Origin of the sequence: Paenibacillus sp. MABNR03, assembly GCF_050455445.1 — a bacterium.
GTDB lineage: Bacteria > Bacillota > Bacilli > Paenibacillales > Paenibacillaceae > Paenibacillus > Paenibacillus xylanilyticus.
In genome coordinates, this window is record NZ_JBCIYR010000003.1 from 431,307 (window position 1) to 488,977 (window position 57,671).

49 protein-coding genes and 1 other RNA gene are annotated in these 57,671 nt (G+C 48.6%); 46 read left to right on the top strand and 4 right to left on the bottom strand.

Features of this window, described 5'->3' with window-relative positions; all coding sequences use genetic code 11:
- Window positions 1-397: 397 nt before the first annotated feature.
- The 31 genes from AAIH57_RS17120 to rnpB all read left to right on the top strand — a co-directional run bounded on the left by AAIH57_RS17120 (window position 398) and on the right by rnpB (window position 38,118).
- Window positions 398-1,777, top strand: coding sequence for a class I SAM-dependent rRNA methyltransferase (locus AAIH57_RS17120; protein WP_413035707.1), 1,380 nt, complete (start codon window positions 398-400; stop codon window positions 1,775-1,777).
- Window positions 1,778-1,958: 181 nt separating this feature from the next.
- Complete coding sequence (gene addB, locus AAIH57_RS17125) at window positions 1,959-5,462, top strand: helicase-exonuclease AddAB subunit AddB (RefSeq protein ID WP_430022490.1); 3,504 nt, start codon at window positions 1,959-1,961, stop codon at window positions 5,460-5,462.
- Window positions 5,463-5,467: 5 nt separating this feature from the next.
- Window positions 5,468-9,724 carry a helicase-exonuclease AddAB subunit AddA gene (gene addA, locus AAIH57_RS17130; protein ID WP_430022712.1) on the top strand — a complete coding sequence of 1,419 codons (4,257 nt, stop codon included), beginning with the start codon at window positions 5,468-5,470 and terminating at the stop codon, window positions 9,722-9,724.
- 194 nt (window positions 9,725-9,918) lie between these two features.
- Window positions 9,919-11,103 (top strand): exonuclease SbcCD subunit D, encoded by a 1,185-nt coding sequence (locus AAIH57_RS17135; RefSeq protein WP_430022492.1) that lies wholly within the window; start codon window positions 9,919-9,921, stop codon window positions 11,101-11,103.
- On the top strand, window positions 11,100-14,519 hold the full coding sequence (locus tag AAIH57_RS17140; RefSeq protein WP_430022494.1) for an AAA family ATPase: 3,420 nt from the start codon (window positions 11,100-11,102) through the stop codon (window positions 14,517-14,519). The genes AAIH57_RS17135 and AAIH57_RS17140 overlap by 4 nt, the downstream gene beginning before the upstream one ends.
- A 375-nt stretch (window positions 14,520-14,894) precedes the next feature.
- Window positions 14,895-15,245 (top strand): hypothetical protein, encoded by a 351-nt coding sequence (locus AAIH57_RS17145; protein ID WP_175397484.1) that lies wholly within the window; start codon window positions 14,895-14,897, stop codon window positions 15,243-15,245.
- Between the two features lie 283 nt (window positions 15,246-15,528).
- Window positions 15,529-15,891: a histidine triad nucleotide-binding protein gene (locus AAIH57_RS17150; protein WP_175397485.1), complete on the top strand. Its 363-nt coding sequence runs from the start codon at window positions 15,529-15,531 to the stop codon at window positions 15,889-15,891.
- Window positions 15,892-16,066: 175 nt separating this feature from the next.
- A complete protein-coding gene (rpsU, locus tag AAIH57_RS17155) occupies window positions 16,067-16,240 on the top strand; it encodes a 30S ribosomal protein S21 (protein WP_005547957.1) in 174 nt (57 codons plus the stop codon).
- A 15-nt stretch (window positions 16,241-16,255) separates the two neighbouring features.
- On the top strand, window positions 16,256-16,699 hold the full coding sequence (locus tag AAIH57_RS17160) for a GatB/YqeY domain-containing protein (protein WP_095289878.1): 444 nt from the start codon (window positions 16,256-16,258) through the stop codon (window positions 16,697-16,699).
- Between the two features lie 337 nt (window positions 16,700-17,036).
- Window positions 17,037-18,377, top strand: a complete 1,341-nt coding sequence (locus AAIH57_RS17165) for an NfeD family protein (protein WP_430022713.1) — start codon at window positions 17,037-17,039, stop codon at window positions 18,375-18,377.
- A gap of 162 nt (window positions 18,378-18,539) precedes the next feature.
- Window positions 18,540-19,547: a flotillin-like protein FloA gene (gene floA, locus AAIH57_RS17170; protein WP_175397486.1), complete on the top strand. Its 1,008-nt coding sequence runs from the start codon at window positions 18,540-18,542 to the stop codon at window positions 19,545-19,547.
- A 13-nt stretch (window positions 19,548-19,560) separates the two neighbouring features.
- Window positions 19,561-20,160 (top strand): hypothetical protein, encoded by a 600-nt coding sequence (locus AAIH57_RS17175; protein WP_175397487.1) that lies wholly within the window; start codon window positions 19,561-19,563, stop codon window positions 20,158-20,160.
- 178 nt (window positions 20,161-20,338) lie between these two features.
- Entirely contained in the window at window positions 20,339-20,632 is a 294-nt protein-coding gene (gene yqfC, locus AAIH57_RS17180; RefSeq protein WP_175397488.1) for a sporulation protein YqfC, read from the top strand.
- On the top strand, window positions 20,629-21,822 hold the full coding sequence (yqfD, locus tag AAIH57_RS17185; protein WP_430022497.1) for a sporulation protein YqfD: 1,194 nt from the start codon (window positions 20,629-20,631) through the stop codon (window positions 21,820-21,822). The genes yqfC and yqfD overlap by 4 nt, the downstream gene beginning before the upstream one ends.
- Before the next feature lie 6 nt (window positions 21,823-21,828).
- Entirely contained in the window at window positions 21,829-22,800 is a 972-nt protein-coding gene (locus AAIH57_RS17190; RefSeq protein ID WP_175397490.1) for a PhoH family protein, read from the top strand.
- Between the two features lie 15 nt (window positions 22,801-22,815).
- Window positions 22,816-25,065: an HD family phosphohydrolase gene (locus AAIH57_RS17195; protein ID WP_430022498.1), complete on the top strand. Its 2,250-nt coding sequence runs from the start codon at window positions 22,816-22,818 to the stop codon at window positions 25,063-25,065.
- Between the two features lie 34 nt (window positions 25,066-25,099).
- Entirely contained in the window at window positions 25,100-25,597 is a 498-nt protein-coding gene (ybeY, locus tag AAIH57_RS17200; RefSeq protein WP_430022499.1) for an rRNA maturation RNase YbeY, read from the top strand.
- Window positions 25,597-25,968 (top strand): diacylglycerol kinase family protein, encoded by a 372-nt coding sequence (locus tag AAIH57_RS17205; protein ID WP_175397493.1) that lies wholly within the window; start codon window positions 25,597-25,599, stop codon window positions 25,966-25,968. Before ybeY ends, AAIH57_RS17205 begins: the two co-directional genes overlap by 1 nt.
- A gap of 44 nt (window positions 25,969-26,012) precedes the next feature.
- Window positions 26,013-26,426, top strand: coding sequence for a cytidine deaminase (gene cdd / locus AAIH57_RS17210; protein WP_430022500.1), 414 nt, complete (start codon window positions 26,013-26,015; stop codon window positions 26,424-26,426).
- A 34-nt stretch (window positions 26,427-26,460) separates the two neighbouring features.
- Window positions 26,461-27,360: a GTPase Era gene (gene era, locus AAIH57_RS17215; RefSeq protein WP_175397495.1), complete on the top strand. Its 900-nt coding sequence runs from the start codon at window positions 26,461-26,463 to the stop codon at window positions 27,358-27,360.
- Between the two features lie 100 nt (window positions 27,361-27,460).
- Entirely contained in the window at window positions 27,461-27,601 is a 141-nt protein-coding gene (locus tag AAIH57_RS17220; protein WP_175397496.1) for a YqzL family protein, read from the top strand.
- A 33-nt stretch (window positions 27,602-27,634) separates the two neighbouring features.
- The gene (recO, locus tag AAIH57_RS17225; protein WP_175397497.1) at window positions 27,635-28,387 is read left to right on the top strand and encodes a DNA repair protein RecO; all 753 of its coding nucleotides are present in this window, start codon (window positions 27,635-27,637) and stop codon (window positions 28,385-28,387) included.
- Between the two features lie 161 nt (window positions 28,388-28,548).
- Window positions 28,549-28,677, top strand: a complete 129-nt coding sequence (locus AAIH57_RS17230; protein WP_281366149.1) for a hypothetical protein — start codon at window positions 28,549-28,551, stop codon at window positions 28,675-28,677.
- A 220-nt stretch (window positions 28,678-28,897) separates the two neighbouring features.
- The gene (gene glyQ / locus AAIH57_RS17235; RefSeq protein ID WP_347384018.1) at window positions 28,898-29,785 is read left to right on the top strand and encodes a glycine--tRNA ligase subunit alpha; all 888 of its coding nucleotides are present in this window, start codon (window positions 28,898-28,900) and stop codon (window positions 29,783-29,785) included.
- Window positions 29,778-31,856, top strand: coding sequence for a glycine--tRNA ligase subunit beta (glyS, locus tag AAIH57_RS17240; protein ID WP_175397499.1), 2,079 nt, complete (start codon window positions 29,778-29,780; stop codon window positions 31,854-31,856). Before glyQ ends, glyS begins: the two co-directional genes overlap by 8 nt.
- Window positions 31,857-32,074: 218 nt before the next feature.
- Entirely contained in the window at window positions 32,075-32,542 is a 468-nt protein-coding gene (locus AAIH57_RS17245) for a YaiI/YqxD family protein (RefSeq protein ID WP_376768972.1), read from the top strand.
- Window positions 32,543-32,590: 48 nt separating this feature from the next.
- Window positions 32,591-34,411 (top strand): DNA primase, encoded by a 1,821-nt coding sequence (gene dnaG / locus AAIH57_RS17250; RefSeq protein ID WP_175397501.1) that lies wholly within the window; start codon window positions 32,591-32,593, stop codon window positions 34,409-34,411.
- 43 nt (window positions 34,412-34,454) lie between these two features.
- Complete coding sequence (gene rpoD / locus AAIH57_RS17255) at window positions 34,455-35,594, top strand: RNA polymerase sigma factor RpoD (RefSeq protein WP_095289908.1); 1,140 nt, start codon at window positions 34,455-34,457, stop codon at window positions 35,592-35,594.
- Window positions 35,595-35,777: 183 nt separating this feature from the next.
- Window positions 35,778-36,536: a tRNA (adenine(22)-N(1))-methyltransferase gene (locus AAIH57_RS17260; protein WP_430022501.1), complete on the top strand. Its 759-nt coding sequence runs from the start codon at window positions 35,778-35,780 to the stop codon at window positions 36,534-36,536.
- A complete protein-coding gene (locus AAIH57_RS17265; RefSeq protein WP_430022502.1) occupies window positions 36,512-37,627 on the top strand; it encodes a Nif3-like dinuclear metal center hexameric protein in 1,116 nt (371 codons plus the stop codon). Before AAIH57_RS17260 ends, AAIH57_RS17265 begins: the two co-directional genes overlap by 25 nt.
- A gap of 82 nt (window positions 37,628-37,709) precedes the next feature.
- An RNA gene (rnpB, locus tag AAIH57_RS17270) (RNase P RNA component class A) lies at window positions 37,710-38,118 on the top strand.
- Between the two features lie 177 nt (window positions 38,119-38,295).
- Here the strand turns inward: rnpB and AAIH57_RS17275 are convergent.
- Window positions 38,296-39,525, bottom strand: coding sequence for a PLP-dependent aminotransferase family protein (locus AAIH57_RS17275; protein WP_430022503.1), 1,230 nt, complete (start codon window positions 39,523-39,525; stop codon window positions 38,296-38,298).
- Window positions 39,526-39,633: 108 nt separating this feature from the next.
- Here AAIH57_RS17275 and AAIH57_RS17280 point away from each other — a divergent pair, with 108 nt between their 5' ends.
- Together AAIH57_RS17280 and AAIH57_RS17285 are read left to right on the top strand one after the other, a co-directional pair.
- Window positions 39,634-41,154 carry a PLP-dependent aminotransferase family protein gene (locus tag AAIH57_RS17280; RefSeq protein WP_430022504.1) on the top strand — a complete coding sequence of 507 codons (1,521 nt, stop codon included), beginning with the start codon at window positions 39,634-39,636 and terminating at the stop codon, window positions 41,152-41,154.
- Window positions 41,155-41,240: 86 nt separating this feature from the next.
- Window positions 41,241-41,498 (top strand): hypothetical protein, encoded by a 258-nt coding sequence (locus tag AAIH57_RS17285; RefSeq protein WP_175397506.1) that lies wholly within the window; start codon window positions 41,241-41,243, stop codon window positions 41,496-41,498.
- Window positions 41,499-41,612: 114 nt separating this feature from the next.
- Here AAIH57_RS17285 and AAIH57_RS17290 read toward each other — a convergent pair whose 3' ends face one another.
- Window positions 41,613-43,487, bottom strand: a complete 1,875-nt coding sequence (locus AAIH57_RS17290) for a S8 family peptidase (RefSeq protein ID WP_430022505.1) — start codon at window positions 43,485-43,487, stop codon at window positions 41,613-41,615.
- Between the two features lie 285 nt (window positions 43,488-43,772).
- Between AAIH57_RS17290 and AAIH57_RS17295 the strand changes: the two genes are divergently transcribed.
- The 6 genes from AAIH57_RS17295 to thiI all read left to right on the top strand — a co-directional run bounded on the left by AAIH57_RS17295 (window position 43,773) and on the right by thiI (window position 48,642).
- Complete coding sequence (locus tag AAIH57_RS17295) at window positions 43,773-44,279, top strand: YpuI family protein (RefSeq protein ID WP_175397508.1); 507 nt, start codon at window positions 43,773-43,775, stop codon at window positions 44,277-44,279.
- 168 nt (window positions 44,280-44,447) lie between these two features.
- On the top strand, window positions 44,448-44,666 hold the full coding sequence (locus AAIH57_RS17300) for a DUF1540 domain-containing protein (RefSeq protein WP_095289916.1): 219 nt from the start codon (window positions 44,448-44,450) through the stop codon (window positions 44,664-44,666).
- A 98-nt stretch (window positions 44,667-44,764) separates the two neighbouring features.
- Window positions 44,765-45,118 carry a hypothetical protein gene (locus tag AAIH57_RS17305; RefSeq protein WP_430022714.1) on the top strand — a complete coding sequence of 118 codons (354 nt, stop codon included), beginning with the start codon at window positions 44,765-44,767 and terminating at the stop codon, window positions 45,116-45,118.
- A gap of 224 nt (window positions 45,119-45,342) precedes the next feature.
- The gene (locus AAIH57_RS17310; protein WP_430022506.1) at window positions 45,343-46,086 is read left to right on the top strand and encodes a lytic transglycosylase domain-containing protein; all 744 of its coding nucleotides are present in this window, start codon (window positions 45,343-45,345) and stop codon (window positions 46,084-46,086) included.
- Between the two features lie 159 nt (window positions 46,087-46,245).
- Window positions 46,246-47,394, top strand: a complete 1,149-nt coding sequence (locus AAIH57_RS17315) for a cysteine desulfurase family protein (protein WP_430022507.1) — start codon at window positions 46,246-46,248, stop codon at window positions 47,392-47,394.
- Between the two features lie 6 nt (window positions 47,395-47,400).
- Window positions 47,401-48,642: a tRNA uracil 4-sulfurtransferase ThiI gene (gene thiI / locus AAIH57_RS17320; RefSeq protein WP_430022508.1), complete on the top strand. Its 1,242-nt coding sequence runs from the start codon at window positions 47,401-47,403 to the stop codon at window positions 48,640-48,642.
- 98 nt (window positions 48,643-48,740) lie between these two features.
- Here thiI and AAIH57_RS17325 read toward each other — a convergent pair whose 3' ends face one another.
- Complete coding sequence (locus AAIH57_RS17325; RefSeq protein ID WP_175397512.1) at window positions 48,741-49,442, bottom strand: TerC family protein; 702 nt, start codon at window positions 49,440-49,442, stop codon at window positions 48,741-48,743.
- A 105-nt stretch (window positions 49,443-49,547) separates the two neighbouring features.
- Here AAIH57_RS17325 and AAIH57_RS17330 point away from each other — a divergent pair, with 105 nt between their 5' ends.
- The 6 genes from AAIH57_RS17330 (at window position 49,548) to AAIH57_RS17355 (ending at window position 55,320) form a co-directional block, all read left to right on the top strand.
- The gene (locus AAIH57_RS17330) at window positions 49,548-50,207 is read left to right on the top strand and encodes a TerC family protein (protein ID WP_175397513.1); all 660 of its coding nucleotides are present in this window, start codon (window positions 49,548-49,550) and stop codon (window positions 50,205-50,207) included.
- Between the two features lie 298 nt (window positions 50,208-50,505).
- Window positions 50,506-51,000, top strand: coding sequence for a hypothetical protein (locus tag AAIH57_RS17335; RefSeq protein WP_430022509.1), 495 nt, complete (start codon window positions 50,506-50,508; stop codon window positions 50,998-51,000).
- Window positions 51,001-51,178: 178 nt separating this feature from the next.
- Window positions 51,179-53,020, top strand: coding sequence for a translational GTPase TypA (typA, locus tag AAIH57_RS17340; protein WP_175397515.1), 1,842 nt, complete (start codon window positions 51,179-51,181; stop codon window positions 53,018-53,020).
- 305 nt (window positions 53,021-53,325) lie between these two features.
- Window positions 53,326-53,622, top strand: coding sequence for a YlaH-like family protein (locus AAIH57_RS17345; protein WP_175397516.1), 297 nt, complete (start codon window positions 53,326-53,328; stop codon window positions 53,620-53,622).
- 91 nt (window positions 53,623-53,713) lie between these two features.
- On the top strand, window positions 53,714-54,775 hold the full coding sequence (locus AAIH57_RS17350) for an LCP family protein (RefSeq protein WP_175397517.1): 1,062 nt from the start codon (window positions 53,714-53,716) through the stop codon (window positions 54,773-54,775).
- A gap of 92 nt (window positions 54,776-54,867) precedes the next feature.
- Window positions 54,868-55,320, top strand: coding sequence for a pyridoxamine 5'-phosphate oxidase family protein (locus AAIH57_RS17355; protein ID WP_413035674.1), 453 nt, complete (start codon window positions 54,868-54,870; stop codon window positions 55,318-55,320).
- A 7-nt stretch (window positions 55,321-55,327) separates the two neighbouring features.
- Here the strand turns inward: AAIH57_RS17355 and AAIH57_RS17360 are convergent, their stop codons facing one another.
- Window positions 55,328-56,023 (bottom strand): YhcN/YlaJ family sporulation lipoprotein, encoded by a 696-nt coding sequence (locus AAIH57_RS17360; RefSeq protein WP_175397519.1) that lies wholly within the window; start codon window positions 56,021-56,023, stop codon window positions 55,328-55,330.
- 241 nt (window positions 56,024-56,264) lie between these two features.
- On the opposite strand from AAIH57_RS17360, the gene AAIH57_RS17365 reads away from it, so the two are divergent.
- On the top strand, window positions 56,265-57,599 hold the full coding sequence (locus tag AAIH57_RS17365) for a PhoH family protein (RefSeq protein ID WP_175397520.1): 1,335 nt from the start codon (window positions 56,265-56,267) through the stop codon (window positions 57,597-57,599).
- Window positions 57,600-57,671 lie beyond the last annotated feature (72 nt).

Sequence of the window (57,671 nt, forward strand, 5' to 3'; positions counted from 1 at the left end):
CAAACGGAGCGGAGGGGACGGAATTGGATCTGAAGAAGCGAAGCGTTCGCGTTTATCCCCGGATTTTCCCTTTGTGAAAAGGAATCAAAAAATCTGGGGATAACAGCGATCGGAGGACCAATCCGTCCCCGTAATGGTAGCATGACTTTGCATTTGGGTCATACCTACCTCACAAATTCAAAAGAAACGGTGATTCGTGCAAACGGAGCTGAGGGGACGGAATTGGATCTGAAGAAGCGAAGCGTTCGCGTTTATCCCCGGATTTTCCCTTAGTGAAAAGGGAATCAGAAAAATCTGGGGATAACAGCGATCGGAAGACCAATCCGTCCCCGTAGCGTCTCCCTTTGCACTAAACCTATCTTTTTAACTAACTAACAACAAAGGAAGTGGATTTACCTTGCCATCGGTTACACTGGAACGCAGTCGCAAAAAGCGGCTTGAACATGCACATCCATGGATATATAACAACGAGATTGCCTCGGTTGACGGGAACCCGGAACCGGGAGATCTGGTCAATGTACTGAATCATCAGGGCCGCTATCTGGCAACAGGGTACTACAACCCGGCATCACAAATTACAGTGAGAGTCGTCTCCTATCAACCGTTGGAGTTTGAACAAATGGACACGGCTTTTTTCGCTGCCCGTTTCAGTGACTGCTTGCGTCACCGGGAACGCTTTATCCGGGATGGCGAGGCCTATCGTCTGGTTTATGGCGAAGCTGATTTTCTGCCGGGTCTGATCGTTGATCGTTTTGGCAGTATCCTCGTTGTGCAGCTGCTTACGCTAGGAATGGACCGCTGCCGTGAAGCCATCGTACAGGCTCTGATCGAAGTGATGCAGCCGGAGGGGATCTATGAGCGCAGCGACGTGCCTATTCGTGAGTTGGAAGGTTTGGAGCAGACGAAAGGACCGCTGTATGGGGACTGTCCACGTCATGTGACGGTAACCGAAAATGGATTGCTCATTAAAGTCGATATCGTAGAAGGTCAGAAAACGGGTTATTTCTTCGACCAGCGTGAGAATCGGGCAGCGATTGAACCTCTCATGAAGGGCTGGGGTTACAAAAGCGGAATCACCATGCAGCACGTGGAACAAGATGGAAGTGAGCAGCTGTTACCCGTGAATAAAAGTGGTAAAGTGGTGACCTTCCCGTATTGGGACGGCGCAACAGTACTGGAATGTTTTTCACACACAGGCAGCTTCACATTGAACGCTTGTAAATATGGGGCCAAAAAAGTGACATGCCTTGATATTTCAGAGCATGCTATTGAAAGTGCCCGCACCAATGTAGAATTAAACGGCTTCACAGATCGGGTAGAGTTTGTGGTCGCTGATGCATTCCAATACTTACGTGAACAGGTCAAAGGTATAGACGATCGCTCCGTACGCGCACGGGCAGCTGAACAGAAAGTGGATACCTCCAAAGCGCTTGCAGCCGGCGGCGGTAAAACGTTCGATGTGGTCATCCTTGACCCACCTGCCTTTGCCAAAACGAAATCCGCAGTTAAAGGAGCATGCCGTGGTTATAAGGATATTAACCTGCATGGCATGAAGCTTGTTAATGAGGGTGGATATTTGGTAACGGCAAGCTGTTCGTACCATATGCGCCCTGATCTCTTCCTGGAAACAATTGCGGATGCAGCCGAAGATGCAGGCAAAGTGCTGCGTTTGATCGAATGGAAAGCTGCAGGTAAGGATCACCCGCAAATTTTGGGTGTTGATGAGGGCCATTACTTGAAATTTGCCATTTTTGAAGTGCGCAGCAAAACAAACTGATCCCTCTTGGTTTATTAGATTCCATCACGAAACAAGTCCACGGTTATAAGCTGTGGGCTTTTTCCTGTTACAGGAGATCATCTTGGCTTTACCGGATTGTGGCAAACGTATGTTCCGAACCAGGTCAGATATGTTATACTGAGAATTAAAATCTTGTTCGTGACGGTTTGGAGGATTAAACATGTCCGTACGCTTTATTATTGGCCGGGCAGGCAGCGGGAAGACGACGCTGATTACCCGGGAAATTACGTCTCAGCTTCAACAGGAACCCCAAGGTAAACCTCTCATTTGGCTGGTTCCGGAGCAGAGTTCGTTTCGTTCTGAGCAGGCCCTGGTTTCTTCGGGTGCGATCAAAGGCACCATGCGTGCCGAAGTGCTGGGTTTTCGCCGATTGGCCTATCGTGTTATGCAGGAAGCGGGTGGTTCTGCTCGTATTCCAATCGGAGCCGAGGGGAAAAAGATGCTGCTCTATAAAGTGCTTCAGCGGCGCAAGGAAGAGTTGAAGCTTTTTGGTGCCTCTGGCAACCAGTTGGGATTTATCGGGCATTTGAATGATTTATATAGCGAATTCAAGCGATATGAACTTGATCCCGGTTCATTGGAAGAAGGGCTTTCTACATGGAGTTCATCTTCTTCGGCACCAATTTTGGGGGATAAGTTACATGATCTGCTTCTTATATATCGTGACTATGAACAGGAACTATCGGAACTCTACATCGATGATGAAGACACGCTGACAGAATTGAATGATCGTTTGTCAGAAAGTGCGCTTCTTCAGGATGCTCAGATATGGATCGATGGTTTTCAGGGATTTACCCCGCAGGAAATGAGTGTGATTGGACGGTTGATGCTTCAGGCTTCTTCCGTAACCATTACACTGACCCTGGATCGACCGTATGATCATGGGGCACTGCCCAGTGAACTGGATCTCTTCCATCCAACCGCGAGTGCTTACGCACGGCTCAAAGGTATGGCGGATGATCTGGGCGTTGGGAGCGAGACGTCAGTGCTTGATCCAGATGTTTTACCAAGATATGAGGAAAGTCCGGGTCTTGCCCATCTGGAATCTGGATTCGACCGCCGAATTCGTTGGAGAAGCGATGGCCGTGATGCTGGCATCAAAATGTATGCAGCTGAAAATCGCAGGGCAGAGATGGAAGGAGCACTGCGGGAAATGCGCAGATTAGCTCAGGATGAAGGTGTGCGTTACCGTGACATGGCGGTGCTCGTTCGTCAGCTGGATGCCTATGCCGATATCGCTGAACCATTGTTCAGAGACTATGACGTGCCAGTTTTCCTGGATCGCAGAAGAAGTGAGCTTCATCATCCGCTCGCCGAATTCATTCGTTCCGCAATTGATATTGTTCGTCGTCGCTGGCGTTATGAAGATGTATTTCGCTGTGTTAAAACAGATTTGCTGCTTCCTCGTGATGGCTCCATTACCCGTGAAGATATGGACCAGCTCGAAAACTATATTCTTGCCTGTGGGATCCACGGATACCGCTGGACGGATGGAAAACCATGGAAATATGTTCCGAGCCTGTCCCTGGAAGACAATGGCCAGGAAGGTCGAAGCCGAGGTCGTGAACAAATGCTGTCGTTGATGGAAAAATGCCGAACGGTCATTACGGATCCGATGGGTGTTTTTGAAAAACGGATGAACAAGGCCAAGACTGCCAGAGAACAGTGTGCTGCCTTGTATGGATTGCTGGAAGATGCAGAGATTCCATGGAAGCTGGAAGTGATGTCTGCTGAAGCGACAGCGCAGGGGGATCCAGAACGTTCGCGGGAACATCGTCAGATGTGGGGAGCAGTCCTGGATCTGCTGGACCAGATGGTGGACATGATGGGAGCCGAACGACTGGATATCGATTTGTTCGCTGGTCTGATGGAGACGGGTTTAACCGAACTGAAGCTCGGACTCGTTCCGCCGGCGCTGGATCAGGTGCTGGTCGGTTCCATGGATCGGACGCGGCTGCAGGATATCAAATATGTATTTATTCTGGGTGCCGTGGATGGTGAACTGCCGGCTGTACCGCAGGAGGATGGGGTATTAACCGAGCAGGAACGGGAGCTGCTGACCGAACGGGGCTTGGGTCTTGGACCGGGAACAACAAGACGAATGCTGGACGAGCGTTTTCTGATATATACCGCCCTGACTGCGGCCAGCAGGCAATTGTGGCTAAGTTATCCTGTGGCTGACGATGAGGGGAAAACACTGCTGCCATCGGAGATTGTAAGGCATGTACGCAAAATGTTTGGTTTGAATGAATCACCATTGCTTGCCCAGCCACCGGTAACGGATTCAGAAGAGACTCACTGGCCTTATGTCATTCATCCGGAGCAGAGTCTGTCTGTTCTGATTGGACAATTGCGTAGATGGCGCCGTGGTGAGGAGATTCCTGAACTCTGGTGGTCTGTCTACAACTGGCATCTGTCCGATGAGGCCCGAAGACCCCAGTTGGAACGATTGTTGGGATCGATTTTTTATCGTAATCGGGCACTGCCGTTGCGTACTTCGACGAGTCGCCGATTATATGGTACAGAGGTGCGGACGAGTGTTTCGCGGATGGAACGATTTGTGGCGTGTCCATTCTCCCATTTTGCCTCCCATGGATTGCGATTAAAAGAACGGCAATTATATCGACTTCAGGCACCGGATATTGGGCAGTTGTTCCATGCTGCACTAAGTCAATTGGCTATACGGCTGCGCGAAGAGAACCGAAGCTGGGGCAGCCTCTCTCCGGAACAATGCCGAAAGGAAGCAGAGCAGACCGTGGAGCAGATTGCGCCACAGCTGCAGGGAGAGATTTTGCTCAGCACGAAGCGATACGGTTATATTTTCCGCAAACTGAAGGATATTGTTAGCCGGGCTTCGATCATTCTGGGTGAGCAGTCCAGGCGGGGAAGTTATGAACCCATTGGGCTTGAATTGGATTTTGGGCCAGGGAAACCTCTGCCGCCGCTGCGCTTCGAACTTGAGAATGGATGTGTGATGGAGATTGTGGGCCGGATTGACCGGGTTGATGTGGCTGAAGGGGAGAATGGTCTGCTGCTGCGGGTCATTGACTACAAATCGAGCCAGACCGATCTCAAATTGCACGAAGTGTACTATGGACTGTCCCTGCAGATGCTTACGTATCTGGAAGTGCTGCTTAGTGCGGCCGAAGAGTGGCTGGGAGAATCGGCGATGCCTGGAGGAACGCTGTATTTTCACGTGCATAATCCGCTGCTGCAATCAGCGAACGGCATGACGTCAGAACAGGCGGGACAGGAATTGCTGAAACGATTCAAAATGAAGGGCCTCCTTCTGGCAGACCGCGATGCCATTGCACAAATGGACAACACCCTGGATAAAGGGTACTCGGCAATTATCCCTGTCGCACTCAAGGCTGATGGCAGCTTCTATAGCAGTGCTGCTGTAGCTACGCCAGACCAGTGGGATACACTGCTTGCATCGGTTCGCAGTAATATCCAGGAGATCGGGACCCGGATTACGGATGGGGATGTGGCTATTGAACCTTATCGCATTCAGCAGGAGGTTGCGTGTACGTTCTGTCCGTATAAACCGGTGTGTCAATTTGATGAAAATATTGAAGGCAATGAATATAATCTGTTGTCCAAGCCGGGCAAACAGCAAATCTGGGACATGCTGTCACACAACAAGGGAGGGGATACAACGTGACGAATATGCCAAAACCGGAAGGCAGCTTCTGGAGTGATGACCAGTGGAGTGCGATCTCCCAGAGTGGGGAAGACATTCTGGTTGCCGCAGCAGCAGGTTCAGGGAAAACAGCTGTGTTGGTTGAACGGATTATTCGCAAAATAGCAGATCCTTCCCGTGGTTTCAGCGTGGATCGATTGCTGGTGGCTACCTTTACGAAGGCAGCGGCTGCTGAGATGAAACAGCGTATCCGGGAGGCGCTTGAACAGGCGCTTGAGGAGCAGCCTGAGGAAGAGCATCTGCGCAAGCAGTTGTCGCTGCTCGGGCGAGCTTCGATTACAACTCTCCATTCATTTTGTATGGAAGTCATCCGTCGTTACTATCAGCAAATTCCGCTTAACCCGGCCTTCCGGATATTGAACGAGAATGAAGCCGAAATGCTGCGTCAGGAACTTCTGGAGGAGCTTTTTGAAGATAAATACGGAGAAGAAGGCGAAGGCAGTACTTTCCGTGAGCTGGTGGATTGGTTCAGTGGGGAAAGAAACGATGATGCCATGCACCGGCTTGTGCAGCGGTTGTATGACTTCTCGCGGAGTCACTCCTGGCCGGATCACTGGCTCTCGGTAATGGCGTCTGCTTTTCAAGTTGAAAGTGTGGAGGCGCTGGGTCATTCTGCATGGGTACAGAGCATTTTACGCGATGCTGCACTGACCCTGAGCGGAGCGGTCGGACTACTGCGCCAAGGTATTGGCATTGCCCTGCAGCCGGAAGGACCAAAACCGTATGCAGATACGCTGAAGGAAGATCTTGCAATGGTCGAGGATCTTCTGTCAGCAGTGGAGGTTATGCCTTGGGAGAGACTGCCTGAAGTATTTCAGCCAGCCGCTTTTGGCAAGCTGAAACCCTGCAAAAAGGACCAAACGGATGCGGCGCTTCAGGAGCAAGTGAAGGAGCTTCGGGAAGCAGCGAAAAAAGCAGTCACCGATCTGAAAGGGTCACTTTTTGGCCGGAGTGCATTTTCGTTCTGGCAGGAGCTGGAGCAGGCTGCTCCGCTCATGCAGGAATTGTCCAAACTTGTAAGTGAGTTCGGTGAACGCTACAAGCTGGCCAAACAGGAACGTGGTCAGGTTGATTTCAGCGACCTGGAACACTACTGCCTTCACATTTTGCGTCATGAGGATTCCACGCCAGAGCTGTCAATGCCGTCAGATGCTGCGATGGAATACAGAGCACGTTTTGATGAAGTGCTGCTGGATGAATATCAGGATACCAATACCGTTCAGGAAGACATTGTCAGGTTGATCTCGAGGGAAAATCCGGGCAATCGCTTTATGGTAGGAGATGTCAAACAGAGTATTTACCGTTTTCGCTTGGCTGAACCAGGGCTGTTTCTGAACAAGTACCGACAATATGAGTCCGGCATCCAAGCGGATGGAGGAGAAGAAAATACAGCGCGTACGGGTAGACGTATTGATCTGGCACGGAACTTCCGCAGTCGTGCAGAGGTGGTACATTCGGTGAATATGCTGTTTCGCCAGCTCATGAATGAAGGTGTAGCCGAAATCGCCTATGACGAACGGGCCCAGCTCGCCTACGGAGCTTCGTTTCCACCGGAAACAGAGGGTGACGAGGCATATACGCCGGAATTGATGCTGATCGATCGACAAGGCGGAGGCCCTGATCTGAGCGAAAGTGTGGATGAAAATGGAGAACACCTGGCATCAGCTGAACTGGAAAGTGTCGAACTTGAAACGGCTCAATTAGAGGCCCGGGCCATGGCTCGCCGTATCCGGGAGATTGTAGGCGATACGGATCAGCCTGCGCTGAATGTGTACGATAAAGCATTAAAAACAATGCGTCCAGCGCGTTACGGTGACATTGTCATCTTGCTGCGTTCTGCCCTGATGTGGGCCCCCCTGATGATTGAGGAATTCAGACAACAGGGGATTCCAGCCGGAGGAGAGCAGAGCAAGGGTTACTTTCAGGCAACGGAAGTGGAGATCATGTTGTCCCTGCTTCAGATCGTGGATAATCCTAGACAGGACATTCCGCTTGCTTCAGTGCTTCGTTCACCAATAGTTGGTCTGGATGAAGAGGATCTGGCACAAATCCGTCTGGGAGATAAAAGGCAGTCTTTCTATGACGCTGTTGTATCTGCTATTGAGACCGAACAAGTGCGCGATCATGACTCATCAGCAATCCAGATGCAATGGCCGGAAGCGTGGTCAGAGATTCAGCAGGCGGAGCGAGAGGCAGCTGTTTCGGCAGAGGCAGAGGTGATGGAACCGAAACCTGGCGACAGAGAAACAAAGAACGACAGATATAAAGTGGATGAAGAGCTTCCAGAAGATGCGGGCTCGGAATTACAACAAAAATTAATTCGTTTTATGCGCCAGCTGGAGCAATGGAGGCTCGAAGCACGCCAAGGCAGTCTGAGTGAACTCATCTGGCGTATATACAGGGAAACGGGCTATTTGGACTGGGTTGGCGGTCTTCCGGGAGGAATGCAGCGTCAAAGCAATCTGAAAGCTCTGTATGACCGTGCACGTCAATATGAAGAAGCGACGGCGAACCGGGGTTTATTCCGCTTTTTGACCTATGTCTCCAGATTGCGCGAGAATGGCGGAGATTTGGGAACGGTGGCCGGATCAGGTGAACAGGATAATGCGGTACGAATTATGACGATTCACCGGAGTAAGGGGTTGGAATTTCCGGTTGTATTTGTGGCAGGCATCTCCAAGATGTTCAACCAACAGGACCTGAATGCACCGTTTCTGATGCATAAGGAGCTCGGATTCGGTCCAAGGTTTGTGGATCGGGAGAACCGGGTGGCTTACCCCACATTGGCCAATCTGGCCATTCGCCGCCGCGCCCAGTTTGAATTGCTGGCGGAAGAGATGCGGGTACTCTATGTGGCCCTCACTCGGCCAAAGGAGAAAATGGTTCTGGTTGGGACGGTAAAAGATGCTGCCAAAAAAGCAGCGGCCTGGTCACAGATAAAAGACAGTTCCGAATTGATTCTTCCTGATTACCTCCTAGCGGCAGGAAGGAGTTATCTCGACTGGATCGGACCTGCTTTGATTCGCCATCCAGCAGCTTCTTCATTGCGTGAACTGGCTGGTGTGCATGATTCATATGCTGCTTGCCTGATAGAGGACGAATCACGCTGGAGCATATCCGTCATTTCTGCCGATTGGGTATCCAAGGAGATCTTTGTGGATTCGAAACATGGTGACGAAAACGAGATGACGGAGATTCGTCAAGAGCGCATGAGTGCGCTGCAAGCAGCGAAGCCTGTAAACCTACTTCCTTCTACAATTAACCTTAACGAGATGGTTGTGAGTACTCCAGATGGAACGTCACAAGAAGGCATGGATATCGATCAAGTCTCACTGGAAAAGCAATGCGTCCAAAACGTTGATCAGCGACTGTCATGGACATACCCATATGAAGCGGCTACTCGGATTGCTGCAAGCACGTCTGTTTCGGAATTGAAGGCAGTGCTTGCCATACAGGACCATCAGCCTCTTCAGGTGATGGAAGAGCTTGAAAGACAAATGGATCATGCTGTCGTTCTTGAAGGTCCGCAGCCAGAAGATAAAGTTAGTGAAGTCTTTAATGATTCAATGGATAAAGCTAGCGAAACGTCCTTTAAGTTGCATTTGCGTCGTCCGAAGTTTATGGAAGAGAAACAATTGACGGGGGCTGAGCGAGGTACAGTGTACCACACGCTGATGCAGCATTTACCCTTGGACGGAACGAATGTGGATGCCGCGGTGGTTGAACAGACACTGGCAAGACTGGCCACACTTCAGATTTTGCTGCCTCATCAGGCAGAAGTGATTGAACCTGCGCATGTCGCACAATTTTTCCAGGCAGCACCAGGAACTGACCTGTTGCGTGCAGACTGGGTGAAACGGGAGATTCCGTTCATCTATGGACTGCCAGCAGATCATTCTCCAGCCGAGTGGCTCCGTAATCTGTCATCAAATTCAGGGATGCAAATGCTGGATGAAGGCAGTGGACTCCGGGCATCTTTGGATAACGAAACGGTCCTTGTACAGGGGATCATTGATTGCCTGTATGAGGTGGAAGGCGAGCTCACGCTGCTGGATTACAAAACCGACCGGGTGCTTGAACATCGCGGAGGTCTAAAAGAATTGACGAGTAACTATCGTTTTCAGCTGGAACTGTATGGCCGTGCGATTGAAGATATTTTGGGACGTAAGGTAGATCGGAAGTGGCTGTACTTCTTTGATGGCGGACATGCTGTAGAGCTTTAAGAACAGGTTAGGGTTTATATAAAGTGTTTGATTTAGAACGGATGACATGAAGGGGACGGAATCGATTCTGAAGAAGCGATGGTGTCCCCTTTTGTCCAGGATGTTTAGCCTTTAGAGAGAAATGATTCACGAAAGTTTGGAGACAGCAGAGATCTGATACAGAGATCTTGCAGGGGAGAGGGGATGAACGGAACATGCGTATTTTGCACACAGGGGACTGGCATTTGGGGAAAACGCTGGAAGGACGAAGCAGGCTGCGTGAACAGGAGGATTTCATCGATGAACTCGTCAAACTGGCGGATGATCAGCAAGCGGACGCAGTGTTAATGGCTGGCGACGTATATGACTCTGTTAATCCGCCTGCATCGGCAGAGCAGCTGTTTTATGAAGCGGCTGCCCGGCTCACGGAGCGCGGAAGACCGCTGGTAGTCATTGCAGGCAATCATGATCAGCCGGAACGGGTGGCTTCTGTAACGCCACTTGTGAACAGACAGGGCATTACTCTGGTAGGCATGCCAACGGCAGAAGCAGTGACCATTCATGCGCAGCGAACGGGCGAGACTGCCCGGATTGCAGCTTTGCCCTATCCTTCGGAGGCACGGCTGAATGAACTGCTCACTACCGATGGGGATGAAAACGTGCTTCGTCAGGCCTACAGCCGCCGGGTAGGAATGTTGATGCAGCGGCTGGCGAGTTCATTTCGTCCGGATACGGTCAATTTGGGGATGAGTCACATCTATGTACTGGGCGGGGTGGAAAGTGATTCGGAGCGCCCGATTCAGGTGGGTGGTGCCTATACGGTGGATCCATCCTCGTTGTCGATCGGTGCGCAATATACAGCGCTTGGACATCTTCATCGGGCCCAGGCTGTAAAGGGAGACGGTGTGATCCGGTACAGTGGATCGCCACTGGCTTACAGCTTCTCGGAAGCGGGACAGAGCAAATCGGTTACGATGGTGGATCTGGCGCCAGGCGGAACTGCAAATGTGGAAGAAGTGCTGTTAACCTGTGGACGTCCACTTGTGCGTTGGAAGGCACGCGGTGGACTGGCCGAGGTATATCGCTGGCTGGAAGAGGGGCGAGATGCCCAATCTTTTATCGATATGGAAGTGTGGTTGGACGATGCTATGTCACTGAAAGAGATCCAGCAGCTGCGCAAGTCGCATGACGGCATCATTCATATCCGACCGGTTTATCCGGAGATGGCTGCAGCAGGATTGCTGGAGCAGCGTTCCGAGCTGCCCGTGCACGAATTGTTTCGCAAGTTCTACCAGCGTCAGACAGGCGGGGCACAGCCTGAAGACAGTCTGGTGAAGCTGTTCCTGGAACTTGTAGATGAGGACGAGCCAGGCGTGCGTGAGGAGGTTGAAGGAAGATGAAGCCGATTTTATTAAAAGTGGCCGGTCTGCAGAGCTACCGTGAAGCACAGGAAGTTGATTTTACGGTACTGACGGAAACCGGATTGTTCGGCATCTTCGGTCCAACGGGGAGCGGGAAATCTTCCTTGCTGGACGCCATTACCCTTGCAATGTACGGCAAGGTGGAACGGGCGGTTAACGGGACGCAGGGCATCATGAATCATGCTGAGGATGCGCTATCGGTGGCTTTTACCTTCGAACTGTCATCGGCTGAAGGGACACGGAGATTTCGGGTGGAACGGCGTTTTAAACGTAACAATGAAATATCTGTAAGCAATACGATCAGCAAATTCATTGAGACTGTAAACGGAGAGGAACAGGTGCTTGCTGATAAACTGGCCGATGTTAACCGCTGCGTTGAAGAAGTGATTGGCCTTAAAATGGATGACTTTACGCGAGCCGTTGTGCTGCCGCAGGGTAAATTTGCTGAGTTTCTATCCCTGAAAGGCAGTGAACGACGACAGATGCTGCAGCGTCTGTTCCATTTGGAGAAATATGGAGATCAGCTTGCCATTAAGCTGAGCCGGCGAGTGAAAGATAACGATATGGTTCATCAAGCTCTCCTGGCAGAGCAGCAGGGTCTTGGCAATGCGAGCAAGGAAACGTTGGAAGAAACCGGACGACTTCTCCAAGAGGCTGTAAAGAATGCAGAACTCTCCCGGAAAATTCTGGATGAAGCAACGAAGGAAGCTGAGCAGCTGGGGAAAATACGTGAATGGAGTCAAGAGCGCCAGAGGCGTCTGGAAGAACAGCAAAAGCTCAAAATCCTTGAACCGGAGATCGAAACAGGTGAACAACGGTTGAAACAGGCTGGTGCAGCCGAGGCCATATTACCTGCACTTCAGACGATGCGGGATGCTGTAACAGAGCAGAAGCTGCGACAAACTGCAGCTGCAACAGCCCATGAACAAGCTGTGGAACACGAACGGTTATCTGTTCTTGAAGCAGAGAAGGCTGATACGGCGCGTATGCAGTTGGCTGAGGGTGAACCGAAACTGTTGCTCCGGCTGGAACAATTGGAACAGGCCAAAGAGCTGCAGCGGGAACGGGACGGTCTGCAAGAGGACGGTGCCCGTCTGAAGCAGCTCCTGGAGCAGGGGCAGGCTGAGCAGGCTGTCCTTGGCCAGCAGCTGGAAAAGGAAAAAGAACTGCAGCAGCGTGGACGCAAACGCAGAGAAGAGTTGCAGGAAAGTCTAAAGCCGAATGAAGTCAAGGCTGAGGAGCGAAGACAGCTGCAAGCTGCACTTGAGCTCCGGCATCGACTGGATATGGCCGCAGAACAGCTACGACAGAACCAGGCTGAAATGGAAACCTACAAGCAGTCTGCGAATTTGGCAGCCGAGAAGCTGCAGACGGCGGGCGGCGAAGAGAGCCGCCTGAATGAATGGCGTCAGCTTCTGGTCGAACAGGCGTCAGCGGGTCTTGAGGCCCTGCTGGCCTGTGAGCAGGACGTCGGCCGCGAACAGAGCCTGCTGGCCTGGGCGGAGGAGCAGCTGCGCGGCTCGATGCGCGAGCAGGAGCTGCACCGGCTATCCTCCGCCTTGCGCGCCGAGCTGCGTGACGGCGAGCCTTGCCCGGTGTGCGGCTCCGCACACCACCCGCTCCCGGCTGCACCGCCGGGAGAAGGTCCGCACGCAGGCGATGCGGACCTCGAACTGCTGCGCAGTCTGCAGGCGGAGCTGCAGGAGCTGCGTTTCGGGCTGCGCCAGCAGCTGCACGAACGTCGCAGCCTGCTGACGCAGCTTGGCGCTGCGGCCGGCGAAGCTCCGGCCGCAGCCGAGGCCGCGCCTGCGGCAGCGGAGCCTGAGCCCGCCGGTTCGCCCGCACACGGGCGCTCCCCGGCGGACTGGGCAGCGCGTGCCGCCGCACTGCGCGAAGCCGCGCGAGCGCTGGCTGACGCTGCAGCGCAAGTGCAAGCGGAAGCCGCCGCGTTACAGCAGGCGGCTGTGGGTGCGCAGCAGCGCCGCATGGAAGCGGCTGCCGCGCAGGAGGCCGGCCGTGCCGGGCTCGTCCAGGCGGAACGCAAGCTGGCCGAGAGTGAGGCAGCTGCAGCTGCACTGCAAGGCCGCTGGGCCGCCGAACTGCCGGGCATCGCCCAGGAGGAGGCTGTCGCCCTTCATCAGGCGATGCAGGAACGCGATGCACGTGCTGAAGACATTAAGGAACGGCTGAACAAAAGTGTCACCTTCCTGGAAGAGAAGGAGCAATTGGTACAGTCCCTTCACCAGAAACTTGTTGAACTGGACAAACAGCTGATCCAGTGGCAGACCGAGTGGCAGGGGAATAACAAACAGCTGTCTGAAAAGGAAGAACGACTGCGCCAATGGGTGGGCGAGCAACGAGTGGAGGAATTGATCGCCGCTGCCGAGTCCCATCTGGATGGACTACGAAAAGCAGCTGCCGACTCGGCCCAGCGCTTCAAAGAAGCGGACGCCCTGAAACAGGAGTCTGCCAAAAAAGACGTTATGGCTGGGCAGGCCTTGGCCTCAGCGGCGGAACATCTGGATCAGGCAGTTGCACGCTGGCAGCAATTGCTGGTTCAATCTCCATTCGACTCTGAACAAGCTGTTCTGGAAGCGGCCATTTCTTCGGAAGAGGCTGAGCGTTTGGCAGCAAACATTCAGCATCATCGTGAACGCGAACGTGAACTGGCTTTACAGCTGCGTGAACTTGAGCAGAAGCTCGGTGGAGCAGAAGTGTCCGAAGAGCAGTGGGTATCCTGTACGGAACGTCTGAAGTCGAGACGCGCCGAGGATGAAGCTGCACTAAGTGCCAAGGCACGTGCAGAACGGGATCTGGAGGATGTTCAGCAGCGTCATGTTCGCTGGACCGAACTGGAGAACAAACGGGTAGAAGTAAGTCATCAAGGGGAGCTGCTCAGCAAACTTCAGGCTGCCTTCAGGGGAAATGCTTTTGTAGAGTATATTGCTGAAGAACAACTCATGCAGGTGAGCCAAGCTGCCTCACAGCGCCTACGATTTTTGACCAAACAGCGGTATTCGCTCGAGGTGGACTCGGGCGGCGGATTTGTTATCTGTGATGATGCAAACGGAGGGGTTAAACGTCCAGTATCAACCTTGTCAGGCGGCGAAACATTTTTGACCTCCTTGTCCCTGGCATTGGCCTTATCTGCCCAGATTCAGCTGCGTGGTCAGTATCCACTGCAATTTTTCTTCCTGGATGAAGGGTTTGGTACGCTGGACCCTGAACTGCTGGATACCGTAATTACATCGCTGGAGAAACTGCATGATGACCGTCTAGCTGTCGGAGTCATAAGCCACGTGCCGGAGCTGCGGGCTCGTCTGCCACGCAAGCTTGTTATTATTCCTGCAAACGAGGCTGGGGGCGGCTCTCGGGTGGTATTGGAAAGCCTTTAAAAACGTGATCTGTTTTTCTTCGCCAAGTCTTAAATTATGTAATGACTGCCATTATCCTTTAGTAGATCCTTCAGTCGACTGAATTCCGGAGTGGAGAATGGGTATCATATTTCTTTTACTCCCCTGAATTGAGTGAGATACCTCACAGATACAGGTTCAACCTGCTGTTATACTACAGTCAAGCCGACATACCTTATGTTAAGTACCCCGGCGGACGTTTGATCAGGAAGTTTCCTGGTTAGACGTCCGTGGCAGCAGATTTCATTCGAAATCCGCTCACGGGGTACTTTTTTTTGCGTGAACCTTGAGTGTCAATTCGCCCAGATCTGAATACCATGGAAGGGTGATGAAGCACGATAAGGGAGGCGTACTGAAGTGGAAAAGGTGGAAGCGAAGAAATTATGCAAGGAACACATGCATCGTTATGTTTGTGTACAGATGAAGGACGGAAGCCATTTTGATGGAATCATGGAAAATGTGGATGACGACATGATTTATTTGGCTGTCCCTGTCGGTCCTGAAGCTCTAGCAAATCATGCAAACTGGGGAGCAAACGCAATGCCAGGAGCAGGGTATCCTGCCCCTCATACTCGCGGATTTTATCCGGGATACGGATACCCGTACCCATATCCCTATCCATACTATGGTTACGGTCGCAGACGTTTTAACAGACTGGTTCTACCTTTGTTCGGGCTGGCCGCATTAACTTTACTGCCGTACTATTGATATGAGGCTCGAAACCCAGATTTGGAATTAAAATAAATCCTGCAACCTTTCTCATCCTTAAGGGCATATTACGGTCCACCGGGGTGCAGAAAGGTTTTTTATAATGTTCAGCATATGATCGGACCATGAGGATTATATTGACCATCCGTTGGCATGATAGATATGGTTATGGGGGGTGGTTGATTTTAAAAAGCATTTTCGTGTGAGATTGGACGACACTTTTCACTTCCGGTATGATAGAGGAGTATACATAAATCTTTAAAATCAAAGGAGGGTATGAACAATGGATTGCTTGTTTTGCAAAATTGTAGAGGGCAGCATTCCCTCCAACAAAGTTCTGGAGAATGACCATGTGGTTGTCTTTCATGACATCCAGCCCGCTGCGCCGACACATGTTCTCGTTATTCCGAAGAAACATATTGCTTCCATGAATGATGTGACAGCAGCGGATACACCGCTGATTGGTGAAATTCATCTGGCAGCACAGGAAGCAGCGAAACGTCTTGGGGTTGACGAGTCCGGTTATCGTTTGATTAATAACTGCGGCAAGGATGGAGAACAAACGGTCCATCACCTGCACTATCATCTGCTTGGAGGCACCAGACTTGGTGCATTAACAAGCCTGTCGGATTCGCACAAACAATAATGGGTCGATTGCTATTCTTTTCCTTGCTCAAATGAGATTGAGATAGCACTGTGATTCGTTTAAATAAAGTGATCATTACGTTAAGGTTGACACGTTTATTATCTTTCGCCTATAATGAAAGGTGATGAACCGTGTTATTGCTCTTGGACGGTCTGGTCGGAGGGAGGGAAAACTGGTGTCTGAAACTAAAGTTCGCAAAAACGAGACTATTGATGCTGCACTTCGTCGCTTTAAACGTTCCATCGCTAAAGATGGCGTCTTGGCTGAGGTGAAGAAACGTAAGCATTATGAGAAGCCAAGCGTAAAGCGCAAGAAAAAGTCCGAGGCTGCTCGTAAGAGAAAGTTTTAGGAGGATTTGAACAACATGAATCTTAGCGAACGATTGAACGAAGATATGAAGCAAGCGATGAAGAGCAAGGACAAGTTCAAGCTCTCCACCATTCGGTTGATTCGTTCGACGATCAAGAATCTTGAAATAGATTTGAAAAGAACTTTGGATGACAACGAAGTGCTTGATATCCTGAGTCGTGAAATCAAACAGCGCAAAGATGCCCTCCAAGAATTTGACAAAGCGGGCCGTGAAGAACTCGCGGCAAATGCAAAAGCGGAAATTGATATAATTGGTCAGTACCTTCCCGCACAGCTTACCGAAGAAGAAATTAAAGTTATTGTACAGCAGACCATCCAGGAAACCGGTGCTTCTTCGAAAGCCGAGATGGGGAAAGTCATGGCGGCCCTTATGCCGAAAGTAAAAGGCAAAGCGGACGGCAAACTGGTTAATCAAGCAGTTCAACAATTTCTGCAATAAAGCAAATCAATAAACACCTCCTGACTTGTCAGGGGGTGTTTTTTCCTGATTACCGTTTTGATAAATAAATTGGCAGTTCATGGATCATTATTAAAACGAAAGAGTTAACGTAATAGTCTGTGATACACAGCGCATGTTTGAAAAGAGTTCCTTCATTTGCTTTAAAATGGTTATAATACATAATTTTTGATTTAATTTCTTGCAATTCCTCCAGCTTTCAAATATAATTTTAAGATTTTGAAACGAAATGTTGCATTGTACGTAATAAATACCATAAGCTGGACAGTATAACAATAATGGAAAAGGGGGGATTATTGTGAAGGGAAAGCGCCGGAAGATGCTTGCGGGGCCATTGTTGCTCATGATGCTGCTGACGCTGCTGCTTCCTGTCTTGATTGGATCGCCGTCTGCACATGCAGCTGAAAAGAGCGGCGCCGTATATATTATTCCGGTTGATAAACCAATCGAGCAGGGTTTAGGCAAGTTCATGGAGCGTGGCTTCAAGGAAGCGGAAGCGATGAACGCTGGCCTGATTGTTCTCGATATCAATACGCCGGGAGGACGTGTCGACACGGCAGAAGAACTGGGTAACCTGATTAAGGAAAGCCCTGTTCAGACCGTTGCTTTTGTCCGTGGAGACGCTGCTTCGGCTGGGAGTTTTCTGGCCTTAAATGCAGATAAGATCGTAATGTCGCCAGGCAGCATGATTGGTGCGGCAGCGATGGTAGACAGCACAGGCAAACATGTCGATGATCCGAAGCTGGTTGCATTCTGGAAGAGCAAAATGCAGGGAGCGGCGGAACAAGGCGGTCGTGACGGCAATATTGCAGCGGGAATGACTGATGTCAACATGGTAGTGGAGATGCCGGAGATCAATAAAACGAAGCAGAAGGGTGAAATTATTGCTTTGTCTGCCGAGGAAGCGCTGAAAGTGGGATATGCGGACCATATCAGCAAAACTCCGGAAGAAGCGGCAGCCTGGCTGGGTTACAATCAGGATGATGTATTCACTGTAGAGCGCACTGCAGCAGAGAATATATCTTCTTTTCTGACCAACCCGGTTGTCATGACTGTACTTCTGTTTCTGGGGATTGCGGGTGTGGTCATTGAATTGATCGTACCTGGATTTGGAGTGCCTGGTATTGTGGGTATCGTCTGCTTTATTCTCTACTTCTCCGGGAACTACATTGCCGGTTTTGCTGGAGCAGAGACCTGGGTGCTCTTTACTGTTGGGCTCATCATGATGATCTTGGAGATGTTTATTCCAAGCATGGGAATTTTGGGGATTCTGGGATCCATCGCGCTTGTGGCGGGTGTCGTGCGTGCCGCATATGACACAAGTGATGCATTTGTATCACTGGGCATTGCTTTCGGAGCAGCGCTAGTGGTTATAGCCATCGTGGTGATTCTGTTTAAGGACAGAGGCATATGGAATCGATTTATACTGAGTGACAAATTGTCTGCTGATCGAGGTTATTCATCTGCGACAGAACGTAAAGAACTGATTGGTCTTCAAGGGATCAGCCTGACTCCGCTTCGTCCATCTGGAACAGCAATGTTTAATGGGGAACGGATTGATGTGGTTTCGGACGGAGACTTTATTCCAGTTGATACACCGATTATTGTGGTTAAAGCCGAAGGCACCCGGATTGTGGTCCAGCAAGCTTTGCCGGTGTAAACCGCTTGCTTTGCCGGAGTTCTGAGTGGGCTTCGGCAGTGTACATAACCATATGGCAGTGCTGCTTGCCGAATGGTGTTTTTCTAATATTAGCAGCGTAATATTTGATATCTGTTATGATGAATTTTCACAAAATTAAAGTGCAATGGAGGAGTTTTGTCTATGGAACCAACCTTGATTACGGTTTTGCTCGTTGCGGTAGTTGCCATTATCGTATTGAGCGTATTCTTCAGCTTTTTCCCAGTAATGCTATGGATCTCGGCTATTGCTTCCGGTGTGCGTGTTGGAATTATTACACTGGTAGCGATGCGACTGAGACGTGTAACACCTAGCCGAATCGTAAATCCAATGATTAAAGCAACCAAAGCCGGTCTTCAAATCTCTATGAACCAACTGGAAAGCCATTTTCTTGCCGGTGGTAACGTGGACCGCGTTGTCAACGCTTTGATTGCCGCACAGCGTGCAAACATTCCACTCGAATTTGAGCGTGCTGCTGCGATCGACCTTGCGGGCCGAGATGTTTTGCAGGCTGTACAGATGAGTGTCAATCCGCGTGTCATTGAAACTCCAGTTGTATCTGCAGTAGCCAAAGATGGTATTGAAGTCAATGTAAGAGCCAGAATTACAGTTCGTGCAAACATTGACCGACTCGTCGGTGGTGCTGGTGAAGAGACCATTATTGCCCGTGTCGGTGAAGGGATTGTAAGTACCAACGGTTCTGCGGACTCCCATAAAGAAGTACTGGAAAACCCGGATCTGATCTCCCGTACCGTATTGTCTAAAGGTCTGGATTCAGGGACTGCTTTTGAGATTTTGTCCATTGATATTGCAGACGTGGATGTAGGTAAAAACATTGGTGCCTTCCTGCAAACCGAGCAGGCTGAGGCTGATAAACGTATTGCACAGGCAAAAGCCGAAGAACGCCGCGCGATGGCTGTCGCCCAAGAGCAAGAGATGAAAGCGCGCGTAGTAGAAATGAGAGCGCGTGTGGTTGAATCTGAATCCGAAGTGCCACTCGCAATGGCAGAAGCTTTGCGGAGCGGTAAAATTGGCGTAATGGATTATATGAACCTGAAAAATATTGAAGCAGACACGCAAATGCGTAACTCATTAGGAAAACCTGGTGAAGGTAACTCCAATAATCAGGGTGATTCCAAAAACGAAAGATAGGCGGTGAGTAAACATGGGCCTATTTGAATGGATTTTTGATAACCTGTATATTGTGGCAGTCGTGGGTTTTGCGCTCTTTTCCTTCCTTGGAAAAGCAGCCAAATCGGCTGATCCAAACAAGAGGCGTCCCAATAACGGAATGCCTACTTTCGGAGGAAGCGGAGAAGTAGACCGAAATGACCGCTCTCCGTCACAAACAGCGACTCAGCAATCTGCCGGTGATACCCGTTATGATGATTCTTATGACGACAATGATCGGTATGAGGACGACCAGTACGATGATCGATATGATCATCCGTATCCTGATCCTGCGGCATCATCCCGCCAAGGAGACGATTTTAGTGGAAAAAACTTAATCGGCGGGATGGAAAGCTCACTCGAACAACAAATGAAAGAAATGGAAAAACAACAGCAATTGATTCAGAAGAGGTTGAATCGCTTTTCTTCTGCTAAAGCACCTGTTGTGTCAGATACCAGTTGGGATGAACCCTCAATTGGTGAATCGGGACAGTCGCTTTTACGCAAAGAAGATATCCGGAGCGGTGTGTTGTGGGCTGAAGTGTTGGGTCCTCCGCGTTCGAAACAGCCTTTTGGTTCGAGGGGCAAGTTGTAATAAGGATTTAATATGAAATAAACAGGTAAGAGCCGTTTCTGGTGAGCAACATGCCAGAGACGGCTTTTTGCTGTGTCCTCTTTTTTTTAGAATTAATGATCTAACACAAGCCGTAGTTTTCATAAAATCATGTCTCACCGCATAAGTTGAACTGTAGAGGAAGGGGGAAGACCTTCGTATGACCCGGATCAGCCGCAAGCTGCGCAGATGGACCAGTGAGGTGCTGGATTTGCCGCAGGATGTGCTTTATGATATGCCACGGTTAACCCTGATCGGCAGCAAACAATTGTATATAGAAAATCATCGCGGTGTGATCCATTTTACGCCGAATCGCATTGTTCTGGCGTTATCTCAAGGACAATTAGAAATTAAAGGGGCCGATTTGATGATTCGTAATATTTTGCCGGATGAAGTGGCGGTTGAAGGAACGATTCTGGATATACATATGAATGGAGCGGAGGGGAACGGATGAAACAGCCCAGTCTGTACAAACTGCGAGGTGCAGTCCGAATCACGGTCACTGGGGGGGACATCGAAACGCTGATCAACATGGTGGCAGAGCAGGGACTGGAAGTGTGGAACCTGCGTGCCCATGATGGACGCAAGGCAGAAATGAACATTCTGCTGCCGCACTTTTTTAGGCTGCGTCCTTTGTTGAAACGGACAGGCTGCAGGGTGAAAGTGACGCATCGAAGCGGGATTCCTTTTTTTATGGCCCGATTACTCAAAAGAAAGTTCTTCCTCGGGGGCATGGTGTTGTTCGTCATTGCGATGTTTGCACTATCATCGATGATTTGGAATGTGGAAGTGAAAGGAAATGTGAAAATTCCGACCGATGTGGTGCTTGCTGCTGCTAAAAAAGAAGGGATCTACCCTTTTCAATGGGGTTTTCGGCTGCAAAGTCAGGACAAGCTCTCCAGGCAGCTGGCATTGGCACTACCGGATGTAACCTGGATTGGTGTGAGCAAAGAGGGGACAACCATTACCATTCAGGTCGTGGAATCTGCACAGCCCCAGCGTGAGCCGCTGTTGAATCCCAGACACTTGGTGAGCAAGTCGGATGCGGTCGTTACCCAAATCTACGCAGAACAGGGACGTCCGGTTGTACAGAAGGACATGCGCGTCAAGAAAGGGCAGGTATTGATATCGGGTATTTTGGGGGATGAAGAGAATACGGAGAATGTAGTAGCCAAAGGCGAGGTTCGCGGGCTCGTATGGCGTGAATATGAGGTGGAAGTCCCTCTGGTTCAGAAACATAACACGATGACAGGAGAGAGTAAGGAACGTTTCTATATTGTGCTTGGCAATTGGGCTGTGCAGCTCTGGGGATATGGCAAGACTCCGTTCAGTTCCTTCAATACGGCAAGTGACCATAAGCCGCTGACGTGGCGTTCCTTCACGCTTCCTATGGGATGGATAACCGAGACCGATATGGAGACCAGGGAACAGGAAGAGCAGCAGACGGTGGAATGGGCCAGAACGAAAGGACTAGAGGGCGCCAGAAACGATATAATCGCCAAAAATGGCAAGGGAACAAAAATTTTAAGTGAAAAAATTTTGCATGAGAAGAAAGAGAATGGTAAAGTTTATATGAAAGTATTATTTGAAGTGGAAGAAAGCATTGCGGAAGAACTTCCGCTAGTCCATAGTCAAGGAGAATGAGGCTATTTGTCAGAGCAAACACGCAGCATACGAATCTCCCTCCAGAGTGCGGGAGAGGGTCAATCTCTTTTTGGACCCCAAGATATTTTTCTGAAACTGATTGAATCCGAGATTCCTGCACAGATCGCTTCTCGTGAAGCGGAGATTGTCATTCATGGCAGCACGAAGCATGTGGAATCGCTTGAACAATTATTCGATGTGTTACTGCAATTGGTACGTAATGGATATGTGTTAACCGAAAGGGACGTCAGCTATGCGATTGAACTGGCGAAGGATCTGCGTGCAGACCAGCTTCTCGACCTGTTCAAGGGTGAGATTACGACGACCTACCGGGGCAAACCGATCCGTGTCAAAACCATTGGACAGAAACACTATGTAACGACCATTAAGAAACGCGACGTCGTATTCGGGATCGGTCCTGCCGGTACAGGTAAAACCTACCTGGCTGTTGTGCTGGCGGTTGCCGCACTCAAGGAAGGAAGCGTCAAACGCATTGTGCTTACAAGGCCTGCTGTTGAAGCGGGTGAGAGCCTTGGTTTCCTGCCTGGAGATCTTCAGGAAAAGGTTGATCCTTATTTGCGGCCTTTGTATGATGCCTTGTACGATGTAATGGGGCAGGAGCAGACGGCCAAGGCACTGGAGCGCGGTTTGATTGAAATAGCGCCACTGGCATATATGAGGGGACGTACACTTGATGACTCATTCATCATTTTGGATGAAGCTCAGAATACGACACCTGAACAGATGAAAATGTTTTTGACCCGTCTTGGTTTTGGCTCCAAAATGGTCATCACCGGAGACGTGACACAAATTGATTTACCTCGCGGCAAAAAGTCAGGGCTTGTGGAAGCGAAAACGATACTCAGTGAAGTTGAAGAGATTGGATTTGTCTACTTTGCCGAGCAAGATGTTGTACGGCATTCCCTCGTCCAAAAAATTATCGTTGCATACAACCACGCCGCAGAAAATCAAGAATAGAAGGGATTGTCTAAGGTGACCTCGAAGGAACTGTCAAAAGGCAAATCTTTTCAGAATAGAGCTACAGGATGGAAGTATAGCGTGTGGGCACGCTATCTTCTGTTTTTGTTTCTGGTGATTCTCTTCTACGTGAGTCTGGCTTCCAAGCTGCTCCCCGAGCGGTATGATATTCAGGAAGGCACACGAAGTGAAGTGGATATTGCTGCGCCGATGCAGATTCCAAATACGAAGGCTACACTGAAAGCGCAGGAAGAAGCCGCTGAACGTGTACAGCCGATCTTTCAGATTGTGCAGCTGCGAAACGAAAATTTGATGACCACTCTGCTGGATCGTATTGATCGGCTGAATCAGGATGATCAGATTTCCAGTCAGGACAAGATTGACATCTATCGTGATGAGATTCCGCAGCGCCAGAAGGACTTTGTGTCCAACTTTATTAACAACAATCGGAAAGCGGGTACATACTCCGAAACTCTTTTGGAAGAAATCAGAAACGTGGTGCAGGAGCAAAGTTACCGGATCCCGGAAGAAACCTATATCAAGATTTCACGTCTGACCTCCGAAGATATCCAGGAGATGAAGCCCGTTGCCCGGGATATTGTCTCCAGGCTAATGACGGATCAGATCAGCGATGCTACAACGGCACGAGCAAAAGTGGCAGAGATGGTGAGTGTAAGCTCTCTAAGCAAGCGTACACAGCGTGAGGTGGTTCAGGAGCTTGCTCGTCTTGTGGTGACATCCAACCGCTTCTATGATGAAGAGGGTACGAAGGAAGCCAAGGTGCAGGCCCGTGAGAATACACAAACGGTCTATATCAAGCAGGGGGAAACATTGGTAGCCAAAGGTGAAACGATCACTCCCGAGATTTATACGCTGCTTGATGAGAATGATTTGCTGAAGAACGAAGTGAACTACTGGCCCCAGCTGGGGCTGCTCATGCTGTCTTGTCTGTTGTCGGCAGCAATTCTGATGTATATTCAGCAATACAGCGGAACGCATTTCAAATATAACAATGCACAATTGCTGATGCTTGTACTTATCTTCATTATTACGATCGTGGTTATGCATGTAACAGCATTCATCCAGACGGCCGACAGGTCTTACGTGGGCTTCCTTGCACCGGTCGCGGTTGGAGCAATGTTAATTGCTTTACTGCTGGATACATCACTTGCTTTTGTTTGTTCAATCATTATTGGCATGCTGTCAAGCATCATCTTAAATACACACCAGGGTCAGATTTTTGATTTTGAACTCGGTTTCTTCGCGGTGCTGGTATCTTTTGTTGCCATATTCGCGACATACCGGGCAAGTCAGCGATCCACCATTTTAAAAGGTGCCATTATGGTCTGCCTGTTTGGTTCCATTGCCGTGTTTACACTGTCATTGATCGACACAGGTGACTGGAACCGGACAACTACGTTGTACGGCGTCGGATTTGCGTTTGCAGGCGGTGTATTAACGGCGATCCTCGTTATCGGGCTTATGCCGTTTTTCGAGACATCGTTTGGTATTTTGTCGGCATTGAAGCTGGTTGAGCTGTCAAATCCGAACCATCCGTTATTGCGCAAACTGCTGACAGAAACGCCGGGCACTTATCATCACAGTGTGATGGTAGGAAACTTGTCTGAAGCCGCAGCGGAAGCTATAGGGGCAAATGGTCTGCTCTGCCGAGTAGGTTCGTATTATCATGATATTGGCAAGACCAAGCGACCGATATATTTTATTGAAAATCAGAACAATATGGAGAATCCGCATGATTCCATAGATCCCAAGCTGAGCAAATCGATTATCGTTGCACACGCACGGGATGGTGTGGAGATGCAGAAGGATTACAAGCTGCCAAAACCAATTCGGGATATCGCAGAGCAGCATCACGGTACGACCTTCCTCCATTACTTCTATCACAAAGCACTGCGCCAAGCGGAAGAAGCAGGCGTTGAGCCTGATTTCACCGAAGAGGATTTCCGTTATCCTGGGCCGAAGGCTCAGTCCAAGGAATCTGCTATTGTTGGCATTGCCGACAGCGTGGAGGCTGCTGTGAGATCTTTGCGCAAACCGACAGTGGAGCAAGTGGAGTCCATGATTGAGAAAATTATCAAGGGGCGTCTCGATGATCATCAGTTCAACGACTGTGATCTGACGATGCGTGAGCTGGACATCGTAGCTAAGACGCTGAAAGAAACGGTAATGGGTATTTTCCACTCCCGAATTGAATACCCGGAAGAGATCAAGAAACCGAAACCGACTTCACCTGAAGCGGGTTGACTTACTATTATGAGCAGACAGGAGTTATGAAAGAATGAGTCTTAACCTGGCATGGAATAATGAACAACAGGATAAAGAAATTACGGAGCCGATGATTGCAATGCTGGAGCAGCTGCTGAACCTTGCCGGGCAAGCAGAGGGCGTTGCGGATGGGGAGGTTGCCCTGACATTTGTGGATGATGCACAGATTCATGAGCTGAACCGTGATTACCGCGGAATCGATCGTCCGACAGACGTGTTGTCATTTGCGATGAATGAGACGATGGACGAGGAACTGGATATCATCTATGAACTGGATGAGGATGAAGAGATGGAAGAGATGCCTGATGTTCTCGGTGACATCATTATTTCCGTTCCTCGCACCATCCTGCAAAGTGAGGAATATGGGCATTCATTTGAACGTGAGCTTGGTTTCCTGTTTGTGCACGGTTTCCTGCACCTGCTCGGATACGACCATCAGGACGAAGCAAGTGAAGCTGAAATGATGGGCAAACAAGAAGCTGTACTGGCCCAGGCAGGGTTGACACGATAATGAAAGGGCGCTCCTGGAGTCTGGTGTTCCGCAATGCGGCAGAAGGAATCGTATACGGTTTTCGGACACAGCGAAATGTTAGGGTTCATTCGGGAGTAGCCGTCATCATGTGTTCGGCCGGATTTATCTTCGGAATTTCCAGAACAGACTGGATGTTTTTACTTACAGCCATCTTTTTGGTAATGGTGACCGAATTAATGAACACTGCCGTTGAGGCAGCAGTGGATCTGGCACATCCGCATATTCATCCGCTTGCAAAAGCGGCGAAAGACACCGCGGCTGGTGCAGTTTTGCTGGCTGCGGTGTTCGCCGTAGTCATCGGATGTATGGTTTTCGGCAAACCGGTGTTGAACTGGCTCGGTTTGCTATAAATGCAAGTTTAATTTCAGATTTAACCTGAGGGAGAGATTGGATTATGGATAACAAACTGCTCATGCAAGAAGCCATCAAGGCACGTGAAAAAGCGTATACACCTTATTCCCACTTTGGCGTAGGAGCAGCACTGCTGGACAGTGAGGGCAATGTGCATCACGGATGCAACATTGAGAATGCTGCATATACACCGAGCAACTGTGCTGAACGAACAGCTCTTTTCAGTGCGATCGCAGGCGGGCATCAGCCCCGCAGCTTTAAGGCGATTGCTGTGGTCGGGGATACAGAAGGCCCGATTGCTCCATGTGGTGTGTGTCGTCAGGTCATGATTGAGTTGTGTGAACCGGATATGAAAGTCATTATGGGCAACCTGAAGGGTGATCTGCAGGAGACTACGGTTGCCCAGCTGCTGCCGTGGGCTTTTGGTCCGTCGGATCTGGACTTTGCTAAAAAATAATACATTCCAGGCCTAGGCGCCTGAGGAGGACCATATGAAAAAACAAGCATTTAAATCCGGCTTTGTAGCCATTGTTGGACGTCCCAATGTTGGTAAATCAACCTTGATGAATCAGGTCATTGGACAAAAGATAGCTATTATGTCGGACAAGCCGCAAACCACTCGAAACAAAATACATGGGGTGTACACCTCCGAAGATAAACAAATTGTCTTTCTGGATACACCAGGGATTCATAAACGTCAATCGAAGCTCGGCGACTACATGAATCAGACTGCTCTGAATACACTCGGTGAAGTGGAAGCTGCCTTGTTCCTGATTGACGCTTCCGAGGGAATGGGCGGTGGAGATCGTTACATCGCTGAACAGCTTAAAAATATAAGAACACCTGTCATTCTGGTCATGAATAAGATTGACAAAATCGAACCGGAGGCGCTGCTGCCGCTTATTGAGGAGTATCGCAAGCTGCATGATTTTGCTGAGATCGTGCCCGTCTCCGCTAAGCTTGGCAGCAATGTGAGTACATTGTTGGAACAGCTTGGCAATTACTTACCGGAAGGGCCGCAGTACTATCCGGAAGATCAAATTACCGACCACCCGGAACAGTTCGTTTGTGCGGAGCTGATACGGGAGAAAATTCTGCAAATGACCCGGGAAGAGGTTCCACACTCCATTGCTGTAACCATTGAGGATATGAAGGTTCAGGACAACGGGGTAGTGTACATTTCGGCAGTTATTTTTGTCGAACGAGATTCGCAAAAAGGGATCATTATCGGCAAGCAGGGAGCTCTATTGAAAGAGGTAGGCAAGCGAGCCCGAACGGATATTCAAAACCTGTTGGGTTCAAAAATCTTCATGGACCTATGGGTTAAGGTGAAGAAGGACTGGAGAAATCAGGATCGCGTGCTGCGTGATTTAGGCTTCGGTCGCGAATAAACAATTCAGTATCCATTAATTGCAACACATAGTTTACCTTGCAAGACTCCATCCTACTGGTAGATGCAGACGTCATTTCTAATGAGAGGATGAAATTCTGATGCGAGATTTTTCGTGGAAGGTTTTTGCAATGACGGGGGATGTGGAGTCCTATTTGTTATATACCGAGGCTTGTGCCTCAACAGGTCAGGAGTCTGATACTGCAGGGGAAGTGATAGAAGATGAAGAAGCCGAAGGTTAATTGGCTGATTCGGGAATGGTTAGGTGACGAGGCATGCTATACAGGGTGGAAGGGATTGTCATCCGCAGCATGGACTACGGCGAGGGAAACAAAATTATTACGCTTTGCACCGAAAGCGGTGGAAAAGTAGGTGTGCTCGTCCGTGGTGCCAAAAAGCCCAAAAGCCGACATGCTGCACTAGTGCAGCCGTTTACGTATGGCCAATATGTTTATTTTCGAAACACGGGCCTCGGAACACTGAATGCGGGCGAAATCATCGAGTCGTATCATGAGCTGCGGGAAGATCTGGTCAAAGCCGCTTTTGCATCCTACGCGTGTGAACTGCTGGACCGGGTTCTGCAGGATGAGGAGACAGGAGCATTCTGGTTCAAACAGTTAAAGGCTTGTCTCCAAGCGTTAAAGGAAGAGAAGGATCCGACCGTCATAACTAGTCTTTATGAGATGAAAATATTACAGGCGGCGGGCTACGGCCCGTCACTTGATGAATGCATATCATGTGGTCAGGAGCGACCGGATGAGCAGTTATTTGTTAGCCCAAGGTTGGGTGGGGTTCTCTGCAGAGCTTGTAAACACTTTGACCCGCCGGCTTTGTCTGTAAGTCCCAAAGCTCTGAGATTACTGCGATTGTTTGCACAGCTGGACTTGCAGCGATTGGGCAACATATCAGTCAGCGAGAGCACAAGAGATGAAATGAAGAAGATTATGAGAGCCTTCATGGATCATCAGCTCGGTCTCAATTTAAAAACCCGTTCTTTTCTTGATCAGATGGAGAAGTACGGGATTTAACGAGTTATTTTTGGAGGATCATAAATTATCTTGACTTTGCACTCTTTTTTATTTAATATGGATTATAATTTCTCTTTTTGGAGACATGCATTGAACGAGATAGTAGGAGACTTGATTTAATGTTCTTCGTAGGGGAGGCCACATGGCCTTGAGTACGGTGATTGAAGCGAGCCTGGGATGGTGAAAGCCGGGATGAATCGGTCTGTGAAACGGCACTCGGGAGCATGAATGGACACGGAAAAGTGGGCTTGTGTGAACAGATTATCCTGTTTTGTACACAAGCCAAGTAGGGTGGAACCGCGGGAATAGCTCTCGTCCCTACGTCTGGACAACAGGCGTAGGGCGAGGGTTTTTTGTATTTTGGAATTGTTTTCCCTGGAGAACAAGGCCTTAATCTTATAACCCTCGCAAAACGTAGCTTTGTCCATCCAACATCTGGCTTCGATTGATCTTGTGCTATTCGAAGCGTTCTAGGCTTGCCAAACAATCCCATTGAAAAGGAGCATGATTATGAATTTTCAGCAGATGATTCTAACGCTGCAGCAATTCTGGGCCGAGCATAACTGTATTATTGTTCAGCCTTATGATACGGAAAAAGGGGCAGGTACGATGAACCCAATGACCTTTTTGCGTTCGCTTGGACCAGAACCTTGGAAAGTCGCTTATGTAGAGCCTTCACGTCGTCCTTCGGATGGACGTTACGGAGAGAATCCGAACCGTCTGTATCAGCATCATCAGTTCCAAGTCATTATCAAGCCTTCACCGGACAACATTCAGGAAATTTACCTGGAAAGTCTGAAACGCCTGGGAATTGATCCACTGAAGCATGATATCCGTTTTGTTGAAGATAACTGGGAGAATCCTTCTCTTGGCTGCGCTGGTCTGGGCTGGGAAGTCTGGCTGGATGGTATGGAAATCACGCAATTTACATATTTCCAGCAAGTCGGTGGAATTGAGACGAATCCGGTAGCCGTTGAAATTACGTATGGTATGGAGCGTCTTGCTTCTTACATTCAGGAAAAAGAAAATGTGTTTGAACTGGAATGGGTAGAGGGAATCACCTATGGTGATGTATTCCTTCAGCCTGAATTCGAACACTCCAAATATACGTTTGAAGTATCTGATGTGAAAATGCTGTTTACCCTCTTCAACATGCATGAAGAAGAAGCCAACAAAGCTATGGCACAGCATTTGGTATTCCCGGCATATGACTATGTGCTGAAATGTTCCCATACCTTCAACCTGCTGGACGCACGTGGAGCAATCAGTGTAACGGAACGTACCGGTTACATTACCCGTGTCCGCAATCTGGCACGGCAAGTGGCTGCAACATATGTGGAAGAGCGTGAGAAGCTTGGCTTCCCGCTGATCAAGAAAGGGGGAGCCGAGCATGTCTAAGGATCTGTTGTTTGAAATTGGTCTGGAAGAAGTTCCTGCACGCTTCATGCGCGCAGCGATTGAACAGCTGCAGGATCGTATCGTGAAATGGCTGGATGCATCCCGCATAACACACGGTGAGGTAAATGCTTACGCTACACCGCGTCGATTGGCTGTTTTGATTCAGGATGTTGCCGAGAAGCAGGAGGATGTGGAGGAAGAAGTAAAAGGCCCATCCCGTAAAATTGCACTCGATGACAGCGGTAACTGGAGCAAAGCAGCACTGGGATTTGCCCGCAGTCAAGGAGTTGAACCGGATCAATTTACGTTCAAGGAACTGAGCGGTGTTGAATATATCTATGCGACGAAGAGCAGCAAAGGTGTGGAGACTTCATCCGTGATTGGTGAAGGCCTGCTGTCTATATTGCACGCGATGACATTCCCAAAATTCATGCGCTGGGCTTCCTATGATTTCAAATTTGTGCGCCCGATTCGCTGGATTGTCGCTCTGCTCGGCAGTGAGGTCATCGAGATTGAAGTTGCAGGAGTGAAATCTGGCAACGTTACTCGTGGACATCGTTTTCTCGGCAAAGAGACCGTGATCTCTAATCCTGCCTCTTATGTTGAAGTGCTGCGTTCCGAACATGTTATCGCAGATATCCAGGAACGGGAGCAGATGATTGTATCCCAAATTCAGGCACTTGCTGCTGAGAAGAAATGGGATATCGCGATTAAGGAAGATTTGCTGGAGGAAGTACTGTTCCTCGTGGAAACACCAACCGTATTGTTCGGAACATTTGATCCTTCTTTCTTGAATATCCCTCAGGAAGTATTGATTACTTCGATGCGTGAGCATCAGCGTTATTTCCCTGTCCTGGATAGTGAGGGACAATTGCTGCCTTACTTTGTAACGGTTCGAAACGGTGGCAGTGATTCGCTTGATGTGATTGCCAAAGGTAACGAAAAAGTGCTGCGTGCACGTCTGTCCGATGCCAAGTTCTTCTACGAGGAGGACCAGAAGCTGGAGATTAAGGACGCATTGTCCAAACTGGAGAGCATCGTCTTCCAGGAAGAACTGGGTACAGTGGGAGATAAAGTTCGCCGCATTCGCAAAATTGCGGATGGTCTCGCAGCCAAGCTGCAAGTTTCTGCGGATGTTGCCGAATCGGTGAGTCGTTCCGCAGATATCTGCAAATTTGACCTGGTTACACTGATGGTGGGTGAATTCCCTGAGCTGCAAGGTGTTATGGGTGAGGATTATGCCCGCAAGGCAGGCGAAAAGGAAGAAGTGGCCAAAGCGGTATTTGAACACTACCAACCGCGTTTTGCCGGGGATCAATCTCCTGCTTCGCTTGAAGGTGCTATCGTGAGTGCTGCCGACAAGATGGATACCATTGTAGGCTGTTTCTCCATCAATATCATCCCAACCGGATCTCAGGATCCTTACGCACTGCGTCGTCAGGCGGCAGGCATTGTACAAATTTTGCTGGATCACAATCTTCCGCTGACCTTGTCCGATGTGTTCGGTGTTGCGCTTCAGGTACATGCTCAGATGAATCTGTTGAAACGTGCGGACGAAGAGGTTCGTAAAGATTTGCAGGACTTCTTCGGACTTCGTGTGAAAAAACTGTTGTCCGAGACGGTTCGCTATGATGTCGTTGATGCGGTGATTTCTGCCGGATTCGATGATATTAGTGCAATCGTACCGAAAGGTGAAGCTCTGATGGCGGCTGTTCAAACCGGAGACGCGTTTAAAACGACAGTCGAGTCCTTCAATCGTGTTGGCAACCTTGCTGCCAAAGCTTCCAATTCTTCTGTGCATCCTGAACTGTTCACCGAAGAGGGAGAGCGGCAGTTGCATGAGGCATGGAGCAGAACCAATGAGGAGTATCGCAATGCACTTTCCCAGCACGATGCTGCTGAAGCGCTGGCGATTGCCTCGGCTTGGAAGGACGCTATTACGGCATTCTTTGATTCCGTGATGGTAATGGCCGAAGATGAGGCTGTACGTGCAAACCGTCTGGCTCTGCTTGCAGCCATCGACCGTGACTTGAAAGGATTTGCCGATTTCTCCAAATTGGTGGTAGTATAATAACCCCGTCCCAATCGGGTTAGAGGGTACGCATAAAATTCAGTATTAAAGAAGGATATATGAGGGTATAAATATACGGAACGGGTTGTGAGTTTTATTTTTAACAGCCGTTCCGTATTTTAGCCTTTGATTTACCTTGACTGGTCAGAAGGAATTTGGCTGGCGGAAGTCGTATATAACAATATGCAGCTATTTTATGAAACCGGGTGATCCTGAGGTTGAGTGAGTTGAATATACGCCACATTGTTGTGGACGGTGATGCTTGCCCAGTGAAAGCGGAGATTGCGGAAACGGCCCGCCGTTTTAATATCCCCGTATTGTTGGTATCTTCCTTTGATCATTTGCTTCAGGGCGGAGAAGGGGTACGAACGGTGCAAGTGGACCGCAGTGATCAGAGCGCGGATTTGTACATCGCCAACCATATTAAGGCCTATGATGTAGTCATTACACAGGATTATGGACTGGCTGCGCTCGCGCTTGGCAAACGTTGTTATGTTTTATCATTTCGTGGTCGCGAATTTAATGATCGTGATATTGATTTTATGCTTGATTCCCGTCATACTGCCGCCAAAGCACGAAAAAGAGGGCATTATGGGAAGGGCCCAAAGCCTTTCACAGAGCAGGATCGGGAAATTTTTCAACATAAACTGACAAAACTTTTAAAAGATTTGCAGGAGAATGTGTAAGTTTAGCGAATTATATTTACGTGTTGAAAGAGATGAAGGTGGCCCTAGATGAGTACCGGACAAGGCGGTATACCCGAAAGCATTATTGAATCGGTGTTACAGCAGCATGATATTGTCGATACGGTGAGCAGATTTGTGCATCTGACCAAGCAGGGGAAATACATGAAAGGCCTCTGCCCTTTTCATTCGGAGAAGACGCCTTCGTTCACGGTCACACCAGAGAAACAAATTTTCTATTGCTACGGTTGCGGCACGGGTGGAAATGCCATCAAATTCAGGATGGAAATCGAAGGGTTATCCTTTCCCGAGGCTGTCAAAACGATGGCAGAAGAAAGTCACATTTCAATGGGAGACTGGCAGGGGCGTGAATCCGCTCATGTGAATCCGGAGACCGAACGTCTGCTGGAGGCGTATGAGCTTACTGCAAAACTGTATCATTTCTTATTGAAAAATACAGAGCATGGAAAGGCAGCCATGGATTATTTGCGCTCGCGCGGCTTTAGCGACAAGCTGATTGACCAGTTCCAGATTGGCTATGCGCCGAATCGCTGGGACACGCTGGTGCAATTTCTGGAGAAACGCAACTTTCCGCTTGAAGAGATGGAAAAGGGTGGTCTTCTGTCACAGCGGAATGAGGGTCAGGGCTATGTGGACCGCTTCCGAGACAGGGTCATGTTCCCGATTAATGGCAGAAGCGGAAAACCGATTGCATTTGCAGGTCGCATTTTGGGAGACGGGCAGCCAAAATACCTAAATTCACCGGAAACCCGGTTATTTAACAAAAGCCGTGTTCTCTATAATCTGCATCAGGCCAAAAATGCAATCCGCAAACAAAGACAAGCTATTTTGTTCGAAGGTTATGGGGACGTGATCTCCGCTTGGGATCAAGAGATCCAGAACGGAGTTGCGGCCATGGGTACAGCGCTGACCGAGAATCAGGCCCTCATGCTCAAGGGCATGTGCGACGAAGTCATTATCTGTTATGACGGGGACCGGGCTGGACAGGCTGCTGCACTTAAAAACTTCCCCATTCTGGAGGAGGCCGGGCTGCAAGTTAAGGTTGCTCTTATACCCGAGGGACTTGATCCGGATGACTTTATCCGCAAGTACGGTGGTGAACGGTTTCGCAACCAGATTGTAGAAGGTGCTGTAACCACAACAAAATTTAAGCTTATAAACCTTAAAAAAAACCATATACTGCTAGAAGGCGGCGGTCTAATCGCCTATTCCAGGGAAGCGGTAAAGCTGATTGCTCCATTGTCTTCCCCAACAGAACGCGAAGTTTACTTACGTGAACTGGCTGCTGAAGTGGATGTATCTTTTGAGACACTCAAGCAGGAGTGCAATGAAGAGCGCCAGTCCATGAAAAATAACGAGCAGTATGGGGATAATAACCCGAAAAGGTGGAATAATGGTAGGCAACAAAATAGGCAGGTGCCTACACCCAATCTGTTGCCGGCTTACCATGCTGCTGAGCGTAAACTTCTGGCCTGGATGCTTCAGGATGACGAGGCTGCACAGTATGTGAATGAGCATCTTGGTGAAGCTTTTAACTTGGATGATCATGCAGCTATTGCTGCTTATCTATATGCCTACTATGCGCAAGGCAAATCGCCGGATACAAGCCGTTTTATGTCCTCATTGCATGATGACCGATTGGAGAAAACCGTCAGTTCAATCTCAATGATGGATGGCCCGGGTGAATGGAACGTTCAGATGCTCGATGATTGTATCAGGGAAGTGCTGAAATATCCGCGCAAAAAAGAGTACGATCTAAAAAAAGAAGAAATGATTGCTGCAGAGCGTGCAGGGGATTTTGTACGCGCGGCGCAAATCGCAACTGAAATGATTGCCCTAGAGAGACAGTAAATGTCCGTGAGTTGGATGTTTCTAGGGAGGAGGGAGTCGAGTTATGGCGAATGATCAGCATACTGAACTAGAAACAGAATTGACGCTGGATCAGGTTAAAGATCAACTGATTGAATCAGGCAAGAAAAGAGCTTCGCTGAATTACAAGGAAATTATTGAGAAACTCTCCCCGTTTGAGCAGGATGCAGAGCAAATGGATGAGTTTTACGAACAACTAAGCGACCTGGGGATCGACGTTGTAAACGAAAATGATGAAGAGGTTACACTTCGCCCTAATGATGACTCAGAAAACAACAGCAGAGAGGGAGACGATGAATTCCACTTTGATGATGATCTGAGCTTGCCTCCAGGTATCAAAATCAATGACCCTGTTCGTATGTATCTGAAGGAAATTGGTCGTGTGCCTTTGCTGTCTGCTGATGACGAAGTGGAACTGGCTAAGCGGATTGAAAATGGGGATGAAGAAGCGAAGCGCCGACTGGCTGAAGCCAACCTCAGGCTTGTAGTCAGTATCGCCAAGCGTTATGTAGGACGCGGTATGTTGTTCCTTGACTTGATTCAGGAAGGAAACATGGGTCTGATCAAGGCAGTTGAAAAGTTTGACCACAAGAAGGGTTACAAGTTCAGTACGTATGCTACTTGGTGGATTCGTCAAGCGATCACACGTGCCATTGCCGATCAGGCACGTACCATTCGTATTCCTGTTCATATGGTAGAAACGATTAATAAACTGATTCGGGTATCCCGTCAGTTGTTGCAGGAGCTTGGACGCGAACCAACGCCGGAAGAGATCGCAGCTGAAATGGATCTGAGCGTGGAGAAAGTGCGTGAGATCACGAAGATTGCACAGGAACCGGTTTCCCTGGAAACACCGATTGGTGAAGAAGACGATTCCCATCTGGGCGATTTTATCGAGGATCAGGAAGCGTTGGCTCCAGCAGATGCTGCTGCTTATGAATTGCTAAAAGAACAGCTTGAAGACGTGCTGGATACGTTAACAGAGCGTGAAGAAAATGTGCTTCGCCTTCGTTTTGGTCTGGACGATGGACGGACGAGAACGCTGGAAGAAGTGGGCAAGGTATTTGGGGTTACGCGTGAGCGTATTCGTCAGATCGAAGCCAAGGCTCTTCGCAAATTGCGTCACCCAAGCCGCAGCAAACGGCTTAAGGATTTCCTCGAATAACAGAACTATGGGAGACTTTTCGCAGGCCGCTCAGGCGGCGGCGAGGTCTCCTTTATTTTTAAATGAAACATCTTAATTGCTTGGTTTTGGTAATTAATCCTTGAAATGTTTGATTGGATTTCATTTTATCGCTTTTCGTTGTCCAATGCAAATCAATAAATTAAATGAATGTGCAGGTGCTTCATGAAACTTTCGAATCGATTACAACAAATACATGACCAAATCCCTGAAGGCAGCCGTATAGCGGATATTGGCTCAGATCATGCTTTGCTTCCTGTAGCGGCTGTTCGCAGCGGAAAAGCTGCAAGTGCTGTGGCTGGTGAAGTTAACCCGGGACCTTACGAGGCTGCACGCAAGCAGGTGAGTGATGCAGGGCTGCAGGAACAGATCACTGTGCGCCGTGGAGACGGACTTGAAGTCATCTCTACAGGTGAAGTGGATGTTATTACGATTGCGGGAATGGGCGGGGCATTGATTGCCTCCATACTGGATCGTGGCCTTTCCAAGCTGGAAGAGGTGAAGATGCTTATCCTTCAACCCAATGTGGGTGAAGATATTCTCAGAGGCTGGTTGCTGGATCATCATTGGGTAGTCGTAGCCGAACAATTGCTCGAGGAAGATGGCAAGATCTATGAGATTATTACAGCTATGCCGCAAGCATCCAGTCCAATTGCCAATGATGAAGTGTACCTGGCCAGGCCGCTTGAAGGCGGAGTTGTTTTGACGAAGGAACTTTTGCTGCGCATGGGTCCGTATCTGGTTGATCGACCAACGGACGTATTTTTTGCGAAGTGGGAAAGTGAGATCGTTAAACTGAAGGGCGTGGTGCAATCCATCTCGAAATCCGATCAGGACTCTTCCCGTGAGAAGGCTGCTGAGGTGGAACGTCTGATTGTAAACCTGAAGGAGGTACTCGAATGTTTGCCAAAGGTCAAACGGTAATTCAACTGATGGAGCAGCTGGCTCCCAAACATCTGGCTGTACCAGACGACCGCATTGGTCTGCAGCTGGGCAGTTTGCAAAAAGAGATAAATCACGTGCTGATCGCGCTTGATGTGACAGATGAAGTTGTCGAAGAGGCCATTCGGATTGGTGCCAATCTGATCATTGCACACCATGCTATTATTTTCCGGCCGGTAAAATCATTCAATACGGATACACCGATGGGGAAATTGTATGAAAAACTGATCAAGCATGATATTGCCGTATATATCAGTCATACGAATCTGGATGTGGCTGAAGGCGGGATGAATGACTGGATGGCAGAGGCGATTGGCATCGAGAGCAAGGAGTCATTGGAAGATGTACATACAGACCATCTGTACAAGCTGGCTGTATTTGTCCCGCGTACGCATCATGAGCAGGTGCTTCAAGCCATTCTGGAAGCAGGGGCCGGCAGCATTGGCCAATACAGCAAATGCAGCTTCAACACGGAAGGAATGGGCACTTTTGTCCCCGGAGAAGGGACACAGCCTTATATAGGCGCACAGGGTCAGATGGAGCGTGTCGAGGAGATGCGTATTGAGACCATTGTGCCGCAGAGCCTGCGCAGCAAAGTTGTCCAAGCGATGCTGAAAGCACATCCGTATGAAGAAGTGGCCTATGATCTGTATGCGATGGATCTAAAGGGCCGTACGCTTGGTCTGGGACGATTAGGGCCACTCAAGCAGCCCAAGACACTGGGTGAGCTCGTCGAGGTCGTGAAGGCCCAATTGGACGTGCCTTACGTTCGTGTAGTAGGGGATCTGAATCGACAGATCAAAAAAGCGGCAGTCCTTGGCGGTTCAGGAAGCCGTTATACCATGACCGCACGATTCAAGGGAGCCGATGTCATCGTTACAGGAGATATTGATTATCATACTGCTCACGATGCGCTGATGGCAGGCATGTGCATCATCGACGCCGGGCACAATGCCGAAAAGATTATGAAACCCAAAACAGCCGACTGGCTCCGTTCCCGCTTGGCAGATAAGCGCTATGATACGCAAGTAACCGCCTCGGAGGTCAACACGGAAGTGTTCCGGTTTATTTAATCAATATTCGGATCATCCGTTTCCAGTAATATTAAGCTTGTTTGTGAACCCAAATGCCTGTATACTATGTAATGTTGTTCGGAAAGCTTGACAGACAATCGCTGGTGGCCTTGTTGCCACGAGAGGAAAGTCCGGGCTCCACAGGGCAGGATGCTGGATAACGTCCAGTCAGCGCGAGTTGAAGGATAGTGCCACAGAAATGGACCGCCGATGGCCGGATCTTCCGGCACAGGCAAGGATGGAACCGAGGTGTAAGAGACCCCGAGGAACGCTGGTGACTTCGTTCCTGGTAAACCCCATCTGGAGCAAGACCTAATGGGACACAGTCGACTCTTCGGAGGAGGCAGCCTTAGCCCGAGGTGTGTCTAGGTTGGTCGCTTGAGCTGTGCAGCAATGCATGGCCTAGATAGATGATTGTCGCTTGTGGTGGGAGGGTAGTTCCCGTCTGAACCACGAAGAGCACAGAACCCGGCTTACGGTAAGCTTTCCTAACTGCAACAACATGAAGTGTTAATGAACTACTTACTAAGAAGCTGTAATAGTACTTTTAATTTTAAACATCAATAAGGCGACAGAAACCGATGATCTCGGAATCTGCCGCCTTATTTTTTTGTGCTCATTTGTTTTGAAATTGTAATTCAGTTCATAATACAGCTAATGACAGTTTATTACAGTGTAACAGCTGTATCGGATTGTACAGAGGCATGCCAGCGCTGAATGGCACGATCCATACGTTCTACCGCTTCAGGAAGCAGTTCAGGGTCTGTGTGCGTGAAATTGATCCGCATCCGATTCAATTCGGGAGTTCCAGCGTAAAACGAATCACCAGGGACAATGCACACCTTTTCCTGAATACCGTAGGTAAACAAATTGCTGGCTGACATCGCTTCAGGCAGTTCCAACCACAAGAACATTCCCCCTTGCGGGGAATTCCAACTGATGCCCTCCCAGGCTTTGTCTGTCATAAGTGAAGTCATTTTGTTCATCCGTTTTGCGTAATCTTTCGAGATACTGCGAATATGTCCATCCAGGTCAAACGTTTCGAGCAGGGCATGAAGAGCTCTCTGGTCGATGCTGCTGGAATGCAGATCGGCTCCCTGTTTCGCACGTGCGGCGATCTTGATAATATCCGCAGAAGCAAGAATCCAACCCGTGCGAAGACCCGGGGCTACTGTTTTGGAAAATGTGCTGGTATAGATGACGTTGGACGGTCCTTCATAGGATGCTGCATCCAGTTCCACGAGTGAAGGTGCATCCAACTGTTCCGGATTAAACCGGATTTCGCCATATGGATCGTCCTCCAGAATCAGTACTCCATATTTACGACACAGGTCAACGGCCTGCTGTCTTCTGGCGCGACTCCATACTTTACCCGATGGGTTGGAGAATGTCGGATTAATGTACACCAGTTTCGGACGCTGCAGTTTTAATTGTTCTTCAAGGGACTCGGGAAGCATTCCCTCTTCATCACAGGCTACACCGTGAGATTCAGCCTGGTAAGAATGGATGACTTGAAGAGCAGCCAGGTAGGTTGGAGACTCCACGAGTACACGGTCACCGGGATCGAGCAGAATGCGGCAGACCAGATCTATAGATTGCTGTGATCCTGTAGTCAGGAGCATATGGTCGGGGGAAGCGGGAATGCCCTTGGATTCCAGACGCTCGGCAATTTTGGCACGCAGCGGTCTGAAGCCTTCCGTTTCTGCATATTGAAGGGCAGCGGCGCCGCTCATAAACACCTGATGGTACGCATCACGTATGGCTTCCACTGGGAATGACGACTGCGCTGGCAAACCTCCGGCAAGTGAGATCATTCCAGGCGCCTGAGCGGCCTGAAGCATGTCGCGAACGACAGAGGACGGGGTGTTTAAAGCCATTTTGGACCAAGGGATATTCATCTGTTCTCATCTCCTGTTATTCACTGTTATACTAATATTATAAACTATAATAGACGGAATGCTATATAACAGTAAAATGTGGATGATAACAGTTGGGGGAGCGGGCATATGCACATTGAATTAAAACGAGGAAGCAGCACCAAGTTGTATATTCAGATCGCGCTCACACTGGCAGACCGAATTCGTTCCGGCCTGATCGAACCTGGAACTCGCCTGCCGTCTGTCCGGAAAATGACGGCAGACCTGGGAGTGAGTCTGGTTACCGTGTCCAAGGCGTATGCCGAACTTGAGGCCATTCAACTAATAACTTGCTCACAGGGGAAAGGGTGTTATGTACGAGGGGCACAAGAGCTGGGAAAAACGGGGGAAATCGAGAAAAATCACCTAGGGGAGCGAAATCATGATGCCAACACCCCATGGAACTGGCAGATGGCACTTGTGGATTATTTGCCGCGGGCACAGCTCTGGCGTCATTTTGACGCTTCTCCACAGGTTCAGTACGAATTACATATGTCTGCCATCCAGCCCGAACTGCTGCCTACGAGTGAAATTATCGATAGTGCATACCGGCTGTCCTCCGACCATCCGGAACGTATGGCAGCGTACGGCTCATTTCAGGGGGATCGGGAGCTTCGCCAAACCTTTGCAGGCCATTTTACCGAAAGGGGGCTCCATGTTGCTCCTGAGCGGATGCTGATTACAAGCGGCACACAGCAGGGGATTGATCTTGTTGCTCGCACGTTCGTTGGACCTGGGGATGTGGTGTACATGGAGGCTCCTACTTACACGGGGGCAATTGATGTATTTACAAGCAGGGGGGCCAAAATCATTACCGTACCGATGGACGGTGAAGGGATGCGTATAGATCTGTTAACACGTCTCTGTGATACATACCCGCCGAAGTTGATCTATACCATCCCAACCTATCACAATCCGACAGGCATTACGATGAGTGCCAGAAGGCGGGCACAATTGTTGAATTTGGCCCAAAGTTATCATTGTCTCATTTTGGAGGATGATCCGTTTGCCGATCTTTACTTCCGCGAATCTCCACCGGCACCCATTAAATCGCTGGATGGTACCGGCCATGTCGTTTATATCAAAAGTTTCAGCAAGGTGCTGTCTCCAGGCTGCCGCGTGGCCTGTGCAATCGCAGATGGAAGCGTGCTGACCCGTCTGGTGGCAGCCAAATCCACGGCAGATCTGGGGAGTCCCCTGCTTACTCAAAAGGCTCTTCAATCCTTCATTCAGCATCAGTACAGCTCATACATTCCTCGATTAAGGGAAGAATTGTACACCAGGCTCCGGGCAGCATCCGATGTTCTGGAGAAACACGGTGTGCCGGGTATGTACTGGACTTTGCCTGAAGGCGGGTTGAATCTGTGGATCCAGCTGCCGGATGGTCTGGATATGCGGGAGCTGCACCGTCAGTCCCTTGCTGCAGGGGTTTCTTTTCTGCCGGGATCTGCCTGTTATGTAGGTGAGACGGATACAGCGAGTCTGCGTATCTGTTTTACGGTGACGAATCTGGAGCGCTTGTGTGAAGGACTTCGGGTATTGTGCAGCGTTATTGAGAAGGTCATGCCTAGGCAGGGTGGGACAACGGCGGACAGGCTGCCGCTTATTTAATTTTCGGGAACAAGGACATACATCCAATCCACTTTCGTCCTGATGCAATACGTTATAGTATCACTTGAAAGGGAGTTGGTTTTGAAATGAACCATTACTGTCCACCGCTTTGCCCGATTGTCTGTGACCCGATCCAGGTTGTTGAGGATTACTACGTTCCGCAAATCGTACCGGTAATTCACCCGATTGAAGTTATCAAAAAAACACACTGTGTGCCGGTTCATCACCACTTGTATCCTGTCGTTGTCAAAGAAGAAGATCCTTGTTATGTATCCAGCCATAACAGCAAGAAAAAAGCCGTGAAAAAATCAGGCAAAGCCCGCACAACGTCCCGCAAACGCTAGTCGCAGCGGGTGCCCCGGGGGAATAGATAACAAGCTAAAAAGCAGCATACGCCCCGGGGCGCAGCTGCTTTTGTTTTTTTATCAACCCAATCGAAGAAGAGTTACCACATTCTGCTACTTGGTATATTTTTTCATCGTGTTATCCATCTGCTGCCTCACATGCTGAGGCCAAAACTGTAAGGGTGCACTGTTGCTTGAAGCGGCTTGAAGGGCTTTGTAAACATCGACCTGACCATAACCATAATATTTGTCGTGACCTGGATCACCAAGGTCGATGACGCTCTGACGCATCAGGTCCATAACCTCCGTATTGGTGAGATCCGGATTCAACGATCGAATTAGGCCTGCAAGTGCAGCGACATGCGGACTGGCCATCGACGTTCCGGATAAGGCAGCATATTGATTATTGGGGTAGGTGCTTGCGATGCTGGAGCCCGGCGCCATCACATCCACGTAATCCCCGTAGTTGGAGTACGAAGCTTTGTTCATATCCGGATCGGTTGCAGATACTGCGAACACTTCCGGATATGCGGCAGGGTATCCAGGTCGTTCGGTGTTGTCATTGCCCGTCGCAGCAATCAGGACAATATCCCGATCAAAGGCATACTTGATGGCATCATGCAGAAATTGGGCGTCGGCATAATTACCCAGACTCATATTGATGACCTTGGCCCCATGGTCTGCTGCCCAGATAATGCCTTCGGCAACAGCATATGTGGTTCCTGATCCCGAATTGTCCAGCACCTTCACGGGGAGAACCTTGTTATACCAGCTCATGCCGGCCACGCCTTCACTGTTATTGACTATGGCGCCAATGATTCCGGCTACGTGAGTGCCGTGGCCCACATCGTCAAGTGGTTTGCTTTTAGGATCCACGACGTTATATCCCTCCAGCAGCTTGCCCTTCAAATCTGGATGATTCAGATCTACTCCGGTATCCACTACGGCAACAATGACGTCTTCTTTCCCTTTTGTAAGGTTCCAGCCGCGATTGGTTTCGATGGCGGGGAGATTCCATTGATAATCGGAGAACAAAATATCGTTGGGAATCGTGACATCGGTTTGTTCAGCTGCGGTCTCATTGGTTAAATACATGTAGTGGGGTTCCATATACAGCGGATTCCATTTGCGTTCGAAATAGGAATGCAGCTGCTCGTAATTCATGTGTTCTGAGCGAAATACGTAGGTGTATCCCAGCTTTCGTGCGGATTGGGTACGGAGATCGGATTTAATGATCCGCATATCCCGTTCACCCGGCTCCTGCCGGAAACGAATAACGATTTCATTTTCGTAAAAATGGCTGGCATTGGCGTTATCATGTCCTGTTTTTACAGTCACCTCGTTTAAGGTATCTGGATGCACGGATTCGATTTTGAATTTGCCCTCACGCGGGTAAGGAATCATGCGAAGGTTTTTGCGCTGATGCTGTTCCACCGCGTTCAGAACGTTTTGGCTAAAGAGTGCAATCACTGCTTTTTTGCCATCCTTGGAGGGCACTCCCATCACGAAGTATTTTTCTTTGCCTAGAGGAAATGAGGAAGATTCAAAGCTTTTGCGTTTCATAACGGCTTTTTTGGCTAGGTTAAGGGAGTGCTCCAGTTTTTGCTGCTCCACCTTGCTTCCTTCACCGGAGGCTTTCGCGAAATGTTTGCTGGTGGAGCCTTTGGTATCCAGTACATCGATGGATCTGATGTGTTCGTGTGTATGCTGTACATCTTGAATGTAACGGCCAAACTCAGCATCACTCATGGTGGCGCTCTTCTCAAGCATAATGCTGAGATGCTGCTTGGCATCCATACGAGTCAATAAATCTGTTGCTTTTACATCCTGAACTTTCAGTTGCTGTTTATTCGCATGTTCCTCATGAGGAGCATCGGGCATGGCACTGGGCTCAGGTGCAGGACGGTTGGATGTCGGAAGCAGCAAGGTCAGCGCAAGCGCTCCCGCACCAGCGGCAATGGCCCAGTTTATCCATTTAGGTCTGGACATGGGGGATATAACCTCCTCTTGTATTTTGGACAGCAGTCATGAGTTCTGTATTCATCGTTGTCCTTGGCATAGTTCTATCGTTAGGAAAAGAGGTTATTTTTATGCAGGTGAAATCGGAACAGACTTCTTATATTAGGTAAGGATCGTGGAGGTTATGTAAAGGATGATTAAGGGATACCGCTCGTCATCTTTTTATGGTAGGATAGTAGCTGAGAATTCAAGGTCAGGGGACAACCACCGTGGCCGGCCTATATGTAAGGACTTATTTAAGGGGGAGCTACCTTTATGTCAGCAGCCAATGTACAGAAAACTTGTGAGTCAACTAGGGAAAAGTTAAAACCTGCTATCGATCGGATCGAACAATTTTTGAATGAAAATGCTTTGCCTGAATTGGATCAGAATCAGACGGAAGAATCAACAACCTTCTACAAAGGATTTCTTTCGGATCTCCGTCATTTGCTTGTTTTTTCTGAAGTTTCTTACGAAAAACTTGGCGTTGTGCTGCGTCGTGCCAATTTTGATGTTGATTTTGCCGAAAAGGCTCTCTATAACACGTATCACCAATGTGTAAACAGCTTTTTCTATCCGAAAAATGAATGCTATTCCGAAGATGGAAGATATGCTTATACAGGTCAGGATGCGATTCGCTTCCGTGACAAGCCGGTTCGGGCAGTACGCGATGTTATTCTTGAAATTTCCAAAACATACGAAGAACTGCGCGATGATTTGGCCTATTATGAAAGTGACTATTTGACTCAGCGTCGGATGCAGAATCAACGCAATCACGCATAAACGTAACAATTAACTTACGATACAAAATGGATGAAACCGCCAGCAATGGCGGTTTTTTGGCGTGTTTTAACTATAAAAACAAATCCGAATGCATGTCATCATCTGACATCTCGCCAGAGAATAGCCGATTTACGCTGGGGAGACAATAGAGGTCGAGGTGATAAATAAATGAGCCAAGACAAGCCAATTGTCAAATGCAGCGTGTCCAACTGTCATTTCTGGGGAGAAAACAATTTTTGTCATGCTGATGCCATCATGATTGACATTGACCAACATGCTACCCGCCGCTTGCATGAAGAATTTGCCGGGGAAACGTTTGATTCAGATCATCAGGATCATGCGCGTACTTCCTCAGCAACATGCTGTCACACATTCAAACCGAAGTGAGCAGTCATCCCTATTCATAATGGAGGTGCTTTGAAGTGAAGAATGACAACAAAGAGGATTATCCATTTCATCGATCCAAAACCGCCACTCCGGCAAATGTGAAAAAACGTGAACGTGTGGATTATCCACGACGTGAACATCGCGAGGAGTACGGCGCAGAAGTAGCTCCTCCGGCTTCCGTACGTACAGAACGCCCGGAGCGTGCTGCAGCAGCCCCCGAAAAGCATGAAGCTGACCGCATCATGGAGTCAACCGGTAAAGTCTCCGGTTATATTGGACTTGCTTGCGGGATTGCATCCTTATTCATGTGGTCTATCGTACTTGGCCCGGCTGCAGCCGTGCTTGGTTACTATGCTTATGTGAACGGCCGTAAAACGACAGGAGCTTGGTCCATTGGACTTGGCGCACTCGCTACGATCAGTTATTTCTTCATGATTCCATTTGCCCGTTAAATTCATGTCAGCAGTTGCAAAGAATAGAATAAATTTTTTCTAAATGATCAGTATTTCTAACCTTCTGCCTTCCCGTCAATACGGGCTATGGAGAAGGTTTTTTCATATTTGCGCAAATATGAGGATAATAATGGATTATTTTCTGAAAACAATGGAACCTTTTTGTAAAACGATGTAGAATATAGGCATAATATACGTTTATTTATACGGGAGTGGGATAAGAGATGCAGATTGATCCAAGCGGGTCACGGCAATTACTGGAATTGCAATTGTCCAATGTTGCCAATCAAACGAATGTGTCAGGTGAAACGACTGGTTCATCTGTGGACTTCGCCAATATGATGGACGGGCTGTTAAGTGCGGATACAAGCAGTAGCGAGGCATCTTCTTCAACGTCCGTTGGCCTCTCCAAAAGATCAAGTGACGGCTTGTTATGGTTACAACTGGGCAGTTTGTATAATTCGGATTCCAATACTGCCTCCAGCAGCAGTGAGAGTGTATCTTTATCGTCTCTTACGAACACGGGGGGCGTTGATTCTACATCATCCGTACCGACGGATTTTGAATCTTTGATCGCCACGGCAAGTGCCAAGTATGGTGTACCTGAATCTCTGATCAAGGCTGTGATTGATACGGAATCCGGATTTAATCCCAATGTGGTATCCTCTGCCGGTGCCAAGGGTCTGATGCAATTAATGGATGGTACAGCTGCTGGATTGGGGATAAGCAATGCCTTTGACCCTGCTCAAAATATAGATGCCGGAACCAAATATCTTTCCCTTCAGCTTCAGCGTTTTGGTGGCGAAGTGAAGATGGCGCTTGCGGCTTATAATGCCGGCCCAGGGCGCGTTTCCCGTCTGGGTGTGTCCAATGACAGTGAATTGATGAGCGTACTTCACCTTCTGCCTGCCGAGACCCAGGCGTACATTTCCAAAGTGGAAAAGGCACAGTCGAAATATACGGCTTAAGTCAAAGACTATTTTTACAGCGAGTTGAGGAAGAGATCAATTCAGGAGCATGCATGGAAACCCGGCCTGTTCCTGTTTGGTCTTTTTGTGTTGGGGCGGGATCGTGTTACAATGCTCACTGTAGGTTCATAAGAACATCTGAAGGAGGTCTGACCTCATTTGAAATATTTTGATTATGCAGCAACGACTCCTCCTGATTCAGACGTGGTTCGAACGATGGCTGAAATTATGGAGGCTCATTATGGCAATCCTTCATCCATTCATGGGTACGGAGAGCGAGCCGATCAACTGCTGAGACGGGCACGATCCGGTTGTGCAGCTGCCGTAGGTGTTAAGCCCGAGGAGATCGTGTTCACTTCCGGAGCAACCGAGAGCAACAATCTTGCGATCAAAGGGGCAGCATTAAGATATCAGTCGCGCGGAAAACATATCATTAGCACGGCTACCGAACATGCTTCGGTATACGAAAGTTTTTTGCAATTGCAGCAGTGGGGATGGGAAGTGACCTGGGTGCCCGTGGATTCCGATGGCCGCGTTAGCGCTCAGCAGATTATGGATTCATTAAGACCGGATACGGTTCTTGTGAGCCTGATGCATGTAAACAATGAAACAGGGGTCATCCAGCCCGTTGCAGAAATCGGCAATCGTTTAAAAAGAGAAGCACCTCGCATCCTTTTTCATGTCGATGGAGTGCAGGGATTTGGCAAATTGGAGGCGAAGCCCGCATCATGGGGTGCTGATCTGTACAGCTTGTCTGCTCACAAAATCCGTGGACCCAAGGGAGCGGGGCTTCTGTATGTAAGGAGTGGGGTCGAGCTTACTCCCTTGTTATCTGGTGGTTCACAGGAGCAGGGCATGAGGGCTGGAACCGAAAATGTCCCCTTACTTGTAGGTATGGCGAAGGCAATGCGTCTTGCTGAAGAACGGCAGTTGGATTTTGCTAGGAGTACAACCGTGTTGAGAGATCGAATTATGGAGACTATCGAAACGATTCCAGGACTCGTCCTGAACAGCCGGAAAGATGGTGCTCCTCACATTATCCATTTTTCTTATCCCGGCATGAAGGCTGAGGTGGCGCTCCATACGCTGGAACAACTCGGAATTACCGTATCTACGCAATCGGCCTGCTCCTCCAGGTCTGCCGAGCCTAGCCGGGTATTGCTTGCGATGGGAAGAGATGCGGCTAACGCTGCAGGTGGACTGCGGATCAGTCTTGGGGATGAACATACAGAAGAAGATGTGGCCTTGCTGGAGCAGGCGCTGCATCAGATGGTGGCGCAGCTGCGCCCGTTGGAAAGGCGGATGTAAAGTCAAATGAAATACGATATGCTGCTTCTCCGTTTTGGAGAATTTATGTTAAAAGGTAAAAATCGTGCACGATTCGAGAAAACGATCATCACTCAGGTGAGAGCACTGCTTAAGCCGTACCCCGGCGCAAGCCTGCGCAAGGAATTTGGGCGATTGTACGTGGATCTCGGTGGTGAATCACACACGGAATTGATCGCAGTACTGAAACGGGTGTTTGGTGTCATGTCCATTAGCCCGGTCAAAGTAACGCCTTCAGTGCTTGAAGATATCGTGGAAACGGCTGTTGCTTTTATGGATGAGAGGGAGCATGAGTTCAAGGAAGGCACAACCTTCAAAGTGAACACCCGCCGGGTGTGGAAAGAGTTTTCGCATTCTTCACATGAAATGAATCACATGGTGGGTTCCCCGATTCTAAGAAAATTTCAACAGCTTAGCGTGGATGTACGTAACCCGGACATCGAACTGCGAGTAGAGATTCGGGATCAAGGAACGTACATTTTCAATGAAGTGATTCCTGCCGTTGGCGGGTTCCCTCTCGGTACAAATGGCAAAGCAATGATGCTGCTGTCCGGTGGAATTGACAGTCCTGTTGCAGCCTGGGCTTCCATGCGTCGTGGACTGGAAGTGGAATGTGTACACTTTTACAGTTACCCGTTCACCAGCCAGCGTGCGAAGGAGAAGGTAATCGACCTTGCCCGAGCCTTGGCTGATCATGCAGGTACAATAAAGCTGCACCTGGTTCCTTTTACAGAGATTCAAACGGCTTTTACCCAGTTAGGACAGGACAATCTCATCATTACACTGATGCGTCGCTCCATGCTGCGAATTGCAACGAAGCTGGCTGAACGTGAGCGTGCCCTTGCAATTATTACCGGAGATAGTCTTGGACAAGTGGCAAGCCAGACGCTGCCTAGCATGAATGTCATTGGGCGTGCCACGGAACTTCCGCTTCTGCGCCCTCTGGTGATGATGGACAAACAGGAAATTATTACACTGTCCAAACAGATTGGGACATATGATATCTCGATTCTGCCTTACGAGGATTGCTGCACCCTGTTTGTGCCGAAATCACCTACCACGAACCCGAACCTTCGCATCGTGGATAAAATAGAAGCGACAATGAGCCAACTGCCTGAATGGATAGAGGAAGCTGTGGCTCAGACGGAAACCATCGTTCTTCATGCAGGTGAATCAGCCCCTGCAACCGATGAGAACAAAGAGAACGAGATCAAGGAAGACTGGTTCTGATGATCTGATGATGGTGGATGACATAATAAGGACTATGTTACCTTAAATGGAAAAAGGACTGGCCGATGGAAAATCGGTCAGTCCTTTTTGTTTGGTGCCTATGAGTATGAACGCTGCTGTTCCCCGCTGCGTCTATTGTTGCTTGAGCGTTTACGGTATCCTGCAAACACCACACCTGCAACGACCAGAACGATAAACAGAATGCGCAGTGCGGGATGCTCGGTGAAGAATGGCACAAGTCGGTGTTCCTCGGTAATCATGTGTGAGGCGGTATAACCAAGTACAATAGCCCCAACATAAATAATCCATGGGAAGTGATTGATCAGCTTGATGAATAGGGTACTTCCCCATACGATAATCGGGACACTGATCAGAAGTCCGATGATAACAAGCACCAAATGCTGTTCAGCCGCGCCTGCCACCGCAATGACATTGTCCAGTCCCATGGCGGCATCTGCAATAACGATAGTCCGTACAGCAACCCATAGGGAGCTGCCTGCCTTGATATCATTATGCTCCTCACCCTGGTCGGCCAATAACTTATAGGCAATCCAGATCAGCAAGATGCCACCAACCAGCAGCAGCCAAGGTACCTTGAGCAGCCAAAGTACAACGACTGTGGCTACAATCCGGATCACTAGGGCGCCTGCTGTCCCGTAGAGAATCGCCTTTTTCTGCACTGAAGGGTGCAAATTACGTGCTGCAAGACCAATAACGATTGCATTATCGCCAGCCAGCATGAGATCAATAAATACAATTTTCAACAAAGCAAGCCAAAAAACAGCGCTAAATAGCTCCATATGCTGTCACTCCTTCTATATGTCCGAACCCTAAAAAGCTTGTTCAATCGTTAAGAATAGCATGGACAACTTTGACATACAAGTAAGAGTGGGGGGAGGAGAAGCATGGATACATTGTGGCTGTTGACTGAAATTTTAATGATCAATCTGGTTTTGAGTGGAGATAATGCGGTAGTTATTGCTCTCGCGAGTAAGGATCTGCCTGAAAGGCAGCGCAAGCAAGCCGTATGGTGGGGGGCTTTTGGTGCCGTCGTACTTCGATGTGTGTTGACATTTGCAGCGGTGTTAATGCTGGGGATTCCATTCATACAGGCAGCCGGTGGGATATTGCTTTTCTGGATTGCCGTGAAACTCCTGCTTCAAAATGAAGATGAAGTACATATTCGGGAAGCTTCCACGACTTGGAAAGCGGTTCAGACGATTTTGATTGCTGATTTTGTAATGAGTTTGGACAACGTACTTGCCATTGCAGCATTGGCTGAAGGGGACTTGGCACTTATCGTCATCGGAATTGCGATTAGCATTCCCATTGTGGTGTGGGGGAGTGGTTTAATCGTCGGTTTGCTGAAGCGATTTCCGATACTGGTGTTTGCCGGTTCAGGAATTTTGGCCTTCACAGCGGGAGAAATGGTGATGAGCGATCCGAAGCTGGGTCAATGGCTCGGCAGCTTGGCGGCTGAAGCCCACACTCTCCTTCCGGTAGCGATGGCGGGTCTTGTCATTGCGGTCGGAGGAGCGCATAAGTTTGTAAGGCGGAATGTATAAACTGGTGGTCTGGGTAGGCAGCAGAATAACAGTATACAGTGGAGGACAACCGTCTGCCGAGGACGGTTTTTTTGTTGAATTCAATCGTACCATGTTGTAAAAATTGGTGGATGAGGGATGATCCAGCCCCCTTGGGGTAATACATGATAGAACTGTGACGAAATGCGACATCAAGTATAGTTTTTTGCAAAAACATGGGCTACACTAGAGGCAGGATTACGAAAGCTGGTCATCATGAAAAGACTAATTTGTTTAGCTTACAACCTACATAGCCAAATGATATAAGAGGTGAGTGCAGATGAACATGAGAAATGAAAAAGCGATCGGAATATTTATTGTGGCCGCAGGTATTTTTATTTTGCTTGGCAAACTTGGGGTGTTTGGCTTTATTGGACGTCATTTCTGGCCTTTGCTTATTTTGCTGCCGGGAATTGCTCTCCACGCCCTGTATTATGCAAGAATATCCCCCGCCTGGTCGCTTTTTCCGGCAGGGATGTTAACCGTATATGGCATTTTATTCGGCATTACGAACACATGGGGTGGAGGGCTGATGAGCAGCCTGTGGCCTGCCTTGTTGCTGGGAATTGCCATTGGTTTGCTGGAATATGGGCTCGCAGAACGCCATAGACCCGAGTTCGTGTTGCCAGCAGCATTGGCTATTGGCGCGCTGTCCATTGTATTGTTCGGTTTCACCTTGCTTCACACCGGAATTATCTATGTGTTAGCTGTCCTTCTCATTTTGGGCGGGATCTGGCTGCTGCTTGGACGAGGGCGTCCACGGAGGGGCTGGTAACATTCCCAGATGTTCCTCCAAGCGAAATATCTTGATTTTTAGCTATGATCAACTATAATATAAGGGATAAAGACATGCGTCGGGATATCACCGACGCTTATTTTGGGTGAGTAACCTGCAGAAAAGCGGGAAGTTTAGTAGATAAGAATTGAAATTGGAAAGGATATGGATACAAACCATGCATTCAAGAGAACACATTCGCAATATTGCGATTATTGCCCACGTCGACCACGGGAAAACAACGCTAGTCGACAAGTTGCTCCAGCAATCCGGTACTTTCCGTGATCACGAAACGGTACAGGAGCGCGCAATGGACTCCAACGATCTGGAGCGTGAACGCGGTATTACGATTTTGGCCAAAAACACGGCTATTACCTATAAAGACTATCTGATCAACATTGTAGATACACCAGGACACGCCGACTTCGGTGGTGAAGTAGAACGTATCATGAAAATGGTTGACGGAGTATTGCTCGTTGTTGATGCTTATGAGGGCTGTATGCCACAAACGAAGTTCGTACTTCGTAAAGCACTGGAGCACAACCTGACTCCGATCGTTATTGTAAACAAAATTGACCGTCCAGCGGCTCGTCCGGCTGAGGTTATTGATGAAGTACTTGACCTGTTTATCGAACTGGGTGCCAGCGATGAACAACTTGAATTCCCTGTCGTATATGCTTCCGCATTGAACGGAACATCCAGCATGGAAGACGATCCTGCCAAACAAGATGACAACATGATGGCGATCTACGATACCATCGTAAGTCATATCCCTCATCCAACAGAGAACGTTGAAGAGCCACTGCAATTCCTCGTTACGCTGATGGACTACAATGAGTACCTCGGACGTATTGCTATCGGTCGTGTAAACCGCGGTGTGATTCGTCAAGGCCAATCCGTTACTGTTATTATGCGTGATGGCAAAAGCAAAACAGCTCGTATCGAGAAACTGTTTGGTTTCCAAGGTCTGAAACGTGTTGAGACAGAGGAAGCTGGCGCAGGTGACATCGTTGCGATCGCGGGTATTAAGGATATCAACATCGGTGAAACGATTGCTGACCCGAACAACCCTGAGGCTTTGCCGGTTCTGAAAATTGATGAGCCAACACTGCAAATGACATTCCTCGTAAACAACAGTCCATTCGCAGGCCGTGAAGGTAAATGGGTAACTTCCCGTAAACTGCGCGAGCGTTTGTTGAAAGAATTGGAAACTGACGTATCCCTTCGTGTTGAAGAAACAGAGAGCCCAGATGCATTTATCGTTTCCGGACGTGGTGAGCTTCACCTCGGTATCCTGATTGAAAATATGCGTCGTGAAGGATATGAGCTTCAAGTATCCAAACCAGAAGTTATCGTCAAAGAAATTGACGGTAAGAAAATGGAACCTCTTGAGCGCTTATTGATTGATATCCCTGAAGAAAGCATGGGTTCCGTCATGGAGAGCCTGGGCGCACGTAAAGCAGAAATGGTGAACATGGTTAACTCGGGTAGCGGTCAAGTACGTCTGGAGTTCCTGATTCCTGCACGTGGTCTGATTGGATACAGCACCAACTTCCTGACATTGACTCGTGGTTATGGTGTAATGAACCATGCATTTGACAGCTACGCTCCAGTAGTATCCGGTCAAGTGGGTGGACGTCACCAAGGTGTACTGATCTCAACTGAAACGGGTACATCTACGTTCTATGGAATGATGGGTGTTGAGGATCGTGGTACGCTCTTCCTTGAGCCTGGAACAGAAATTTACGAAGGTATGATTGTTGGTGAGCATACACGAGACAATGATATCGTTGTAAATATCTGCAAAGAAAAACAATTAACTAACGTTCGTTCTTCAGGTAAAGATGATACGGTTAAAATTAAAACTCCGATTATCTTCTCATTGGAACAGGCGCTTGAATATCTGAATGAAGATGAATATTGTGAGATTACTCCAAAATCTATTCGTCTTCGTAAGAAGATCCTGAACAAATCCGAACGTGAGCGTGCAGAGAAACAACGTAAAATGGCTGCAAAATAACGCTTAATCATAACTAACAAAAAATAGTATGTATAAGTTAACGTTTGATGTCTTCCAATTGTATTTGGGTTAATGCTGCATATGTAGTGGAGGGAACGGAATCGATTCTGAAGAAGCAAAGCGTTCGCCTTTATCTCCGGATTTTCCCATTTGAAAAATGGTTCAAAAAATCTGGAGATAACAGCGATCGAAAGAACGATCCGAACCCGAAACGGTCACTAATGCTCGCTTGAATTCCCAATTACGTTTTGTTAAATCAACCAGATAACTTATACAAGCATGATCACGAAAGGAGCTGACTGTGCATGCAAGCATGGTTTGCATCAAACCCGATCGTAGCCTACATCGTCATCTTTGTGCTGATTACTTACGTATATAACAAGGTGTTTCGGGTACGTCAGAAATTGCCGCTTGTGAAGGAAATCTTTCTTTATCTATTGATGGCGATGGGCACATTCATGCTTCTTATTTTTCAGATCGACAAGCTGCCCATTATTCAATGTTTGCTGGTAGCGGTTGGTCTGATGTTGTTAGTGCGAGTGCGCTATTTCATCGAAGGTCGTCAAAAGAAAAAGGCGGAAGCTGCCGCCAGAAACTCATAAAATCTGTCTTTGTACAGACCATCCGTTTTCCTTCGGGAAAGCGGATGTCTTTTATTTGGACAAAAACAGATGTGATAAAGGTGTTGAAGATATGAACTCGAATTCGAACGGACTGCCTCCCCGTAGACAGGCACCGACCAAATCCAGTGCTTCAGGGTCCAGCAACAGTAAAGGTAAACCACCCAAAAAGAAAAAGCGAATGCGTACTTTTGCTAAGCTCGTTTTGAGCTTGTTGGTGATTGCCATTGTTGTAGGAGGCGGTTATCTCTACTGGGTATACAACCAGGTGGCAGACACCGGCATAAACAAGCCAGTGCCTCCGGGGATGTCGGCAAAGACGAAGCCCATTACGATGCTGCTATTAGGTACGGACAACCGGCCTGAAACGGGAACCTATCTGTCCGATGTGGTCATGGTAGCAGCCATGAACCCGGATACGAAAACGGCCACGATTGTCTCCTTGCCTCGCGATACCCGGATTGAACTGGAAGGATACAAGGCAAATAAACTGAATTCATACTATCCCAAGTTTAAAGCCCAAGAGAAAACCTCCGGAAAAAATGCGGAGGATCAAATGAAAGAAATGATGGGCAAGTATTTCGACGTAGACATCAATTACACAACGGTGCTTAATTTTCAGGCATTCCGCGATGTGGTAGATGCTGTGGGCGGCGTGGATGTGACAGTGGATAAAAACATGTGTTACAGGGATACGGCTGATGGTACGGATATTAATCTGGTTGCTGGTGATCAGCACCTGGATGGCAAGCAAGCGCTTGACTTTGTGCGTTACCGTAAATCCAACTGTGATCCCAAAACGGATGAATCCAACGACTTTGACCGGAATAAACGTCAAAACCAGGTCCTGAATTCCATGCTGGATCAGATGAAATCACTTGGTGGTGTGACGAAGATCAGCAAAGTAATTGGTGCTGTAGATGACAACATGACAACGGATGTAGAGTCCGAACAGATGAAGAACTTCATCGCTACGTATTGGAATATTTCAAAATCGGATGTTCACTATACACCTGTGACTGGCGACTGGAGAAGTCCATATGTATATGTGAATGAGACGGAACTTGCCAATGCAAAACAGGCTTTGCAAGATACGCTCTCAGGTAAAGTAACGTCCTCGCCGGCGGGGGAATAGCTGGGGATTGGAAGCAAGTTTCCGGGTATGTTATAATAGCATAAATCATAGTATCAAGAATTGCATAAAGTAGGTTAAGGAGGGCTGGTTTAATGTCCGAAGCCGTCACACAATTGACTGAATCTCTTTTGCAGCAATTCAAGAATGAGACGTTTGTACTCCTAAACACGGTTGACATTGAATCAGGAGGCCCGACGTCTACTGCGATCTCCTGGATTTATGCGGAGAATGCTTCTACGCTTCGGGTCGCTTTGGATCATCGTTCACGACTGGTGAACAATATGAAACAAAATCCGTTGATCACGGTCACGGTATTTGGAGAAGAGACGGTCTATGCGATCAACGGACGTGCTTCAGTTCGACAGGATCCTTTGCAGGATGTTCCTTTTAATATGTGCTGTTTCGACATTTCAATTGAAGCGGTCAGGAATGCCCTGTTTTATGGAGCCCAGCTATCCTCTGTGCCTCAATATGTCAAAATATACGATCAGCGTGCTGCTGAGAAATTGGATGAGCAGGTTTTTGCTGCCATGAAAAAAGCCTAGTGAGAAATCACTGGGCTTTTTGTTGCTTTTTGTCCGTGGAATGCTGCTGCATTTGCTGTTCATCAGGAGCCTGTTCATCCGGATTTTGACGGACTTTGACGTCTTTCGGGAGTTGTGGAATAATTCGTCCAACCATGTCAGCTAGTTCGGAAGCAAAACCGGATATCGGATGCCCTTGGCGGATATGTTCTCCGATTTCGCGAATGCGTTCAGTGACATCCGCATCAGCAGTTACGATGGAATCAATGCCTTCGGGATCTTTGCGCAGCGCTTCTGCAACCGTGTATTTTATAGTGCCAACGCGTGCACGCTCCAGTTCACCATCTACATCAATGCCGACAACAGCTGTATTGCCTAAGATGACGCAGTTGGCATCTTTGACACCTTCCACTTGCTTCGCAAGCGCTTTGAGGTGGTTAATCCGATTATCGTTGGTCATCCGGCCTGTTTGGTTATCATCAGCAACGTTCAGTTCATGAACTTCACCCGTATTTTCATTGAAGCGGTCAAGGCGTGAAGGATTCATTCGGTCATCCTCTGTATAGAGCATGTGAGATCCGTTTTGTTGATCTTGCTGTGTTGTAACGTTACCTCCGTAACTTCTTGGATGCGTCTTATACTGCTCCGGTGAAGCGCTGCGAGTGGTGTTGTTGCAGCCTGTAAGTATAAAGATCAGAAGCAGCGTGCAAACCCAATATTTCATAAATGTTCATCCTTTCTTGGAGTTTTTCAGAATGGTTGACAATTATTTTGTCCTAGACGAATACATTTATGTATGGGAGCATGATTGTCCATGCCGCTGCTGAAAGATCACACTATCACAGATGAACTTGGGAATGGAAAATACGGACTGCCTTTGCATCGAAATACAATGATTGAATCCGGCATTCCCGAGTTCACGTTCTAGCCCATGCCTTTAACGACGCCGCTTTGGAGGGGATTGAATGAAAAAGATTTTTGTATTGGATACCAACGTGCTTCTGCATGACCCCAATGCCATATTTGCCTTTGAGGAACATGAGGTAATCATTCCCGCGGTTGTACTGGAGGAAATTGACTCCAAAAAAAGAAATGCTGATGAAATTGGCCGCAATGCCCGAAATGTATCCCGATTACTTGATGGTTTGCGTGAGCTTGGTCACCTGCACAGTGGCGTGCCTCTGGCGAATGGAGGGAACCTGAAAGTTGAGCTCAACCATCGCAGTTTTGTAAAGGTACAAGAAATGTTCGGGGAAGTATCCAATGATAACCGGATTTTGGCGGTGGCTCTCAATTATCAAATCGAAGAAAATGAGAAAGAAGTCGTGGAACGGCAGGTCGTTCTGGTCAGCAAAGATGTACTCGTTCGTATCAAAGCAGATGTGCTCGGTCTGTTCACTCAAGATTACCTGTCCGATCGGACAGCAGGACTCAGTGAATTATATCCAGGCTACACAGCCTTGAAAGTTCATCCGTCGGTAATCGATGAGTTTTACACATATCGTTTTCTGCCGATCAAACCATTGCAGTTGTCCTATAAGCTTTATCCCAATGAATTTGTGATTCTCAAGGATGAGATGGGGACCAATAAATCAGCATTGCTAAAGGTAAACACGGAGGGAACCAAGCTTGAGCCGTTGTTCCTAAGTAATGATAATGTATGGGGCATTAGTGCACGAAACGCACAACAGCGTATGGCACTGGAATTGCTTTTAAACGATGATATACCACTCGTTACCATTACGGGAAAAGCCGGGACAGGAAAAACCTTATTGGCACTTGCTGCAGGCCTTCTTAAGGTGGAAGACGATCATAAATATAAAAAGTTGCTGATTGCGAGACCGGTGGTCCCAATGGGCAAGGATATCGGTTATCTGCCAGGGGAAAAGGAAGAGAAACTGAGACCATGGATGCAGCCCATTTACGATAATCTTGAATTTTTGTTTGATACAAAAAAGGCAGGAGATATTGACAAAATTTTGATGGGGCTCGGCAGTATTCAGGTTGAAGCACTAACGTATATTCGCGGACGTTCCATACCTGGTCAATTTATTATCGTAGATGAAGCACAAAACCTGTCCCGTCATGAAGTGAAAACAATTGTTTCTCGTGTAGGCGAAGGCAGTAAAATTATACTGATGGGTGACCCTGAACAAATTGACCATCCTTATCTGGATTCCGCAAGCAACGGTCTAACGTATGTGGTGGAACGATTCAAGCAGGAAGGCATCAGTGGACATATTATGCTGGAAAAAGGAGAGCGTTCCAAACTGGCTCAATTGGCAGCTGATTTGTTGTAAGCTAAACGGAGTATATTTCCCGGGAAAATATAAAAAAAATGCCGGCTCGGTTGAGCCGGTTTTTTTGCTGAA

Excerpts from the sequence above, each read along its gene's own strand:
- addB (WP_430022490.1), top strand. The coding sequence starts at position 1,959 with ATGTCCGTACGCTTTATTATTGGCCGGGCAGGCAGCGGGAAGACGACG.
- addA (WP_430022712.1), top strand. The coding sequence starts at position 5,468 with ATGCCAAAACCGGAAGGCAGCTTCTGGAGTGATGACCAGTGGAGTGCG.
- AAIH57_RS17135 (WP_430022492.1), top strand. The coding sequence starts at position 9,919 with ATGCGTATTTTGCACACAGGGGACTGGCATTTGGGGAAAACGCTGGAA.
- AAIH57_RS17140 (WP_430022494.1), top strand. The coding sequence starts at position 11,100 with ATGAAGCCGATTTTATTAAAAGTGGCCGGTCTGCAGAGCTACCGTGAA.
- AAIH57_RS17150 (WP_175397485.1), top strand. The coding sequence starts at position 15,529 with ATGGATTGCTTGTTTTGCAAAATTGTAGAGGGCAGCATTCCCTCCAAC.
- AAIH57_RS17160 (WP_095289878.1), top strand. The coding sequence starts at position 16,256 with ATGAATCTTAGCGAACGATTGAACGAAGATATGAAGCAAGCGATGAAG.
- AAIH57_RS17165 (WP_430022713.1), top strand. The coding sequence starts at position 17,037 with ATGCTTGCGGGGCCATTGTTGCTCATGATGCTGCTGACGCTGCTGCTT.
- floA (WP_175397486.1), top strand. The coding sequence starts at position 18,540 with ATGGAACCAACCTTGATTACGGTTTTGCTCGTTGCGGTAGTTGCCATT.
- AAIH57_RS17175 (WP_175397487.1), top strand. The coding sequence starts at position 19,561 with ATGGGCCTATTTGAATGGATTTTTGATAACCTGTATATTGTGGCAGTC.
- yqfC (WP_175397488.1), top strand. The coding sequence starts at position 20,339 with ATGACCCGGATCAGCCGCAAGCTGCGCAGATGGACCAGTGAGGTGCTG.
- yqfD (WP_430022497.1), top strand. The coding sequence starts at position 20,629 with ATGAAACAGCCCAGTCTGTACAAACTGCGAGGTGCAGTCCGAATCACG.
- ybeY (WP_430022499.1), top strand. The coding sequence starts at position 25,100 with ATGAGTCTTAACCTGGCATGGAATAATGAACAACAGGATAAAGAAATT.
- AAIH57_RS17205 (WP_175397493.1), top strand. The coding sequence starts at position 25,597 with ATGAAAGGGCGCTCCTGGAGTCTGGTGTTCCGCAATGCGGCAGAAGGA.
- cdd (WP_430022500.1), top strand. The coding sequence starts at position 26,013 with ATGGATAACAAACTGCTCATGCAAGAAGCCATCAAGGCACGTGAAAAA.
- era (WP_175397495.1), top strand. The coding sequence starts at position 26,461 with ATGAAAAAACAAGCATTTAAATCCGGCTTTGTAGCCATTGTTGGACGT.
- AAIH57_RS17220 (WP_175397496.1), top strand. The coding sequence starts at position 27,461 with ATGCGAGATTTTTCGTGGAAGGTTTTTGCAATGACGGGGGATGTGGAG.
- recO (WP_175397497.1), top strand. The coding sequence starts at position 27,635 with ATGCTATACAGGGTGGAAGGGATTGTCATCCGCAGCATGGACTACGGC.
- glyQ (WP_347384018.1), top strand. The coding sequence starts at position 28,898 with ATGAATTTTCAGCAGATGATTCTAACGCTGCAGCAATTCTGGGCCGAG.
- glyS (WP_175397499.1), top strand. The coding sequence starts at position 29,778 with ATGTCTAAGGATCTGTTGTTTGAAATTGGTCTGGAAGAAGTTCCTGCA.
- dnaG (WP_175397501.1), top strand. The coding sequence starts at position 32,591 with ATGAGTACCGGACAAGGCGGTATACCCGAAAGCATTATTGAATCGGTG.
- rpoD (WP_095289908.1), top strand. The coding sequence starts at position 34,455 with ATGGCGAATGATCAGCATACTGAACTAGAAACAGAATTGACGCTGGAT.
- AAIH57_RS17260 (WP_430022501.1), top strand. The coding sequence starts at position 35,778 with ATGAAACTTTCGAATCGATTACAACAAATACATGACCAAATCCCTGAA.
- AAIH57_RS17265 (WP_430022502.1), top strand. The coding sequence starts at position 36,512 with ATGTTTGCCAAAGGTCAAACGGTAATTCAACTGATGGAGCAGCTGGCT.
- AAIH57_RS17275 (WP_430022503.1), bottom strand. The coding sequence starts at position 39,525 with ATGAATATCCCTTGGTCCAAAATGGCTTTAAACACCCCGTCCTCTGTC.
- AAIH57_RS17280 (WP_430022504.1), top strand. The coding sequence starts at position 39,634 with ATGCACATTGAATTAAAACGAGGAAGCAGCACCAAGTTGTATATTCAG.
- AAIH57_RS17285 (WP_175397506.1), top strand. The coding sequence starts at position 41,241 with ATGAACCATTACTGTCCACCGCTTTGCCCGATTGTCTGTGACCCGATC.
- AAIH57_RS17290 (WP_430022505.1), bottom strand. The coding sequence starts at position 43,487 with ATGTCCAGACCTAAATGGATAAACTGGGCCATTGCCGCTGGTGCGGGA.
- AAIH57_RS17295 (WP_175397508.1), top strand. The coding sequence starts at position 43,773 with ATGTCAGCAGCCAATGTACAGAAAACTTGTGAGTCAACTAGGGAAAAG.
- AAIH57_RS17300 (WP_095289916.1), top strand. The coding sequence starts at position 44,448 with ATGAGCCAAGACAAGCCAATTGTCAAATGCAGCGTGTCCAACTGTCAT.
- AAIH57_RS17310 (WP_430022506.1), top strand. The coding sequence starts at position 45,343 with ATGCAGATTGATCCAAGCGGGTCACGGCAATTACTGGAATTGCAATTG.
- thiI (WP_430022508.1), top strand. The coding sequence starts at position 47,401 with ATGAAATACGATATGCTGCTTCTCCGTTTTGGAGAATTTATGTTAAAA.
- AAIH57_RS17325 (WP_175397512.1), bottom strand. The coding sequence starts at position 49,442 with ATGGAGCTATTTAGCGCTGTTTTTTGGCTTGCTTTGTTGAAAATTGTA.
- AAIH57_RS17330 (WP_175397513.1), top strand. The coding sequence starts at position 49,548 with ATGGATACATTGTGGCTGTTGACTGAAATTTTAATGATCAATCTGGTT.
- AAIH57_RS17335 (WP_430022509.1), top strand. The coding sequence starts at position 50,506 with ATGAACATGAGAAATGAAAAAGCGATCGGAATATTTATTGTGGCCGCA.
- typA (WP_175397515.1), top strand. The coding sequence starts at position 51,179 with ATGCATTCAAGAGAACACATTCGCAATATTGCGATTATTGCCCACGTC.
- AAIH57_RS17345 (WP_175397516.1), top strand. The coding sequence starts at position 53,326 with ATGCAAGCATGGTTTGCATCAAACCCGATCGTAGCCTACATCGTCATC.
- AAIH57_RS17350 (WP_175397517.1), top strand. The coding sequence starts at position 53,714 with ATGAACTCGAATTCGAACGGACTGCCTCCCCGTAGACAGGCACCGACC.
- AAIH57_RS17355 (WP_413035674.1), top strand. The coding sequence starts at position 54,868 with ATGTCCGAAGCCGTCACACAATTGACTGAATCTCTTTTGCAGCAATTC.
- AAIH57_RS17360 (WP_175397519.1), bottom strand. The coding sequence starts at position 56,023 with ATGAAATATTGGGTTTGCACGCTGCTTCTGATCTTTATACTTACAGGC.
- AAIH57_RS17365 (WP_175397520.1), top strand. The coding sequence starts at position 56,265 with ATGAAAAAGATTTTTGTATTGGATACCAACGTGCTTCTGCATGACCCC.